This window comes from Aeromonas sp. R5-1 (assembly GCF_040908265.1).
GTDB classification, from domain to species: domain Bacteria; phylum Pseudomonadota; class Gammaproteobacteria; order Enterobacterales; family Aeromonadaceae; genus Aeromonas; species Aeromonas caviae.
On the sequence record NZ_JBFODJ010000093.1, the window covers coordinates 1 to 56,460 of the forward strand.

The following is a 56,460-nucleotide window of genomic DNA, read 5'->3' on the forward strand; positions in this document are numbered from 1 at the left end:
TCTGTACAGATCTAGTTATCACCTGACACCGGCCTCAAACCGGTGTCTTGTTTACGCTACTTTAGTGCGCACTTCCTTCGGTATCAATTTCAGACCCTTTTTGAACATGCTGTAGGGAGTCTGTCCTTCCATCATCCTGCCTTGATGTGGCCGCTGGGTGTTGTAGTGATCCAGATAGCTGTCCAGGTCTGTCTGCATCTGCTCTACCGACTCATACCAGGTTGTCCTCCCCTTGATACGGAAGTGTTCATCCAGCAGGGTGCGATGTAGCCGCTCGATAAAGCCGTTGCTCTGCGGCCTGCGTACCTTGGTGGTCCGGTGCTCAATCCCCTCCAGTTGCAGGAACAGCTCGTAGGGATGATGGTCAGGGCGGCCGCAGAACTCGCGCCCGTTGTCCGACAGGATGGTATAGACCCGCGCCTCATGGGCTTCGAAGAACGGCAATACCGTTTCATTGAGCACATGAACCGAGGTCACCGGCAGCTTGCTGGTGTAGAGCCGTCCCCAGGCGTGGCGGCTGTAGCAGTCCAGTACGGTTTGCAGATACACCTTGCCCACCCCCTTGAGTGCGCCGACGAAGAAGGTGTCGACCGCCACCAGTTCCCCGGTGTAGTGGACCTCAATCTGGCGTTCGCGAAACTCGGGGCTGAAGCGTTCTAACAGGCGAATCTGCTCGTCATTGAGCTCAATGGTCTGCTCCCGGTGGGTTTTCTCGAGGCGCAACAAGCGGTCGTGTTTGGAGAGCAAGTCGTGACGTTGCCACACGCCACGCACACCACCCGCACTGACATTGATGCCTTGCAGAGCCAGTTCTTGGGCGACCCGCAGCGGGCCATGAGTTGGTCTGGTGAGGGAGTAATCGAGGATGGCCTGTTCAATCTCAGGAGCGACCCGATTGGGATGAGCCCCTTTACACCCGGGCAATTTGTCGAGCAATCCCTCGGCGCCATAGGTCTGGTAGTTACGGCGAATTTCGTAGAACTGCTGACGGCTGTAGCCGATGAGCTTGCAGGCTTTGCTGACATTATTGAGCTCTTTGGCGAGCTCTAGCAGGCTGAGTTTGCGACGTGCTACTTTCTCGTTGGTGGTCATACGGTGACTCCGGATAACACGGTAGGGGTACCGTTTTGTTATCCGGTTTGAAGCCGTATGACCACTCCCTTTTGTGGGCAACTGTCAGGTGAATACCATCTCCATACAAACAGTCATATTAAAGCAAATAAAACCCACCCGTATAACGGGTGGGTTTTATTTCATTGTCACCAGACTAACCCTAGCTATTTAATACCAAAAACAATCACCCCAACGGCGGCGTCCGCGGCGGCACCATACGCTTGCTGCCGGTGGACTCGAAGGCCGAGGCGACGCGCAGCAGGTTGTTGTCGTCATAGGCGCGACCGGCGAAGGTCAGGCCCACCGGCATACCGATATCGGTCATGACGCCCATGGGGACGGTGACGGTCGGCACGCCGAGGTGGCGAATAGCGAGGTTGCCGTTGGCAACCCAGATGCCGTTGCTCCAGGCGATATCGGCGGAGGCCGGATTCACGTCCGCGTCAGCCGGGGCGACGTCGGCGACGGTCGGGAACAGCACGGCGTCGAGCTTGAGCCCGTCCATCCACTCTTCCAGATCCAGCTTGCGGGTCTTCTCCAGACCACGCAGGCCGTCCGGCACAGAGGCAATCTCGTCGAAACGCTTGAGACCGCGCTTGGCCATCTTGACGTACTCGTCCATGCCCGCCGCCAGATCGCCCTCGCGGTTCGGCAGGGTGCCCGGATCGTGGGGGAAGATCTTCGGCCCATCGACATCTTCAAGTTTGTTCAACTTGGGATCGCCGTTGGCGCGCAGGAAGTCGTCAAATGCCCAGCCGGAGAGCTCCCACAGCTCGTCATTGAGAAACTCCGGGCTCACGATGCCGCGATTGAACACGGTCGGCGCGCCGGGTCTGTCCCCTTCGCAGTTGGAGACCAGCGGGAAGTCCACTTCGATGACTTCTGCGCCCGCGGCTTCCAGCGCCTTGCGCGCCTCTTCCCAGAGGGCAATCACGGACGGACGGGTATGGATGCGCTGACCGGTCGGGCCGCCGATGCCGGGATTGTCGCTGGTGCCCGCCAGTTCATCCTTGTTGATAAACATGCGCGGCACGCCGAGGCGCTTGCCCTTGAGGGCATCGGCCTTGGCAGCCAGTTCCAGATAGGAAGCCGGACGCACTTCGGAGGCCTTGGGCAGTTGTACCCAGGGCTGCATGCGCCAGAGATCACCACGAGTCTCGGCATCGTCGGCGACCACCACATCCAGCACTTCCAGCAGATCGGCCATGGTGCGGGCGTAGGGCACCACCACGTCCATGGTCGGGGTCAGGGGCCAGTTGCCGCGCACCGAAATCACGCCCCGGGACGGGGTGTAGGCACACAGACCGTTGTTGGACGCAGGGCCCCGGCCGCTCGACCAGGTCTCTTCGGCGAGACCAAAGGCGGCGAAGCTCGCGGCGGTGGCAGTACCGGCCCCGTTGGAGGAGCCGGAGGCAAAGGGCGCGGTCAGGTAGTCGGCGTTGTAGGGGCTCTCGGCGCGGCCATAGACGCCGCGCTGCATGCCGCCATTGGCCATGGGGGGCATATTGGTCTTGCCAAGGCAGATGGCACCGGCGGCGCGCAGGCGCTCAACGGTAAAGGCATCGCGCTGGGCCACCAGATCCTTGAAGGCCGGGCTGCCGGAGGCGGCGGTCAGCCCCTTGACCAGATAGCTGTCCTTGGCGGTGTAGGGGATGCCGTCGAGCGGCCCCAGGGTTTCCCCACGGGCGCGGCGCTCATCAGAATCTTGCGCCTCTTTCAGGGCATCGGGGTTGGGCACCACGACGGCATTGAGGCGGGTTGCTGTCTCGGGGCCGTCATAGGCGGCGATCCGGGCCTGATAGGCCTCGACCAGTTCGACCGCGGTGGTGCGGCCTGATTCGAGCGCGGCACGCAGCTCGGCAATGGAAACCTCGGTCACTTCGATCATGGGGATCTCCTGTAAAAGGGTGACTGTTTGTCATGATGATCGCCGCATCGGCGCCTGCGACCATCACATTATCAAGAGATAAAACCCCACGGCGTGGGGTTTTGAATACCAACCTCAGCTGGCGTAAGCCGGTTTACGACCCGTCGCGAGAGGCCGGAAGCTCAGTGAAGAGCAGCGCAGGAACCGGAGTGTATGTGAATACATGAGCCGTTTGTTCCACATAAGCGAGCTGCACATGAGCCTTGATCACGGCTTCGCAGCAGGATCGTCATCCGGTTCTTATTTGCCGGAGGGGATCTGCTGGGTAATGCAGTGGATATTGCCACCGCCCAGCAGGATCTCGCGGGCCGGTACGCCGACCACGGTGTGATCCGGGAAGATCTCTTCCAGAATGCGCTGGGCTTCGCCGTCGGTGGCGGCATCCAGCAGCGGGTAGACGATGCGATCGTTGGTAATGAGGAAGTTCACATAGGAACCGGCCAGACGGCCTTCTGCCTCGCGCGGCACACCGCTGCCGCTCTCGACGCCGGCAGACTCCTCTTCGGTGCAGAACAGCGGGCCCGGCTGGGGCAGCTTCCACACTTTCAGCTTGCGACCCTTGGCGTCGACCGCCGCTTCCAGCACCTTGAGGGCGGCCAGGGAGCGGGCGTACTGGGGATCGTTCTCGTCATCGGTCCAGTGCAGGGCCACTTCACCTGGGCGCACGAAGCAGCACATATTGTCGATGTGGCCGTCGGTTTCGTCCATGTAGACGCCTTCGTCCAGCCAGATAAAGCTGGTGACGCCCAGATAGTCGCGCAGGTGAGCTTCGATCTGCTCTTTGGTCAGGTGCGGGTTGCGGTTTTCGTTGAGCAGGCACTCGGCGGTGGTCAGGCAGGTGCCTTCGCCATCCACATGGATGGAGCCCCCTTCCAGAATGAGCGGTGCATCGTAACGATCCATGCCGTGCTGTTCCAGCATCCGGGCTGCGACCTCTTCATCCTGGTTCCACGGGTAGTAGAGACCCCCCTTGTGGCCGCCCCAGGCGTTGAAGCCCCAGTCCACCCCACGGCACTCGCCTGCGGCGTTGGTGACGATGGTGGGGCCAGTGTCGCGGGCCCAGCAGTCATCGCTGGCCATCTCGACCAGGGTAACGTGGGCAGGCATGATGCCACGGGCCTGCTCCATAAACTGGGCCGGCACCCCCATAAAGACCGGCGTCGCGCCACCGATGGCATCCGCCACCTTGGCGAAGGTGGCCTGGGCGAAGCGACCGGCTTCCCGCCAGTTGTCCGGGCGGAACGGCCAGATCATCCAGACGGCCTGTTGGTGAGCCCACTCGGCGGGCATGGTGAAGCCGTCGGCGGCCGGCGTGGAATTCATGGTCTTGATGCTCATCGCAAGGCTCCTTGCATGGATTGAGGCCCCCGATTTGCCTGGGAACCCTGAAAAATAAGAGTGGGTCGCAGTGTAAGAAGTTGCGCGCCCATCCATCAAATGAATAGGATTAATTGTCCCATAAACACGGCGAATAATCCCCCCATGAAACTGCACCAGCTCGACCTCAATCTGCTGCTCGCCTTTGACGCCCTGATGACGCAAGGGAGCGTGACCCGCGCCGCCGAATCGCTCTTTATCAGCCAGCCCGCCATGAGCCACTCCCTCGGCCGGTTGCGGGCCTTTCTCGGCGACCCGCTGCTGGTGCGCACGCCCCAGGGGATGTTGCCGACTCCCCGGGCCCAGCGGCTGCATCTGGGGGTGCAGCAGGCGCTGCGGCTGCTGGAGCAGCAACTCTGGGAGGAGGACGAGTTCGCGCCGCGCCAGTCGAAGCGCCGCTTCGTGCTCTGCACCACGGATTACGTGGAATGCGTGCTGATCCCGCCCCTTATCCAGCGCCTCAGGAAGCTGGCGCCGGGCGTCACCATCGAGATCCGCATCCTGCGCGATACCCTGCCCGAAGCCGAGCTGGCGAGCGGCGAAATCGACCTGGTGCTGGGGTTTGACGAGTACATGCAGGTGCCGGGGTATCTGGGCAAGGAGACCTGGCTCACCGAACCCCTGGCCGGGCTGGTGCGTGCCACCCTGGAGCTGGAGGAGGAGCGCATCACCCTCGAGCAGCTAATCGAGATGCCCCATGTGTTCCACTCGCCGCTCGGCACCTCGGAGGCGAGCCTCGACCGCTATTTGCAGAGCCTGGGCCATAGCCGCACCATCTCGGTCAACAGCCAGAGCTATATGTCCGCCGCCGCCATCGTGAGCCAGAGCGATCACCTGCTGGTGCTGCCCAGCATGGTGGCCGAGCTGCTCGCCAGCCACTGGCCGCTGAAAAGCCTGCCCCTGCCCGACGACGTGCCGGACTATCACCTCAACTGCGTCTGGCACCCGGTCCACGCCCAGCAACCGGCGTTGATCTGGTTGAAGGCGCTGATGAAGGATCTGGTCAGCCCCGCGTAAACCCGCAGCGTCTGGCATACCAAAGCAGCATGCGCGGCAGCCGGCCCAGGTGTGGCTCAAGCATCTGATGAAAAAGCTGGTGACTCCTGAATAACCCGACGGCGTGTGACTCCCCCCCTCATCCCCAACCCTTCTCCCGCAAGGGGAGAAGGGAGCGGATCTGCGCCACTGGCAGCATCGCAAACAACCTGTCTGCTAGGGCGAAATACATCCCACCAGCACATCGACCTATCGATTCATCAGTTCATCAGTTCATCAGTTCATCAGTTCATCAGTTCATCAGTTCATCAGTTCATCAGTTCATCAGTTCATCAGTTCATCAGTTCATCAGTTCAATGTCACACCACACCACGATGGCCCCGAGATGACCAACAAGATGACAACTGTTACTCGATCTGTCCCCTCTCCCTCTGGGAGAGGGCCAGGGTGAGGGGAAGCAACCCACTCAGTCACCAGACCGGGGAATGGCTATATCTAATAGGGTCAAATAGCTCTGGATAGGCACCATGAGAACCCATCCGTTTGCCAAGCGCATGAGGCGAGAAGCCACCCTTGCCGAACAGAAACTGTGGCTGCAATTGCGCGACCGCCGCCTGGCTGGGGTGAAATTCCGTCGCCAGATACCCATCGGGCCCTACATTGTCGATTTCATCTCTCTTGAGCAGAGGCTGATCATCGAGGTAGACGGGTCACAGCACAACGAACCGGCCGGACGGCAACATGATGGCGCAAGAACGGCCTACCTCAATCAGCAGGGCTTTCGGGTGATCCGGGTGTGGAATAACGATGTATTGAGTCGAATGGAGGCCGTACTGGAACTTCTTTTGCTCTCTTTGCGCTGAGCACGAGCCCTCCCCCTCATCCCCAGCCCTTCTCCCATTCTTTTGTAAATAAGTGGGAGAAGGGAGCAAACAACCCGGCGGCGTGTGGCATCCCCAGAAACAACAAAGGCTCCCGCGGGAGCCTTTGTTGTTTCCATCCTCGCCATCACGCCCGCAGGGCGCTCATCATCCGGGCGACGACACCGGCCAGCAGAGGGCGGTCGGGGTGACACTGGGCGAAGGTGACCAGTCCCTGGATATGGACCTGCAAGAAGGCGGTCAGGGTGGGGATGTCCCCCTCTTTTGCCAGCTCTCCCTGCGCCTTTGCCAGGGCCAGCTGCCCGGCCAGATCCTGTTCCAGCTCGCCGTAGATGGCCTTGAAGCGAAGGTGCAGCTCCTCGTCCTGCTCCGCCAGCTCCATCAGGGTGCGGGTCAGCAGGCAGGAGCCCTGCAGGGCATCGTCCACCACCTGCTCGAGGAAGGCGTGCAGCCCCGCCAGCGGGCTGGGCTGTGCCAGGCAGCGACGGCGCAGGGCTCCCTTCTCTGCCACATAGTGATCGACCGCCGCCAGCAGCAGGCCGCGCTTGTTGCCAAAGGCGGCATAGAGGCTGCCCGGGTGCAGGCCGGTTGCGGCCACCAGCTCCTGCATGGTGGTCTTGGCATAGCCTTTGGCGCGAAAGGCTTCCATGGCGTTTCGCAAGACGGCATCCCGATCGTATTCGGCGCTGCGCATGGGGTCTCCGGTGGCAAGGTCCCGCGGGACGGAAAAAACAGGGCGGCAAGTTTACCCCAGCCTCCCCCGTCAATCCATGTTGAATGCTTGCTCAAAAAATACTTGCACGCAAACCAAAAAACGTCTTGAATGCCCGTTCAAGAATCACTCCCTCAGGACAGACGATCATGAATACCCTGTTTCAGCCCTATCGCCTCAACGACACCCTCACCCTCGCGAACCGTTTCATGATGGCCCCCCTCACCCGCTGCATGGCGGGCCCGGGTCTGGTGCCCACCGAACAGATGGCCGCCTACTACGGCCGCCGCGCCGACATCGGCCTCATCATCTCCGAAGCCACCATCATCCGGCCGGACGGGCAGGGCTACCCCAATACCCCGGGGCTCTACAGCGCCGAACAGATCGCCGGCTGGAAGAAAGTGACCAGCGCCGTGCATGCCAACGGCGGCAAGATCTTCGCCCAGCTGTGGCACGTGGGCCGTCTCTCCCACCCCTTCTTCCACCACGCCGAAGTGCTGGCCCCCTCCGCCGTCGCCCATGAGGGCACGGTGCCGCGCATGCGTGAGCTGGTCTATCAAGTGCCGCGCGCCCTGACCGAGCGCGAAATCGCCCAACTGGTCGAGGATTACGCCCAGGCCGCCGCCAACGCCATCGAGGCGGGCTTTGACGGGGTGGAGATCCACGGTGCCAACGGCTACCTCATCGATCAGTTCCTGCACCACGCCAGCAACCTGCGCACCGACAACTACGGCGGCAGCCCCGAGAACATGAGCCGCTTCGCCCTCGAGGTAGTGGATGCCATCGCCGCCCGCATCGGCGGGGATCGCACCGGCCTTCGTCTCTCCCCCGGCGCCTATGTGCACCTGGAAGGGGATGCCCGGGATCGCGCCGTGTTCGACCACCTGCTGGCCGAGCTGAACCAGCGCAACCTGGCCTATCTGCACCTGGGTATCTTCGATGACAGCCTCACCTTCGACTACCTGGACGGCCGCGCCTCCGACTACCTGCGTGCCCGCTACGACGGCCACCTGGTGGGGGTCGGCAACTACAGCGCCGAGACCGCGCTCGAGGCCATCGAGGCGGACCGCTTCGACCTCGTCGCCATCGGTCGCCCCCTCATCGCCAACCCGGACTACCTCGCCAAGGTGAAGCAGGGAGAGGCTCTGACCCCCTATGCCGACACCATGCTGGCGGAACTGGTCTAACCCTCGCCGGCGCCTTGCCTGACCAAGGATGGGATCCGCGCCCCCGCGCGGGTTTCCAATGTTTGGGCCCTCTCCCGGGCCCTTTTTTCTGCCTGCCTTTCGCCCTTTTTCACGCAAATAGTTGTCATCAACAACCAAATGATGGTATTGGTTGCGCATAACAACCAAATACCATCACAAGGAGACAACCCCATGGATCCCCGCCCCCTGCGCGCCCTGTCGAGGGAACTGGTACGCGAACTCGGCATGCTCTCCCAGCAGTGCGGCTCGCTGGCCCTGAGCCCCCTGGAGGCCCACCTGCTCATCGAGCTGGAGAACGGTCCCGCCACCAACCAGCAGCTTGCCGAGCGCCTTCGCATCGACAAGTCCAACGCCAGCCGCCCCCTGGCCCGCCTCGCCGAGCGGGAGCTGATCGCCTGGCAACCCCACCCCTCGGACGGGCGCAGCAAGGAGGCGAGCCTCACCGAGCCGGGCAAGGCACAGCTTGAGGAGCTGCACCGGCAGATGGACGAGACCATGGCGGGGGCCCTGGCCCAACTCTCCCCCGCCGAGTGCGAGCAGATCTGGGAGGGCATGCGGCTCTATCGCAGCGCCCTCTCCCGCGCCCGCCGCCAGCAGGGGTTCGTCATCCGCCCCATCACCCCGGCCGACAATCCCCGGATCGCCGCCGTGGTGCGCGCCGTCTCCGCCGAATACGGCCTCACCGCCGACAAGGGGTACGGGGTGGCGGATCCCAACCTCGATTTTCTCCACGAGACCTATCAGGGGGAGCGCAGCCGCTACTGGGTGATTGAGGGACCGGACGGCGCCATTCTCGGCGGGGGTGGCATAGCGCCGCTGGCGGGAGCAGCGGATGTGTGCGAGCTGCAGAAGATGTACTTCCTGCCCGCCCTGCGAGGGCTGGGGCTGGGACGGCGGCTGGTGTTGCAGGCGCTGGCCGAGGCTCGCGCCCTGGGTTACCAGCGCTGCTATCTGGAGACCACCGCCGTGCTGCGGGAAGCCACCGCCCTCTATGAATCCCTGGGCTTCGAACACCTGCCGGGGCCCCTTGGCTGCACGGGCCACGACGCCTGCGAGATCTGCATGGTGCTGGCGCTCGACTAGCTCAAACAACAACAAGGGGCCCATGGCCCCTTATTGTTTCATCTTGCGCCCCCTGATCAGCCAGCGCGCTGCTCCAGGGTCCCAGCAGGCCGGGAAAGCGGTCGCTTGGCCCAGACCCCGGCCAGCAGAGAGCCGGACAGGTTGTGCCAGACCGAGAAGAGGGTGCCAGCCATGGCCGAGGCGGGAGTGAAGAATTTCATGGCCAGCGCCGTGGCGAGGCCAGAATTCTGCAACCCCACTTCGAAGGCCACGGTGCGGCAGATCCGCTCCTCAAAGCCCAGCCAGCGACTGACCCAGTAGCCCGCCACAATGCCGATGCCGTTGTGCAGGATCACCGCCAGCGCCACGATGGGGCCGATGCTGGCGAACTGCCCTGCGTTGAGGGCGACCACGATGGCGATGATCATGACGATGGCGGCCATGGAGACGAGCGGCAGCACGGGCTCGATACGTGCCGTCAGGGAGTGGAGGAAGACATTGGCAACCACCCCGAACACCACAGGGATCAGCACTATCTTCACCAGGCTCAGCAGCATGTCCAGCACCGGCACGTCGACGCTCTTGCCAGCCAGCAGCTGCACCAGCAGGGGGGTGACGAGGACCCCGAGCAGGGTGGAGAGAGCTGTCATGGTGATGGAGAGAGCCACATCGCCCTTGGCCAGATAGCACATCACGTTGGAAGAGGTGCCACCGGCGACGCTGCCCACCAGCACCATTCCCACGGTCAACTCGGCATCAAAGCCCAGCAACAGGCTGACCAGCAGAGCGGCCAGCGGCATCACGCTGAACTGCAATACCAGCCCGAGGCCGATGGCCTTCTTGTTGCGCACCACGTCGAGGAAGTTCTGGGGTTTGAGGGTCAGCCCCATGGCCAGCATGATGATGGTCAGCAGCGGCACTATCTGGCCCTTGAGGCCGACGAAGGGCTCGGGCTGCCAGTAGGCCAGCAGGGAAAACAGCAGGGCCCAAAGCGGGAAGAGGTGGGTGATGCGTCCAAGCATGGTGTACTCCTTGTTATTGTCCAGACGCGGGCAGACCAGGGGATGCCCGCAGGGAACTTTCTCTTATACCAGCTTTGTCGCCGGCAGGCCCGTGTCGCGGCGCTCAGGAAGGGAAATAGAACCAGGCGGTCTGGATAAGACCCTCCTTCACCTCGAACACCGCCACGCTCTCGATGGGCTCAAGGGAGAGGCCATGGATCAGCTCGTGATCAAACACCTTGTTGCCCAAGACGGTGCGTGACAGCAGCTCGGCCTTGAGCAGCGGGTTGTTGAATCTGTGCTCCGCATAGAAGGCCCGCAGCGCCCCCTTGCCGACTGTGCTCGGCGTCTCGGTCGGCATGCGATAGCCTTTGAAATCCGGGGCAAAGCAGGCCACGAAGGCATCGAGATCGTGGGCATTGTAGGCGGCAAACTGCGCCTCTACGGGTTGGGTGACGGACATGTCTCTCTCCATGGGTGAAATTTAAATCACTTATCCTTGATTTTTATTCATTCATCAAGCCCCGGATGGGGATCGCCGCCCCTTCCAATGACACGCCCCATAACAAAAAACCCCGCCGAAGCGGGGTCTCTCTGGTCATCAGCCACCCGCTGGGTGCGGGCAGGGTGATCAGTGTTCGCGGGTCTGGCGGAAGTGAACGTCCGGGTGACGCTCCTGGGCCAGGCGCAGGTTGACCATGGTCGGCGCGATGTAGGTGAGGTTGTCACCACCATCGAGGGCCAGGTTGACCTCATTCTTGCGCTTGAACTCTTCGAACTTCTTGACGTCGGTCCCTTCCACCCAGCGGGCGGTGGCGACGTTGACCGCCTCGTAGATGGCCTCGACGTTGTACTCGCTCTTCAGACGAGAAACCACTACGTCGAACTGCAGCACACCGACCGCACCGACGATGAGATCGTTGCTGATGAGCGGACGGAACACCTGCACCGCCCCCTCTTCGGAGAGCTGCACCAGCCCCTTGAGCAGCTGCTTCTGCTTGAGGGGGTCACGCAGGCGGATGCGGCGGAACAGTTCCGGCGCGAAGTTCGGGATGCCGGTGAACTTGAGATCTTCACCCTGGGTGAAGGTGTCGCCGATCTGGATGGTGCCGTGGTTGTGCAGACCGATGATGTCGCCAGCACAGGCCTCGACCGCCTGTTCACGGTCACCGGCCATGAAGGTGACGGCGTCGGAGATGTTCACGTCCTTGCCGATGCGCACGTGGCGCATCTTCATGCCCTTGGAGTAGGTGCCTGACACGATGCGCATGAAGGCGATACGGTCGCGGTGTTTCGGGTCCATGTTCGCCTGGATCTTGAACACGAAGCCGGAGAACTTCTCCTCGGTCGCCACCACTTCGCGGCTCTCGGCCTTGCGCGGCATGGGGGCTGGCGCCCAGTCGGTCAGGCCGTCCAGCATGTGGTCGACACCGAAGTTGCCGAGGGCGGTCCCGAAGAAGACCGGGGTCATCTCGCCGGCGATGAAGGCGTCGTGATCGAACTCGGGAGAGGCGCCCTGCACCAGCTCCAGCTCGCCACGCAGCTGGGCCGCCAGATCGTCGCCGATGGCGGCGTCCAGCTCGGGGTTGTTCAACCCCTTGACCACCCGCTTCTCCTGGATGGTGTGGCCCTGACCGCTCTGATACAGGTAGGTCTCGTCCTTGTAGAGGTGGTAGACCCCCTTGAAGGATTTGCCACAGCCGATGGGCCAGGTGATGGGGGCGCACATGATGTTGAGCTCGCGCTCCACCTCGTCCATGACCTCCATCGGATCGCGCACTTCGCGGTCCAGCTTGTTCATGAAGGTGAGGATGGGGGTGTCACGCAGACGGGTCACTTCCATCAGCTTGCGGGTCCGGTCTTCAACACCCTTGGCGGCGTCGATGACCATCAGGCAGCAGTCGACCGCCGTGAGAGTACGGTAGGTATCTTCGGAGAAGTCCTCGTGACCCGGGGTATCGAGCAGGTTGACCAGGCAGTCGGCGTAGGGGAACTGCATCACGGAAGTGGTGATGGAGATACCGCGCTGCTTCTCCATCTCCATCCAGTCGGATTTGGCGTGCTGGCCCGAGCCACGGCCCTTGACGGTACCGGCGCGCTGAATGGCCTGTCCGAACAGCAGGACCTTTTCGGTGATGGTGGTTTTACCCGCATCCGGGTGCGAGATGATCGCAAAAGTGCGTCTCTTGGAGACTTCACTCAGAAATTCAGCTGACATAATTCGACGTTCTTCTATTGAGCGGCGGCCTGGAGCCACCGTGGGAAAAATGCGGGACAGCACCTTGGAATCAGGGCGCCCATGCAGACAACGACACCACGCGGGCGGGTCAGTGACCGCCGGTGGAGACAGGAGAAGCGCGTTGCATTACATGGGTCTGGCCCCGGATCAAAGCAAAATTGCGCGGCATTATACCCGCGCGAGTGAAAAATACCCAGCCCGCTATCACGGGGCCCGGGGTCGGCCTCACCGGGCCGTCATCACCCGGTTGCGCCCCGCCAGCTTGGCCTCGTACATGGCCTCGTCGGCCCGGCGTACCAGCTCGCCCAGGTTGTCATCCTCGGGTTTGTACTGGGCGCAGCCGATGCTGATGCGGATGGGGTGATCCGCAGGCACCCCCTCAATCTCGAGGCAGGCGACGGCGAGGCGGATCCGCTCCGCCACCTCGACGGCCTCGCCCAGAAGGGTATCCGGCAGCAGCACCAGAAACTCCTCGCCGCCGTTGCGCCCCACCCTGTCGAGGCTGCGCAACTGCTCCTCGATGCACTGGGCCACGGCGGTGAGCACCCTGTCCCCCACGTGGTGGCCCAGCTGGTCGTTCACCTTCTTGAAGTGATCCACATCCAGCAGCAGCACGCACAGGGGTTTGCCCTCCTCCCGCGCCTGGGTGAACCATTTGCGCCCCTTGGCCTGGATCTGGCGCCGGTTGTGGATGCCGGTCAGTTCGTCCGTCATGGCGAGGCGCTGCATCTTGCGGGTGCGCCCGCGCTGGTGCACCACCAGGGTACCCATCACCACCAGCAGCAGGGCCACCACCAGGTATTGCCAGTAGCGCCGCTCCTGCAACTGCTTGAGTTTCTCCGCCTGCAACTGCTGCTGGGACCTGAGGGTCTGGTTTTCCAGCTCCTTGCGGGCGAGATCGAACTCGAAACGCATCTGCAAGGAGCGCTGTTCCCGCAATCTGAGCTCGAGGGCCTGGCGGGTCTCGACATAGGTCTTGAGGCTGGTGAGGGCCGATTGGATATGCCCCTGACGCTCCAGCACCCGGGCCCGTGTCTCATGCACCCGGGCGAGGAAGCGCAGGTTCTGCTCCCGGGTAAAGATGGGCTCGGCCTCGTCCAGGTGCCGCAGCGCCTCGCCGGGTCGGTTCAGGGCCTCGAGGACCTCGGCCATGACGAGGTGCCAGTGGCCCAGGGTGACGCTGTCCGCCCCCTCCCCTTGATGAAGGGAGGCTGCCGCCTGATCGAGCTTGATCATGGCCTGGTCCGGCTTGCCCTGTTTCTGCAGGATGGTGGCCAGCTCGATTCGGCTCCAGGCCAGGACCCCTTCCTGGTTTGACCCCAGATAGTAACGCTCCGCTTCGGCCATCAGGGGCAGCGCCTTGTCGTACTCTTCGGTGTCGATGTAGAGGAGCCCCTGCTGGCTGTGAATGTCCACCAGGTACTCCTCGACCCCGAGCTGCCGGTAGTCGTGCTCCAGCTCCTTGAAATAGCTCTCGGCCCGCTCATAGAGCCCCATCCTGCGATAGGCATTGGCAATATTGGCGAGCACCTCGCGCCCCTTGGCCTCCAGCCCGAGCGCCTCGTAGCGCTGGTGGGCATCGATGAGATCCATCAGCCCCTCCGCCAGCTCCCCCTGGTAGGAGTACATCTCCCCCCGCAGGCTCAGGATGTCGGCACGCTGACGCTCATCCCCGAGTCGGCGAGCCAGGGTCAGGGCGGCGTCGTAATCCTCCCCGGCCCCGGCCATGTTGCCGAGCAGTTGCCGGTGATACCCGCGGCAGGCGAGCAACCCCACCTCGGTGACCCTGTCCTTGCGGGCACGGGCCTGCGCCAGCCCCTGCTCGGCAAACGCCACCGCGCGGCGAAACTCCTCGTCTCGTTCACTCGGCTGGGCCCAGCACTGCAGCCGGGCAAGGCGGCCCTGCACCTCGAGCGGATAGTGTGCCTGTTCGGCAGTCAGGGCGGCGACGCGCTCGCGAAACACCTGCACCGGCATCGTCGACTCTTCCAGTCGCTGCAACGCCAGTTGCAACTCGTCCCCAGCCAGTGGCGTCGCCTGGGCCAGGGCAACCCCCAGCAACAGACCACCTCCCATCAGGATCTTCATGCGGACATTTTCTCCTCTTCACTGGCCGGACGCCGCGCTCACCGCTGTCATCATATCCCCACAGACTCTGGGCGCACAGCCGCCAGAGGGTGAGAAAACTCCTCATATCGAACAAGAGCCTCCCCTATCCCCTTCTTTACAGAAGGAGAGAGTGCATCGACTATATATGCTTTCGAACAGGGGAAGGGATGAGGAATGACCTACGAGGAGCTGAGGGAGGCTTACGACAGGTTGTTGCTGGAGAACGAGCGTCTCAAACGCATCGCGGATGACGCGCGGGAGAAGCTGGACGCAGCCATGGATGGCACCGGCCTGTGCATCTGGCAGAACCATGTGCCCACCGGCAAACTCATCATCTTCAACCGGCGCTGGGGCTCCATGCTCGGTTACCAGCCCAAGGAGCTGTCGGCCCACTTCGACGTCTGGCGCGCCCACCTGCACCCGGAGGACAGGGAGCAGGTGCTGCAGGCCTTCTTCGACCATCTGGAGGGCAAGAGCCCGTTTTATCAGGCGATGCACCGCATGATCGCCAAGGATGGCAAGACCACTTGGGTGCTGGACCGGGGCCGGGTGGTGGAGCGGGATGATCAGGGCAACCCCGTCCGGGTGATGGGCACCCACATCGACATCACCCACGAGAAGGAGTACGAGCAGCAGCTCGCCCAGCTTGCCCACCGGGATCCCCTCACCGGCCTGTTCAACCGCACCGCGCTGCACCGCCACTTTCCCGGGGAGTACCAGGCCATCTGTTTCATCGATCTCGATGACTTCAAGCTGGTGAACGACAACCTGGGCCACCGGGCAGGTGACGAACTGCTGGTCTCCCTTGCCCAGCGCCTTCGCCACTGCTGCGGCGAGGAGGTACGGCTGGGACGCATCGGCGGGGACGAGTTCGTGCTGCTGCTGCCCTGGGCGTGCGACGATCCCCGCACCAGCCACCTCGCCCGCCAGTGCATCGATGCCATCGCCACCCCCTTCGAGCTGCCCAACGGGGACGCCTCGGTGGGACTGAGCATGGGGATTGCGGCCATCCGGCCCCAGGACGATTTCGGCGCAGCACTGGCCCGGGCGGATCAGGCCATGTACAGGGTCAAGCGCAGCGGCAAGCGGGGTTTTTACATTGCCCAGCCAAGCGGTCAGCCGCTGCTGGATCAGGAGCAGGTCAACGAACGGGGCCTCTACCACAGGCCCACGCTCTGAGCCTGAGCGCCCTCAATGGCGCTGCCAGCGCCGCAGCAGGCGTCCACGCAGGCCGCAATCGAGCAGCCAGCTGTTGTCGAACACCCGCAAAATGGCCGCCTTGGCGTGACGGGACATGGCGACCGCATGGAAGCGTGTCTGCTGCGCCCGTCGCCGGTTCATCCGCTCGAGCAGGGCGTGGGGCAGGTTCTGGGCGATGAAGTCGGAGATCACCAGCACGTCGGCCTTGGCAAAGGCGGGTTGTTCAAGCTGGGTCAGGGCCTGCTCCAGGCAGGGCACCAGATCGGTCCCCCCGTGAAAACTCATGGAGAGAAAGCGCTCCGCCTTCTCAAGCCCGGTGTCGGCGGTGATCTCCAGGGTCGCCACCTCGGTGGAGAAGAGCATCAGATAGCAGCCCCGCTTCTCCTCCATCGCCCCTTTGAGCAGGGCGAGAAACAGCGCCTTGGCACACTCCTCCGGATAGCCCCCCATGGAACCTGACGTATCGACGCAGACGATGAAAGGGCCACGCGGCTGCACCTCCTGCCCTCCCTGCTCGGGGGAGCGCAGCATCAGACGCTGGCGCGGCAGGGTGCCCCGCGACTGGTAGCTCAGCAGGCGCCGCTCCAGATAACGGCGATAGAACTCCAGCTCCAGCTCCGGCAGCGCCAGCATCACCGCCTCGCTCGGCAGGAGGCGCATCAGATCGCTGGCCGGGTGCACCCCCACCAGATCGTCGGGCACATCGTCACTTTGCACCTCCTCCAGCTCGTGCACAGGCACCGGCGGCAGCGTCCTGTCCTCGCTGCGCCGCTCCCGCTCGCTGCGCCCAAGCAGGGCGGCGATCTCCGCGAGCAAAGGCTCCTGCTGCAACATGCCGGCGTACTGCTTCACCAGCGCCAGGCTGCGCTTGTGCCAGCTCCCCTGGGCCAGATCCCAGAGCCCCCCGGCGGAGATCTGGTGCGGATCCAGGGCATCGGCCAGGGTCCGGTTGGCCAGCAGTTGATCCTCTATCTCCTGGCGCTGCTTCTCCCGCTCCGCCTCCGCTATCTGCTGCTGCAACTGCAACAGGCTGCCCACCAGGCTGGCGCGCCACTTCTCGATGAAGAGCTGGCGCAGTCCCTCGGTGGGCTGGGCCACTATCTGGCGCACCAGGCTGCGGGCATCCCCCGCGAAGGGGCTGTGCTGCTCAAGGGCTTCCAGCAAGGCGGGCAGGCGCCCCACCAGCTCCGGCAGGGGCAGTTGCCGGTGGGCCTGATAGAGCAGGTATTCCCGCTCGAGAGCCACCGGCACCGGCTTGTGGCGCATCTCCTCCCCAAGCTGTTCGCTCCAGGTCTGGATGCGCTTTCTGAGCAGCTTCCCCTGCAGGGGCGAGCGCTTGAGGAACTCGGAGATCTTGGGGGTGGAGGCAAGCAGCAGCGCCATCTCCCCCGCCAGTTCCCCCTCCCCCATGAGCAGCCCCAGGTCCATCATGCCGATCTCTAGCATGGGCCACCCCGGGCGTTGAGATGTGATGGAATATCATGCTGACGAAACATGTTTTTCATCCTGTTTATTTCACCAGCCCCACGTCAGGCGCGACGTCACACCTGTGTATCGAGAAGAGGCAGACGATCCCGCCACTGCTGCAGCTCGGCCCCCAGCCGCTCCAGGTCCCGGTTCAGCACGAAGAAGCTGTCCTCCACCTGACGCAGCCAGTTGTCCCCCACGAACAGATGGGGCTGGTGACGGTCGAACAGGTTGCGCTGGCCCTTGAGGTTTTGCAGCACCCGGTTCACCTGGCCCGTCAGGTCGTCCAGGGCCGACAGCCAGGGGGCCATCACCACCTCGGGGATGGGGGTGCGCTCCACCAGCATCAGGGGCACAGGCTGGCGCTGGATATCCAGCACGTGCAGCCGCAACTGCTCGTCCAGCACCAGCTCGTAGTGCCCCTCCTTGGGGTTGCCGAGGGGCCAGCCCACCAGCGCCTCCCCGGTGGGGTGCCAGTGAGAGAGCAGGGTGCGATCGAAGGTGAGGGTGCCGGTGAGGCGCTCGGGATCGCTGCCATCCAGGGGCGCCGGGGTGAGCAGCTGGAAGTGCACCAGCTTGCCGAACGGCCTGGCGTTGGCCAGCGGCAGTTCGGTGCCGCGGGCGCGGCGGCCGAACCACTGCTTGCGCTTGACCGCCTTGCAGCCGATGCGCAGGGCGACCGCCCCCTGCAACTGCTTGAACTGCTCGCGCAAGGAGAGCAGCTCCCGGGTCAGCGCCAGTTGCTGGTAGCCGTAGAGGCGGGAAAACTCGCCGATCATCTCCAGCAGCGCGGTGCGGGAAGCCTCGTCGTGCCAGAGGCAATCCTTGAACAGCAGCAGATCCAGGGGCGCCACCTCGTCGCGGCCATTGAAGAAGGCGCTCGCCTTGATGAGCCGCACCGCCTTCTTCCAGCGCCGATCCGAGACATAGCAGCCGTGCCCGAGCTGGCTGTCGAGCTGCTGGCGCAGCTGGTAGATGAGTTCGAAACAGGCGTCCGGCAGGCGCACCTGCTCGATGGCATCTTGCCAGGCGTCGTACTCTTCCCCCCGAATCTGCACCGAGGGGGTCAGGTTCTGATGGGATTGGCCATCGCTCGCCAGCATGGCCTGGAAGTTGGATTTCTCCTGCACCCTGTCCATCCAGACCCGCACCAGCATGCGGTCGTAGAGCGCCTCCAGCCCGCTGTCCGGGGCAGGCAGCTCGTTCGAGGCGGTGACCAGCAGCCGCATGGGAATGGGGTGCTGGCTGTCGCCGTTGCGAAACTGCCGCTCGTTGATGGCGGTGAGCAGGGTGTTGAGGATGGCGGGGCCCGCCTTCCAGATCTCGTCGAGGAAGACCACCTCGGCCTCCGGCAGGTAGCCGCTGGTCAACCGCAGGTACTTGCCATCCTCCTTGAGCGCCTGGATAGAGAGGGGGCCGAACACCTCCTCCGGCGTACTGAAACGGGTCATCAGGTATTCGAAATGGCGGGCATCCTGAAACGCCAGCTTGAGGCGCCGCGCGATCAGGCTCTTGGCGATGCCCGGGGGGCCCAGCAGAAAGACGCTCTCGCCACTCAGGGCCGCCAGCAGGCCGAGCCGCAGGGCATCCTGGCGCTCATACAGTCCCTCACCAAGGGCGGAAAGGAGCCGTGGCAGGCGCTCATGAATGGGGGTGGCACGAACAGTATTCTGGGCTAAAGGCGGCATAGGCACAGTTCCGAAGCTGATAGGTCATCCGTGGTGACGGGGTCCGGCCTCTGGCCCCGCCCCACTCTCATTGTCTGTCATCTCTGCCCCCGGGGAGGCGCTCGTTTGCCATCGCCACAGGGCGAAAAGCGCACGTCCGGGGTGCAGCAAATCCCGCGAGAGTGTACTCTGCGCATCATTATTTACCCCAACGCAGATCAAGAGTGAGCCTTCGCCATGCAAGATCCCCTGCTGGACCCGCTGCGCCAGCGCATCCTGGCCCGCATGGGCATCCCCCTCTGGCAACAAAGAGGCCGACTCCTGGCGGGAGGCACCAGCCCCGACGGCGCCGCACAGCCGGCAAACACGCCCGCCGACGAGGTGCTGGCCCCGCAGGAGACTGCCCCTCTGCCGACCGGCAAGCTCTGGCTGCTGGCAGAGACGCTGCCCGCGCCCTCCCTGCTCGGGGACATCTGCCGCTGGCTCGGCCTTGGCACGGACGAGGTCTCCCTGTTGTCCGAGATGCCTTCCCTACCCGCGGGGGCCACTTCGCCCCTGCTCTGGCTGACGGCGCCGGACCCTCGCTGGCCCGATGCCTTGGTCTGCCCGCTCAAGCCCGATGGGGCACACAAGCGCGCCCTCTGGCAGCAGTGCCGGCAGCGCCACACCCCTTGATGCTCACGACCATGGCACGGCCATGGTGTCCATCGCAAGCCTGAATCCCGTCCGGAGTGACCATGTCTGACCTCTTGCCCCACTTTCGCCCCCTGCTCGAATCCGACTTCGAAGCCATCTACCCCATCGAGCAGGCCGCCCACCAGGAGCCCTGGAGCCAGGCCAACCTGCTCTCCTGCTTCGGGCCGCGCTATCTCAACGGCCTGATGCTGGTGGACGGACGACCGGCCGGTTTCTACATCTCGGATCTGGTGGCGGGAGACAGCTCCCTGATGAACATCTGCGTACACCCCGATTTTCAGGGCAAGGGGCTGGGGCGGGCGCTGCTCAGGGAGTACCTGGCCCGCAGCAAGGCCAGCAAGGCCGAGGCCTGGTTCCTGGAGGTCAGGGCCGGCAACCGCACCGCCATCAACCTCTACGAGAGCGAGGGGTTTGCCGAGTATTGCCGCCGTGCCGACTACTATGGCACCGGGCAGGAGAGGGAGGATGCCGTGCTGATGTCCCGTCTGTTCGACTTCGGCTGACAACCCACAGCAGACCGCCGTCAGCGGGCGCCCCCCTCTGACCTCCCTGACTCCCCCGCTTCGCTTCCCCCCTCAGGGCAGGGGCGCGTTGTCGATGGAGGGGTCTTCCAGGCTCAGGGTCACCCTCAGCACGGCCTCGAAGGCGGCTCCCGAGAGGGGCATGAAGAAGCCGCGGCCGTAGGTGACACCGGGCATCCAGATCTGTTCGATATCCACCGCGATCTTGATGGGGCGAAGCGGCTCACCCGGTCGCTGGACATAAATGCCAGGGGCCGTCGCAACCTGGGGGAAGCGGCGCAGAATGTGCTCGCTGCCATCCCCCGCATCCGGGTTGAGTCGCACCTTCACCAGCCCCGCCAGGGCGGATTGCATCTCGGGGGCACGCCACAGCCTGGTATTCAGCGCCTTGCAGCGTCGGCACTTGGCGCGCTCGATCACGTAGAGCAAGGGGTATCCTTCCCTCAGCGCCAGCCGCTGCGCCTGCTCATAGCCCTCGGCGCCACTCAGCCAGGGATTATCCTGCTCCCCCGCGCCCCCCAGCAGATACCAGAGGGCGCCTGCCCCCGCCAACAGCAGCAACACGCCGGTGAACAGGCTCTTGATCCCGATATTCATGGTGCAACTCCCTGAATGAATCCGATCCCTGCCCCCTATCATGCCTCACTCTCATCTGGTTGACGACTTTGTGATCCAGGACAAATGGCGCACACTTGTAAGCTGTAATGTTAGAGTTTAAACTCCAGCCCCGATTTTGGTGCCCCTGCGGGCGCACAACTGTTACTTGAGGATGCGTGAGATGTCGCAGTTTCATCTGGTTAGAGTGATGCGTGAGCGTATTGCCCGCCTTGGCAACAAGGCCGCCCTGCGCGTCCAGCAGGATGGCCAGTGGCGCGCCATCGGCTGGCGCACCCTGGGTCAGGCCATGGATTATTGCGCCCAAGGCCTGATCCGGGCGGGCCACCAGTCCGGCGAGATGGTCGGCATCTATGCCCGCAACATGCCCGAGTGGACCCAGGCCGACCTCGGCATCCTGGCCGCCCGCGGCGTCAGCGTGCCCATCTACCCCACCAGCACCCTCGATCAGCTGCGCTACATCGTCAAGGATGCCGGCATCAGGATGCTGTTCGTGGGGGAGCAGCCCCAGTTCGATCAGGCGCTGCACCTCATCGACAGCGGCGAGATAAGCCACATCGTCGCCCTGGACGGCACCGTCGATCTGCGCGGCTGCGCCGCTGCCAGCCACTTCCAGACCTTCCTCGTCTCCGGCAACCACCCACCCAGCGAGCTGGTGCTGCGCGAGCGCGAGCGCCACTACCGCATGGACGACCTGCTGACCCTCATCTACACCTCGGGCACCACGGGCGAACCCAAGGGGGTCATGCTCGATTTCGCCAACATGGCCGCCTGCTTCGAGATGCATGACGCTCGCCTCGACCTCAGCGAGCAGGATGTCTCCCTCTGCATGCTGCCGCTGAGTCATGTGTTCGAGCGTGCCTGGAGCTACTACGTGCTCTATTGCGGCGCCGAGAACGTCTACATTCGCGACCCGCAGAAGGTGATGGATGTCATCGGCGAGGTGAAGCCCACCGTGATGTGCGCCGTGCCCCGCCTCTACGAGAAGGCCTACGCCATGATCCAGGCCAAGGTCGCCCAGGCGCCGCGCCTGCGCCGCGCCCTGTTCGGCTGGGCCACCCGGGTGGGCAAGCAGATGGTCGCCACCCGTCAGGCGGGCAAGTCCGCCTCTCCCCTGCTCTATGGCCAGCTCTGGCTTGCCGAGCGCCTGGTGTTTCGCAAACTGCGCGCCCGTTTCGGCGGTCGTACCCGCTTCCTGCCGGTGGCGGGCGCCCGTCTCGCGGACGAGGTGAATCTCTTCTTCCAGGCCATGGGGCTCAACCTCAAGTACGGCTACGGCATGACCGAGACCACCGCCACCGTCTGCTGCTATGAAGACACCCAGTTCAGGCTGGGCTCCATCGGCACGGCGCTAAACGGCATCGAGGTTAAACTCGGCGAGAACAACGAACTGCTGGTGCGCGCCCCCACCGTGATGCGTGGCTACTACAACAAGCCGGAGGCCACCGCCGAGGTGATGACCGAGGATGGCTTCCTGCGCACCGGCGATGCAGGCGAGCTGGATGACGAGGGCAACATCTACTTCACCGAGCGCTTGAAGGAGCTGATGAAGACCTCCAACGGCAAGTACGTGGCGCCGCAACTGGTCGAGGGGACCCTCGGCAAGGATCGCTTCATCGAGCAGATTGCCATCGTCGCCGATGCCCGCCACTTCGTGTCGGCGCTCATCGTGCCCTGCTTCGAATCCCTGGAGGAGTACGCCCGCTCCATCAACCTGCAGTACCAGTGCAAGACCGAGCTGCTGCGCCACTCCCGGGTGATGGAGTTCTTCGAGGCCCGCATTCAGGATCTGCAAAAGGAGCTGGCCAAGTTCGAGCAGGTGAAGAAGTTCACCCTGCTGCCGAGCGCCTTCTCCATGGAGCTCGGGGAGATCACCCCCACCATGAAGCTGCGCCGCAAGATCATCGAGGCCAAGTACCAGCGCGAGATAGAAGCCATGTACAGCCACGTCTGATCGACGGGCCTGATATGAAAAAGCCGCTCATGGAGCGGCTTTTTGCTGGGCGTCTCTCCCTTATGGCAGCTTGACCAGGGGTTGCTCGCGCAGCTCGGTGGCCCGACCGCCCTGGATCTTCTCCACCTGGGCCAGGGCCTGCTTCACTTCGTCGGCATTTTGCAGCAGGCGATAGGTCAGATCGAAGGTCTTGGTCTCCCCCGGCTGGATCTTGGGGACCAGCCCGAGCGGGCGCTGGTACTTGGTGCTGTAGGCATAGCTGGTACCGGGTTCGATGCCGGTCACATAGCCCTGGGCCCGGGTGTCGGTGTTCTTCCACAGGGTCAGCACCGGCAGCTGTCGGGTGTTGTAGCCCACCGCCACTCCGGCGTTGCCGGCCCGGTTGTTCAGCACTGCCAGGGTATTGCCGTCGGCGTCGCTGTAGGGCACCAGGTTGAACACCATCTCGTCGAAGCCCTTGGTGGGCTCCAGATAGGTTTGCCAACCCTTGAGTCCGGCCTTGGCGTAGTCATTGAACGGGGAGATCTGCTTCACCGGCGTGCTCACCCTGGCTCCCTCCTCCAGAATGGGGGCCCCGAAGTTGCCGTGATAGATGATCTGGTACTCGTTCTCGTAATCCGCGTGGTTGGTCAGCTTGTCCTGCAGGGCAAACTCCGCCTGACCGGGCACCACGCTCAGCTGGGTCCAGGTGACCAGTTCGCTCATCTTGAAGGTGCGCTCGTCCACCCGGCCCAGCACGTGGATGGCGTAGGGCGGCTCTTCGTCCACGGTCACGCTGACCACGGAGGCGGGAATGTTCTGCACCCGGCCATGGAGGCTCTTGAGGCGGCCGTCGTCATCCACCCCGGGATGACCCGTCCACTCGTAGCCGCAGCGCACCAGCATCTCGTTGAAGCCGTCGAGCCAGCCGAGGCCGCCACGGCTCTCGAGATCGATGAAGGCGGGGTTGACCACCTCCTTGACCGGTGAATCCCAGCCTAGGCGCAGATCCGCCGCCTTGACCTCCTTGATCCCCATGCCGCGGGTCGGCACCAGGGTGATCTTCATGACGCCATTGTCGACGATGAGCAGATCCACCCCTTCCTGGCGGCCGCCGTGCAGGCGTTTCTTCTCGATGGTGAAGGGAACCGGACTCTTGATGCCGAGCTTCTCGCTGGTGATCTTCCAGTCGCCCACATCCAGCCCTTGCTGGGAGTCGGTCAGCAGAAATTCGGCGGCGTGACCCGCGGTGGCGCCCAGGGCGAGCAGCACGGCAATGGAGAGTTTCTTCAACATGGATTTATCCTCGTGTCTCTTGTTTTTGTGAAGGCTGAATCGTTTCAGTGATCGAAAACTAGGCGTCTGACGCCCCGGACTCAAGAGACAAACGGAGGAAATGTGAGCCGATTGACAATAAAAACGGCTTCAGCCCTGCTGAAATGAAGGCTGACTCACAGTTATCAAAGGAGGAAAAAACAGGCGGGGCGCCGAGAGGGTCACCCCGCCCGCATCACATCAGGCAAGGGCCAGCGTCACCGCGGCTTCGGCGTGGATGGCGGTGGTGTCATAGAGGGGCACGGCGGCCTGGCACGCCCCCACCAGCAGGGCGATTTCGGTGCAACCCAGGATCACCGCCTGGGCACCGGCCTGTGCCAGATCGGCGATGATGGCCAGATACTCGGCCTGAGACGACTCGCGAATGTCGCCGAGGCAGAGCTCGTCATAGATGATGCGGTGCACCCGCTCCCGTGCAACGTCATCAGGCACCAGCACCTCCAGCCCGAAGCGCTCCTGGAGCCGCCCCTTGTAGAAATCCTGCTCCATGGTGAAGCGAGTGCCGAGCAAACCCACCCGGGTCACCCCGTCGGCCTGGAGGCGATGGGCCGTGGCATCGGCGATGTGGAGCAGGGGAATGTCGATGGCGGCCTCGATCTCCGGCGCCACCTTGTGCATGGTGTTGGTTCCGATCAGCAGGAAATCGGCGCCACCGGCCTGAATGGCCCTGGCCTCGGCCGCCAGCAGACGGGCGGTGGCGGGCCAGTCACCGGCGTGCTGCAACCGCTCTATCCCGGCAAAATCCACGCTGCTCAGCAGCACCCGCGCCGAGTGCAGACCGCCGAGCCGCTCGCGTACCCCCCGGTTGAGGGCCTGGTAATAGCTGACGGTGGACTCCCAGCTCATGCCACCCAGCAGACCGATACATTTCATGGGATCTCCTTATGTAACCCGATGATGCAAACCAATGCCGCAATCCCTCAGGGGGCGCGTTTGATTGCACCGCCCCGGCAATAAAAAAGGCCCCGAAGGGCCAACAAGACAGCCGGTAAAGGCTCAGGCCGAGGCCTAAACCCAGATCATCAGCACGCAGGCCGCCGTGGCGAGCCCCATGCCCAGATTGAAACGACGCCAACCGGTGGCGGTGCGGATGAGGCGGCGCACCTGGGCACCGAACAGCACCCAGAAGGCACCGGTATAGAGGCCGGTCACGAAGAAAATGCCGAGCACCCAGCCCGCGGACGGCCAGTAAGCCTCCCCCGCCAGGGTGAAGCCGCTGATGGCGGAGAGCGCCATCATCCAGGCCTTGGGGTTGAGCAGTTGCAGCAGGGCCCCCTGATGGGCCGGGATGAGCGGCCGGTTCCCCTCCGCCGGGCCACTGGCGTTGGCCACCTTCCAGGCCAGCCAGAGCAGGTAGGCCGACCCCACCAGCTTGAGGCCGTCGTGCAGCAGGGGCAGACGCTCGAACACCACCCCAAGCCCCAGGGCCGTGGCCAGGATCATCAGGTTGATGCCCCCCACCACCCCCACCAGCAGAGGCACGGAGCGGCGAAACCCCTGGGCGGCCCCGGCACTGGTGAGCAGCATGTTGTTGGGGCCCGGCGTGCCACAGGTGATAAGGGCAAAGCCCGCCAGGGGGAGCAACCAGTTCAGATCCATCTCAACCTCGTTCAGATACGGCAAGCCTCCTAATATGCAGAGCCGACGCCCTGACGACAAGGTCAGCAATGCATTTTCTTTGCATGAATAATCAAGGTGCTGTTAATACCAGAGCATCACCACGCACAGGGCGGTCAAGGCACCCAGGCTGCCGTTGAGACGACGCCACCCCTTGTCCGAGTTGATCCAGCGGCTGAGCTGATGGCCAAACATCACCCAGGCGAAGCAGACCGGGAACCCCGCCATGGGGAAGACACTCATGATGCCCCACATACTGGGCCAGTAGTCGCCCCCCGGCAGGCTGAACAGACTGATGGCCGAGATCCCCATCATCCACGCCTTGGGATTGAGGAACTGGAAACCCAGCCCTTCAAGCAGGGTCAGGGGGCGGGCACGACTGGCGGGATCTCCGGGAGCGCCTGCCACCGCGATGCGCCACGCCAGCCACAGCAGGTAAAGGCTGCCCAGCACCTGCAGGCTCAGCTTGAGCAGGGGCCAGCGCTCGAACAGCGGATAGAAACCGAGCGCCAGCACCAGTTGCAACACAGGCTGGCCCACCGCCACCCCGATGAGATGGGGCAGGGTGCGACGCACGCCGAAGTTGGCACCGGACGCCGTCAACATCAGGTTGTTCGGCCCGGGCGTGCCGCAGGTGAGCAGGGCGAAGCCAAACAGGGTGGCATACCATTCGATGGTCATGGGGAGACTCCTTTCTCGCCACATTGTACCGATACAATGTGTGCTTGTTGGTTGTGTAAAGACTGATAATCACGCTATATTGCGGACAATCTTGGATCAATGGATTTATTGTCACCATGACAATCTGGACGCCCGACCTCACCCCTTTCGAGGGGCCCCTCTACCTCAAACTGGTCAAGGCCATCGAGCAGGCCATCGCCACCGGCATCCTCTCACCCGAGACCCGGCTGCCGACCCACAGGGCCCTGGCAGATAAGCTGGGGGTCACCGTGGGCACCGTCACCCGCGCCTACACCGAGGCGGAGCGACGGGGCCTGCTGGCGGCCCGGGTCGGGCACGGCACCTGGGTCAGGGGAGCGGCGGATCCCGCCAACGAATGGGTGATCCGCAATGAAGACAGCCAGCGCATCGAGTTGTGGCAGAACCTCCCGGTCCAGCTGGACAGGGGCGCCATCATCAGGCCCCTGCTCACCGAGCTGGCGCAGGGGGATCTCAACGGCCTGCTCGGTTATGACAAGGAGGCGGGACGCCCCGCACAGCGCCAGCTGTTCGTCGACTGGCTCGCCGAGCAGGGCATCACGGCGAGCGAAGATCGCCTGCTGTTCAGCCATGGTGCCCAGCACGGCATCATGCTGGCCCTGCTGGCCACCGGCTGCGTGGGAGAGACCCTGTTTTGCGAGGGACTGAGCTACCCCGGCATGCTGGGCAATGCACGCCAGCTCAAGAATCAGGTGGTGGGACTGGCGATGGATGAGGAGGGACTGCTGCCAGAGGCGCTGGATGCCGCGTGCCGTACCCGCCGGGCCAAGCTGCTCTACCTCACCCCCACCCTGCAAAACCCCACCACGGCCACCATGAGCCTGGCGCGACGCGACGCCATCGTCGCCATCGCCCGTCGCCACGATCTGCTGATCGTCGAGGATGACGTCAACGGCCTGCTGCCCGAAAGTGCGCTCCCTCCCCTGGTCAACCTGGCACCGGAGCGGGTCATCTACCTCGGCAGTCTCGCCAAGATCGCCTGCGGCGGCCTGCGGGTCGGCTTCGTGTTGTCCCCTCCCGCCCTTCGCAACGGCTTCGCCCAGGCGATGCGGCTGTCGAGCTGGATGGTGAGTCCGCTGCTCATCGAGCTGGCCTGCAAACTGGTGAGCCAGCGCCAGATCATGCCGCTCATCGAACACCAGCGAAAAATCCTGGCGCGCCGGGGTGAGCTCCTGCACCACCTGTTGCCGGGAGCGCGCTGGCAGCCGGGGTCCATGCACGCCTGGCTGCCGCTGCCCGAGCCCTGGCGCAGCCAGGAGTTTGCGGAGGCCGCCAACGCCCTTGACGTGGGGGTCGCCAGCGGAGAACACTTCGCCGCCGGCCAGTTTGCCGCCCCGCAGGGAGTACGCCTCAGCCTGAGTCAGCCCGCCACCGACGCCCGCGTCGCCGAAGGGCTGGAGCGCCTCGCCGGGCTGCTGAGGGGCACGCCGCCCACCAATCCCCTGCTATAGTCATTGACCCTGGCACCCGAGGAACCTTCATGTCTGCCGTCCGTCCCGCCCTGCTGATCGCGACCCTGCTGCTGGGAGGCTGCGCCTCCCCGGCCCATCAACAGCTTGGCGCCGCCCTGAGCGGGCTGGAGGGGGAGCTGACGCGGCTGGAGGAGGAGTTGGCAGCCATGAACGGCCTTCACTATCAAAAAGCCATCGACGCCCCGGTGGCGCTGCGCCGCTATCTCAAGGCCCCCGCACCGACGGCGGAGGGACTGGTGCCCGTGCAAAGCCGGCTGCAAGATGGCCCCCTGCTGCGCTACGACTACCGGCTGCCCGCCGGAATGACACAGCTGCCCACCGACAACCCCTGCCTGCGCTACGAGTTCGAGCTGCGCCGCCTCGGGCGCCTGGGCCAGCTCGAGCTCGCCTGGCAGGGAGAGTCGGGAGCCGGGGAGCTGCGAGTCCCCCAGCGGGACTGCCCCTTCTCGGCCAGGGGGCCCGGCCTTCAGTGATGCTTTCTTTGCCCTGCCCAAGGCTGGCACTGAGCCATTCCTGACCCAGGTGGGGTATTGACCCCCTCTGGCTCTCGCGGGAGAGTGGAGGCTAACTTTGAATCCAACCTCGCCCCCCCGACCGGCGAAGGAGCGTCAAAGATGCAGATCCTCCTCATCGAAGACGATGCCATGATGGGCTCGACCCTCACCCAGGGACTGAGTGATCTGGGGCTGCCCCCCACCGAGCTGTTCCACTGCAAAGAGATTGCAAGCCTGCCCGCCCTGCTGCGCCAGCACGCCTTCGATGCCATTCTTTGCCGCCAGTATCACCACCAGGCCCACGAGGGAGTCAGGCTGCTGCATGAAGCACACCACCTGGGCCTGCTCGCGCCCGGCTGCGTGCTCCTGCTGCTGGAGCAGGACGAGGACACCGGCCAGTTCCCCCCCTCCGACCTCTATTTCGCCCTGCGTCTGGCCGTGCCCTTCACCACGGAGCAGTTGGCGCACAGCCTGCAAGCGCTGCTGGCACTGACCACGGTGACCCGCCCCCTGGCCACCCCCATGACGCTCAGGGAGTGGCGCAGCGCCTGCGCCCAGTGCGAGGATCTGCTTTACCGGCACGCCAGCCACAAGGGGCTGGAAGCACAGATGGACAGGGTAAAGGGCTACATGCTGCTGCAAGCCGGGGAACGGGTGCAGGCCGCCCAGCACTACGCCATCTGCACCACGGAGCACGATGCCTGGTGGCCACGCCAGGGACTGAACCAGGCTCTGCTCGGGCTGAACCGGGTGGAGAGCGCCCACAAGGATCTGGCCCGCAACCGGGAGCGACTGCCCCCCGTCATCCATCAGGCGCTGGTTCTCGCCTGCCAACTGCACGAGGCGCAGTGGGATCCGGCCTGGGAAACCTTGTCAGGCTTGCTCCAACGCTGCCCCTGGCAGCCGCAGTGGCGCCAGGTGGCCATTTTGCTGGCCTTACTGCGAAGGGATGAAGGTCAGGTGCTGGCGCAGGCCAGCGATTTCATCCTGCGCTACTTCCCCAAACAGACGTTTCGCCACTCTGTCGAACGCTGCCTGCTGGATGCGACCCTGGCGGTGCTCTGGCATCCACCGGGAGAGGCCAGAGTTCATGGGCTGCAGCAGGCCCTGGAGGAGCTCGGCCAGCAGGCCGTGACCCTGCGGGCCCACGAGGAGGGGCTGCTGCGCGCCCTGATGCTGGGTCTGGATTATCGATTCGATGACGCCTTGATGCTGCTGGCCAAGCACCCGCCGGAGGCGGCGCGGGACAATCACCTCAACCAGTTGCTCGGGGTGGCCGTCAGCCAGTTCTGCGGGCTTCCCCACCATGCCCAGCGTTATCTGGCCCAGCTCGGCCAATATCAGGGGCCGGTGGCACAGACCCCGCTGTTGCAGGGGCTCATTTTGCAGGTGGTCGACGATCTGGCGCGGCAACTGGCGCAGCGGGAGCAGCTGCTGACCCAGCTGCGCGAGGAGCGGCAACGGGCCATGACCACGGGTCAGCTCCAGCTCGCCGTGCAGAGTGCTCTGACCCTGCAGGAGCGATTCCCGGCCCAGGCGGGGGATGCCTGGCAACTGCTGGTATTGCTGACCCAGTGCTGGCCCGCCGGCATGGCGGCCCCGGCGGTGGCCCGCCTGGTGGACAGGCTGGAGCAGCGTCTCAACCACAGTGCCGCCTTCCTGGAACACCATGGGAACGCCTATCGGGAGACCCTGCAACAGGTGAGATCCCACCTAGCCCCCAAACTGCCGCCCCTCGGTCCCCATCAGGGCCTATAGCCATCCAGGGCGGTGCATGCCGCCCTGGCAGGTGCGTTACAACAAGCCCCGCACCAGGATCCCCGCGATCAGCAGGGGGGCGACCAGCCGCCAGCACCAGAGCAGCGCACCACGCATCAGCGGCGAGAGATCCGCAGGCACAATACTGTCCCCCAGCTTCCAGCCAAGCAGCAGGGTCAGCACCAGACCGAACAGGGGCATCATCAGGTTGGAGGTGAGGTAATCCAGCAGATCGAACAGGGTCTTGCCAAACAGGGTGTAGTCAGCCCAGGGCCCGAACGACAGACTGACCGGAATGCCGCAGGCCATGATGAGCAGGGTCAGGACCCGGCAGGCATTGCGGCGCGACCAGCCCCACTCCTCGGTGGTGAAGCGCACCAGGTGCTCCAGCATGGAGATGGAGGAGGAGAGCGCCGCCACCAGCAGCAGCAGGAAGAAGATCACCGCCAGCCCCTGACCGAACGGCAGGTGGTTGAACACCGCCGGCATGGTCATGAAGGTGAGGCCGGGGCCGGCGGCAGGATCGATGCCGGTGGAGGCCAGCACCGGGAAGATCATCAGCCCCGCCAGCACCGAGATGCAGCTCGCCAGGGTGACCACCCAGACCCCGGAGCGCAGCGCCCCGTCACTGCTCGGCAGGTAGGCGCCATAGGTGGTGTGTACCCCGAGGCCAATGGAGAGGGAGAAGAACGCCAGCCCCAGGGCGTCGAGCACCCCCTGCCCCGTCAGGTGGGAAAAGTCGGGCATCAGGAACTGGCGTACCCCGGCCATGGCCCCCGGCATTGAGAGCCCGGTCACCACCAGGAGCAGCATCATCACGAACAGGGCCGGCATCATCCAGCGCAGCGCCCGCTCCACCCCCTGTTGCAGCCCTCCCTGCACGAACCACCAGGTGAGCCCGGCGAAGACGAGATGGGTGAGGGCCGGCCAGAGGGGATCGCTCACATAACCGGTAAAGAGTGCGGTGAGGGTGCTCGCCTCACTCAGGTTGAGCTCGCCGCCCACGGCCAGGGCTGCATAGCCCACGGTCCAGCCCCCCACCACGCTGTAGAAGCTGTAGATGAAGAAGCCACACAGGATCCCCATGTAACCCATCCAGCGCCAGTTCGGCCCCACCAGCTTGTGGAAGGCGCCGAGCACGCCGCGCTGGCTGCGGCTGCCGAGCAGGGTCTCCCCCACCAGCACCGCGACCCCCAGGGTGAAGCTGAAGAGCAGGAACACCAGCAGGAAGGCACCGCCACCGTTGGTGGCTGTCACATAGGGAAACTTCCAGATGGCGCCAAGGCCGATCGCCGAGCCGGCGGCCGCCAGCACATGACCAATACGGGAAGACCACTGAACCTGGCTCATACAACCTCCGGGCAAGACAACATCAGTTCGATACTCCATGGCTAGACGCGGTGTGCGCCGCAACAAAAAAGGCCGCCTGAGGGCGACCTTGGCAATGAACAGTCAGACAAACGACACCTGCAAGGTCACCTCTCCAGGAAGGGGCTAAATCGGCCACAGAGAGCGATAAGGGGTGACATGGGAGGGCGACGCCTGCACGGTAAAAAGGAGCCACAGCCTAAACCATGGCAAGAGAAGTTGACAGGAAATAGTCTAAAACAGAACCAAAAACAGATTTAACCAAAATAAAATATCGAAATTTCAGACAGTTACTCTGTTAATTTTTAATTAACAGATTTTTATAAAGAGTCAATCCTGCCACCCCACTCCCCGGCCAGCCCGGCCGGGGAGTGGCAGAGATGACCAAGCCTCCCTACACCAGGCCGCGCACCAGAATGCCGCCAATGAGCAGGGGAGCCAGCCAGCGCCAGCAGCCCATCAGCAGTGCCCGCCAGTGGGGAGCCAGCCCTTCGGGCAGCGCCTGGCGACCGAGCCGCCAGCCCAGCAGCAGCGTCAGGGCCAGCCCGAACAGGGGCATCATCAGGTTGGAGGTGATGAAGTCCAGCAACTCGAAGATGTTCTTGCCAAACAGGGTCAGGGTGGCCCAGGGACCGAACGACAGGCTCACCGGGATGCCACCCGCCATCACCAGGGCAATGACCAGGTTGCACGCCGCGCGGCGGGACCAGCCCAGGCTCTCGCACAGGAAGCACTGCAAGTGCTCCAGCAGGGAGATGGAGGAGGAGAGCGCCGCCACCACCAGCAGGGAGAAGAACACCACCGCCAGCCCCTGGCCGAAGGGCAGTTGCTGGAACACCGCCGGCATGGTCATGAAGGTGAGGCCCGGGCCCGAGGCCGGGTCAATACCGGTCGCCGCCAGTACCGGGAAGATCATCAGGCCCGCCAGCACGGCGATGACGCTCGCCAGCAGCACCACCCAGAGGCTGGAGCGACCGACCCCTTCACTGGAAGGCAGGTAGGCGCCATAGGTGGTGTGGATGCCAAGGCCGATGGAGAGGGAGAAAAAGGCCAGCCCCATGGCGTCCAGCACACCCGACATGCCGAGCTTGCTGAAATCGGGCATCAGGAAGTGGCGCACCCCGGCCATGGCGCCCGGCAGGGTAAGGCCGAAGGCCACCAGCAGCAGGATCATGATGAAGAGGGCCGGCATCATCCAGCGCAGGGTGCGCTCCACCCCTTGTTGCACGCCGCCCCGCACGAACCACCAGGTCAAGCCGGCAAACAGCAGGTGGGTCAGCACCGGCCAGAGCGGATCACCGACGTAGTCGTTGAAACGGGCGGTCAGTGCCGTGCCGTCCCCCTGTTGCAGCTCCCCCGCCAGGGCCATGCCCGTGTACCCCAGGGTCCAGCCGCCCACCACGCTGTAGAAACAGAAGATGAGCAGGCTGCACAGCAAGCCCATGGCACCGACCCAGCGCCAGCGCCTGCCCATCAGTTCACCAAAGGCGCCCACCACCCCGCGCCGGGTCAGGCTGCCGATCAGGGTCTCCCCCATCAGCACCGCCACCCCCAGGGTGAAGCTGAACAGCAGAAAGACCAGCAGGAAGGCGCCGCCACCGTTGGCGGCGGTGACATAGGGGAACTTCCAGATGGCGCCGAGACCGACCGCGGAACCTGCGGCGGCCAGGATGTAACCGAGCCGGGATGACCATTGGGACTGCTTCATAAGAACTCCACGGGAAGGGCCTGCCAGCGAGGCCCGAAATGGCGCTCAGAGTACGCCCGCGGGCGCGCAATCACTCGGCGTATATCCGATATAAAACTCAGTTTTTAGCATCATTAACCAATAAAATTCGGATAACCAACCAATCGTGCCACAAAATAAAAACCGGAGCGGGGATGCTCCGGTTTGTTGTCTGCCCGGGTCTGGCGGGATTAGATCACCCCCAGCTCCCGCAGCCGCTCCATCAGATAGCTGTGGGCGGTGTGACGCTCCGAGAGCACCACATCCGGACGGGGGTGCAGGAAGAGCGGCAAGGAGATGCGGGACTTGGCGGCACTGCCCCCGGTCGGGTTGATGACCCTGTGGGTGGTGGAGGGGTAATAGCCGCGGGAGGCCTCCTGCAGCATGTCACCGATGTTGATGATGAGGGTGCCGAAATCGCAGGGCACATCCATCCACTCCCCGTCTGAACCTTTCACCTGCAGGCCCGGCTCGTTGGAGGCGGGCAGAATGGTCAGCAGGTTGATGTCTTCATGGGCGGCGGCGCGGATGGCGCCCGGCTCCTCGGTGCCGTCGAAGGGCGGGTAGTGCAGCACCCGAAGCAGGGTCTTGTGGCTCTCTTCGATCATGGAGGAGAGCGGGCAGCTGTAGTGGGCGGCGATGTCGCCCGGGGTGTGCTGCTCCACCCAGCCCAGCAGCTCGGCGGCCAGATTGTTGGCGAGGCGGTAGTACTCCATCGCCTGCTCTTTCAGCTCTGCCGGCATCTGGCCCCAGGGATAGATGTGGAAGTACTCCTTGATGTCCTTCTGGCTGTGGCCCTTGGCCACCTCGGACACCGAAGGCGGGAAGTAGCCGTCCTGGGTCTCGCGATTGAACAGGAAATCCTGCTTCTGTTCGCTCATGAAGAAGCGATACCAGTTGTCATAGATGGACTGCACCAGCTCCTTCGGGATGGGGTGGTGAGTCAGCACTCCGAAGCCGGTGGTGCGCAGGGATTCGGTGAAGCGCTCGGCCGCATCGGGGGAGCGATAATCGACGGTCAGGACTTTCATTGTTTTTATGTTACATGCCAGTTAAAAGTAGGCGCAGTTTACCCTGCCTCCCCCGGCAAGAAAAGGCTGCCGGAAGCCCGTCTACAACGGCTTGAAAATACTGATAAAAACATCATGATACGGCCCCCTCGCCCGGTGCTTGTCCCGGACGGGCCTCCTCTTCTAGAATGCCCCACCCCCTTTGCTGTCGGAGCCCCCTCATGTCCCCCAAGATCCTGTTGTTGACCCTTCCCTTCCTGCTCGCCGGGTGCAGTTCCCTCTCGGAGGAGGAGTGCCGTGCCATGAGCTGGTACAACCAGGGCTATCAGGACGGGGAGCAGGGCAAGACCCGGAGCGCCACCCGCGACTATCAGAAGACCTGCGGGGAGTACGGCCTCAAGGTGGATGAGGCGGAGTGGCAGCGCGGCTACGCCAAGGGGCTGGAGCTCTATTGCATCCCCGAGCTTGCCTACAGCAAGGGACGGGAGGGGAGCGAATACCTGGGGGTCTGCCCCAACGACACCAGCTTCCTCACCCAGTTCGAGCGCGGCCGCAAGGAGTACCTGCTGGAGCAGCGCCTCGGCGAATTGCAGCAGGAGCTGGAGCGCACCGAGCGGAGCATCCACCAGCTGGATCAGCAGATCCGGGGCGAGAGCGACAGCCGCCAGCGCGACTACTACCGTGCCCAGCGCGAGCGCGCCATCCGTCACTACGAAGGAGTATACCGGGACTACAATCGGCTGCGCTTCCCGGATCGGGTGATCCAGTTCTCCTTCGGGAGCTGACAAAAAGGGGCCGACATGGCCCCTTTCTGTTTATGCCGCAGACTGTTTTTCCCCTCAGGCCGGCAGGACCCAGCGCTGCAACGCCAGGGCGATGCCATCCTCGTTGTGATCCGCGGTGACCCGGTCTGCATGGGCCTGGATCTGGGGCGCCGCATTGCCCATGGCCACCGCCAGCCCCACCTGCTCGAACATGCTGATGTCGTTGTTGTTGTCGCCAAAGGCCACCAGGTTCTCCATGGCGATCCCCTCCCTCGCGGCCCACTGGGCCAGCCGGTTGCCCTTGCTGCAACCTGGCTGCACCAGCTCCACCGCATAGGGGGCCGCCCAGTCACGGGTGAAGGGCAATCTCTCCACCACCTCCCCGACGAAACGGTGCAACCGGCCGGGATCCTGGTTGAACAACTCCAGCTTCCAGATGGGGGACTGCAACCAGGACTCGATATCCTCGGCGGGCAGCAGGGAGACCTTGAGGTGATCCGGCTGGGTTGCCGACCAGCGCCGCATCCGGCCCACGTGCTCCTCGCAGCCCAGGTAGCCGATGCCGTCCCCCAGGTGGAACAGCGCCCCCATCTGCTGGGCTTGCACCTCCTCCAGCAGGGTGGTGAGAGGCGCCACGGCCAGGGGATCCCCGGCGAGGATCCTCTCCTGCACCGGATCATAGAGGTAGGCACCGTTGCTGCAGATGATGGGGGTGTCGAGGGCCAGCTCGTGGTGGAAGGGACGGGCCGTCATGAAGTGGCGACCCGTCACCAGCAGCACCTTGATGTCGTGGGCCCGGGCCTGGGCCAGGGCCGCCCGGGTAGCGGACGAGATCTTGTGATCCCGGTTCAGCAGGGTACCGTCCATGTCCAATGCAATGGCCTGATAACGACTCATATCACCTCCAAGAATGTCGAGACGGGTGCGGCGCCATCCCTCCCGTTTCCAGTGCCATGACGACACATCTCACCGCCGGGAATGCGGACTGGGCATCGCAAGGCCCATGATGGGAGACGCGCTCGCCGGGGGGCGGGAACAGCGGAGCAAAGAGCCATACCGTCCCAGACTCGGCGCCGCGATGCAAGTCCGGCCCGCCATCCCGTCGCCGAACTGTGATCCCCGCGCCCTTCGTCAGCCCGCCTCGGCGCACCCGGCCACGGCGTTTCGCCTGTCCGCCCGTCTGCGCAATCCGTAGAAACCGAGGGCACAGATCACGCCGCAGAGGCCGGCCAGGTAGAAGGGCCACTCGGTCCCCGCCAGCAGCACCAGGCTGCCCAGCACCACCGCCAGGATCTCGCTGCCCACCGCCAGACCGCGGTAGAGCCCCATCGCCTGCCCCTGCTGGCTGGCATGGCTGCGGTTGGAGACCGCCACCGAGGTGGCCAGCTCCCCCAGGCTCATGCCGATGCCCGCCGGGATGAAGGTGAGCGCGAGCCCCCACCACTGGGTCGGCAGGATGAACATCAGCATGCCCGCCGCCATCACCAGGTGGCCGACGATGCCAAGGGAGCTGCCGCGCCAGTGCCGTGCCAACTGCTCACCGATCCAGGAGCCCAGCATCATGGGCACACTCACCAGCACGGCGGCCTGGGCCAGTTGCACCGGATCCCATGCCAGCCGCTCCACCAGCCAGACATTGAAGTAGGTGAAGTAGAGCTGCACCGCCCCGTAGCTTGCCAGGGTCAAGGCAAAGTAGGGCAGGAGACGAGGTTGCAGCAGCAGTTGGCGGGTCGAGAGGGGAGCCTCATCCCGGGTCGCCGGCACCGGGGGACGATTGGGCAGCAGCCAGAGCACCAGCAGCAGGTTGATCACCGTCATCCCCACCGCCAGCCAGGCCGCCAGGCTGTAATCCCCCGAGACCACGGCCGCATAGCCTCCGATCATGGGGCCCACCACCCAGCCCAGGTTCATGCCGATGTTGATGCGGGCGAAGTTGCGGGCCTTGGTCCTGGCCGTGCTCATGTCCGCCGCCATCGCCTGCACGATGGCGATGTCGCCGTTGAAGAAGCCCTCCACCACCCGGCTCAGCAGCAAGAGCGGCAGGGAACGCCAGGCGATGCCGAGGGCCATCAGCACATACCCCGCCAGCACCCCCACCAGACAGAGTGTCAGCACCGGCTTGCGCCCATGGCGATCGGAGAGGCGGCCAAGCAAGGGGGCCCCCAGCAGTTGAAACAACGGATAGAGCCCCATGATGACGCCAAGCCACACCTTGCGGCTCCAGTCCGACGCCTGTGGCGTCAGCATGCCCTGGGCCGGATCCAGCAGCAGCGGCGCCAGGACGGGGGAAGGCAGGCTGAACCCCGCCACCGCCAGCGTCACCGTCATCACCAATACCCAGAGGGTCACCTGTCCCTTGATCCCTTCCATCTTCGCCTCATTAAATAAAGTTATCGGTTTATTTATATTGTGAGGGGTCGTCCATTAAGTAAAGCAGATTGTTGATTTAAATCGCCCTGCTACCCATAATGACCTCATCCAGGCGGTCACCGCACCGATACCCACCACCGGAGCCCCCATGAACGCCAGTACCGACAAGATCCTCTATCTGCTGAAAACCCGCGGCCCCCAGAGCGCCGCCGAACTCGGCGACCAGTTGCAGATGACGTCCATGGGGGCGCGCCAGCACCTGATGGCCCTGGAGTCCGAGGGCTGGGTGGGGTTTAGTGACGAGGCCCGCGGCCGTGGTCGCCCGGTGCGCCTGTGGCACCTCACCGACCAGGCCTGGCAACGCTTCCCCGACACCCATGGCGATCTGACCCTGCAACTGATCGACGACATCCGGCAGGTGTTTGGCGACGCGGGCATGGAGCAGCTCATCACGCGGCGGGAGCAGCAGATGCAGGCACGCTATGAATCCAGGCTGACCCAGCCGGCGCTGGCAGACAGGCTGATGACGCTCAAGGCGCTGCGCACCCAGGAGGGGTATATGGCGGACATGTCGCAGGAGGAGGACGGCAGCTGGCTGTGGTGGGAGAGTCACTGCCCCATCTGCAGTGCGGCCAGGGCCTGTCGGGGCTTTTGCCGCAGCGAGCTGGCGCTGTTTCGCCGGTTGCTGGCGCCGGCCGAGGTGGAGCGGGAGCAGTATCTGCTGGAGGGGGACAGCCGCTGTCTCTATCGCATCCGGCCGCCCCGCCCCTGAGCGGGCGGAACGCAAAAACAACAAAGCAGGCGCCGGGATGCCTGCTTTGTTGCCTTCGGGGAGGGGGTGCTCTCGTTCCAGCCCGTTGTTTCCCGATAAGGTCGAACGGCTGATGGGGCTCTTGACCCGGTAAGGTCCTTCACCACAGGTGCCTGGTCGGGCGCCTGTCTTGCCACCGGAAGATGTAACCATGGTACTCCCCGCGATGCGGTGAGTGGTTGTGAAGTAGCAGGTATTTTCAGTTGTTTTTGCAATAGTTCACCCTTAATCTAGGAAAAGTGGATTAGTAATTGCGAAGAGGTACGGAGAATGCTGAAACTTGATCGTATAGACAGGCATATTCTGGAGCTGATGCAGGAAAATGGCCGCATCAGCAACCTGGAGCTGGCCGAGCTGGTCGGGCTCTCTCCCTCCCCCTGCTCGCGCCGGGTCAAGGCGCTGGAGGATGCCGGTCTCATCGATACCCATGTCACCCTGCTCAATGCCCGCCAACTGGGGCTGACCCTCACCGCCTACATTCACATTTCCATGGACAGGCACACTCCGGAGCGGTTCGAGAACTTCGATCGCGCCGTCAAGGATCTGCCCGAGGTGCTGGAGTGCGACCTCATCACCGGCAACGATGCGGATTACCAGCTCAAGGTGGTGGTGCGGGACATGGAGCACTACCAGCACTTCCTGCTGGACAAGCTGACCCACATCTCCGGCGTGACCGGGGTGCGTTCAAGCTTCGTGCTGCGCCGCATCAAGCACAAGACCGCCCTGCCCCTCAACCACCTGGGCTGACCCACCCCTCATCCGGGGAGCACCAAAAGCAAGAGGAGGCCCGGGCCTCCTCTTCTTGTCTCTGCTATCAAGGGCATTCGCGGTCAACACCGCCCCCGGGCGCCCTCGCGCCGCCAGGTGGCGAACGCCTCGTCATGCCTCGACCTGGCTGACGTCCTGCACCTGCAGCAACCAGCCGCTCTGCTCCTGCAGGGGTTCGCCACGCAGCCGCAGCCGCTCACCGGTCGACACCCACTGCCCTTTAGGCAGAGATATTTCCAGGCTCTCGCTGCCGTTGTCGAACACCCAGCGATCGGCGCCCAACGACTCCATCAAGTACCCTTCCATCTCCACTCTGGACTCGGCCTGCCAGGAGGGGGAGGCGGTATCACGGCTCTCGATGAAATCCCCCTGAACACCAAAGCTGGCCAGCCCCCACAGAATGGAGAGCCCGACGATGGATGATTGCATCTCTCTCTCCTGTTGGTTTGCTACCTTGAGGGCCAGTATGGGAAGAGAAAAATGAGTGCACCATGAACAAGGTGCCAAAGTGCTGGCAAGATCGCGAAAAAAACCGGCCCCATGGCCGGTCATGTCATTTTATGTCGTACAGGTCACACTACTTGGCCGCTTCTTCTGCCATCCGTGCAGCCCTTGGTTTATTTGTCCACATGGCCACCCCGCGGTGATCCGCACAGATCCCCTCGTCGGTGACCGCCCGCACCCGGACCCCGTCCTTGCAGATGGCCTGCCAGGCATCGGCATCGTCGATCTGCAGCTCGGAACGGGGATAGGAGGTATCGGCGCAGGCGCACAGCAGGATGGCAAACAGAGGCAGCAGGGATTGCATGGGTTTCATCGGGTCACTCCTGACGGGAAAAGGGATCAGCGCCCCAGCTGCGCCGCCACGCGATCGCAAAGCTGCTTGAGCTGGGCCAACTCAGCATCGGCCAGATCCACCTGATTGCGCAAGCTGTCCGCCAGACAGCACTCCCTGACCTCCTGCTGCAACTGGCGTCCCGCCTCGGTCAGACTGATGCACTTTTGCCGCTCATCCTCGTGGGAGACGGTTCGGGTCAGCCACCCCTTGCTCTCCAGCCGCTTGACGATGGGGGTCAGGGTGCCCGCATCCAGTCCGGTCTCCTGCCCTATCTCCTTGAGGCTGACCTCGTCCCGGGCCCAGAGCGAGAGCATCACCAGGTACTGGGTATAGGTGAGATCCAGCTTGTCCAGCAGCGGCCGATAGGCACGCATCACCGCATTGGAGGCGCTGTAGAGGGCAAAACAGACCTGCTTTTTCAATTCGCTCATGGAGGACCTCGCTGACGACAAGGGGGGCAGTATACCCCATCAACTTCGGGGCTGAATAGTTTGCACACAAAACAGTTGCCAGCCCCCGCGTTCAGGACTACCCTGATTTTAGTTTGCACACAAACAAAAATGCCAGGCCGCCGCCCGACGCGCGGCCCCACTGCCGGAGAATGCCCATGAATGCCATCAGCCATCAAATCCAACTGCTGCGTCGCCCCACCGGTCTCCCCACCCTGGAGGACTTCGCCCTCCGGGACGTGCCCCTGCCCGCCCTGCAGGAGGGAGAGGTGCAGGTCGCCAACCAGTGGCTGTCGGTGGACCCCTACATGCGCGGCCGCATGAGCGAGGCAAAAAGCTACGTTCCTCCCTTCCCCCTCAACGGTCCCCTCGACGGCGGCGCCATCGGCACGGTACAGGCATCGCGCCACCCCGATTTCAAGGTGGGGGACAAGGTGAGCAGCATGCTGGGCTGGCGGGATGCCTTCGTGGCAAACGCCGCCCAGCTCACCCGCCTGCCCGACACCACCCTGCCGCCCCAGCGCTTCCTCGGCGCCCTCGGCATGCCGGGCATGACCGCCTGGGCGGGCCTGCACAAGGTGGCACACCTGAAGGCCGGTGAAACCCTGCTGGTCTCGGCAGCCTCCGGGGCGGTCGGCACCATGGCGGTCCAGCTCGCCAAGCAGGCGGGGGCCAGGGTCATCGGCTCCACCGGCTCGGCCGACAAGGTCGCCTACCTCAAGACCCTGGGAGCCGATGCGGTGATCAACTACCGGGAGACCCCTGATCTCGACGCCGAGCTGGCCCGCCTCGCCCCCGAAGGCATCCACGTCTACTTCGAGAACGTGGGGGGCGCCATGCTGGATGCCGCCCTCAACCACCTGGTGGTGCACGGGCGCATCGTGCTGTGCGGCCTCATCGAGCAGTACAACAGCAACGGCCAGGCCAGCGGCCCGCGCAACCTCTCCCAGGTGATCCGCAAGCGCATCCTGATGCAGGGGCTGCTGGTCTCCGATCACTGGCAACACTACGGGGCGTTCCTGGCCGAGGCCATGCCGGCCTTCGAGGCGGGCACCCTCCAGGCCGAGGAGACCGTCAGCGAGGGGCTGGCCAGCATGCCGCAAGCCTTTATCGGACTGTTCCAGGGCCGCAATACCGGCAAGATGCTGGTCAGACTGCCCTGATCCGGAGGCATTTCCCATCTATTTAACAGATAGAATATCGCCAGACCCATCCATTTAAGCGATGGAAAATCGGCATCCGATCGCCCTTGAACAGGCGGCTTGCACAACGGGCCCATCCCCCCTAAGGTAGGCCCGTTTTCCCTGGCGCACCCCGCCGTCTCAGCAAGGAGCCTCCCCTATGTCTACCCCCTATCCCCGCGTCGGTGTCGGCGTCATTCTCACCAATGGCCAGGGCCAGGTACTGCTTGGCAAGCGCAAGGGCAGCCATGCCCCCTACTGGTCCATCGCAGGCGGTCATCTGGAATTGGGGGAGACCTTCGAGTCGGCAGCCATCCGGGAGGTGGCGGAGGAGACCGGCTTCGTCATCCACCAGCCTCGCGTCATCGCCGTCACCAACAACCTGGAGACCTGGCGCGAGAGCGGCCTGCACTACATCTCGGTCACCTTGCTGGCAGAGGTGGACGGGGAGCCGCAACTGCTGGAGCCGGAAAAATGCGAGGGCTGGAGCTGGTGCGACCCGCACACTCTGCCCGAGCCTCACTTCGATGCCAGTCGCCAGTCCATCGCCTGCTGGCTGGCGGGACAATGCTACCTGCCCCAGGCACAACCGGCCCCCTGACCCTCACCGGCAGGCTGCCGCGCGTCACCCCGGTACCTCTCGTCTGCTGGCGGAGGCGACCAGCCCCCCGCCAGCCCCTGTTGATGGCAGGCAGCGCGGGAGGGCGTACCGTCACCAAACTGTCACTTTTTTGTCATATTATCCGGGCCAGGATGATGACGAGGAGGGGAAGATGGGACAGGTATTCATGCAGTTCTTGTGGCTGGGGTGCATCAGTTTTGGCGGGCCGGCCGCCCATATCGGCTATTTTCAGCGCACCTTTGTCCAGCGGCTGGGCTGGCTGAGCCAGGCGGAGTTCGCCCAGTTGCTGGCCCTGTGCCAACTGCTGCCGGGTCCGGCCTCCAGCCAGCTCGGCTTTGCCATCGGCCGCCACCGCGCCGGCATCAGCGGCGCCCTGGCCGCCTTCGTCGGCTTTACCCTCCCCTCCTTCCTGCTGTTGCTGGCGGCCGCCGTCGGTCTGGGTCAGCTTGCGGGCAGCCTCTGGCTGGACGCCGCCCTGCACGGCCTCAAGCTGCTGGCGCTCGTCGTGGTGGCGGATGCCGTGCTCACCATGAGCCGCCAGTTCTGCAAGACGGCACTGCAACAGGGGGTCATGGTGGCCACCGCCGCCGCCCTCTGGTGCGCCCCCGGGCTTCTGACCCAGGTCGCCATGCTGCTCGGCGCGGCCCTGCTCTGTGCCTTGCGCGAGCCGCACCCGGGGAGTCAGGGCCTCGCGTCCACTCCTGCTCGCCAGCCTCACTGGCCGACCCTGCTGCTGTTCGCCCTGCTGTTCGTCGGCCTGCCCCTGGTGGCGAGCGGCCCCGTCAGCCAGTTGCTGGCCGAGTTTTACCGGGCAGGCAGCCTGGTGTTTGGAGGTGGTCACGTGGTGCTGCCCCTGTTGCAGGAGAGCCTGGGTCACCACCTGAGCGAGCAGCAGTTCCTGACCGGCTACGGCCTGGCCCAGCTGGTACCCGGCCCCATGTTCACCCTGGCCACCTACCTGGGCGCCGTGCTGCTGCCCGCCACTCCCCTCATCGGAGCGCTGCTGGCGACCCTGGCGCTCTTCCTGCCGGGTTTCTTGCTGCTCTGGGCGCTGGGCCCCTGCTGGCAGCACTGGCTGGCCCGCCCCCGTCTGGCGGGGGCCGTGGCCGGTATCAACGCCGCCGTGGTGGGGCTGCTGCTGGCGGCCCTCTATCAGCCGGTGTGGCAGAGCGCCGTGCTCTCCCCCACCGATCTGGCGCTGGCCGCCGTCGGCTTCTACCTGCTGCGGGTGCCACGGCTCCCCGTGCTGCCCCTCGCCGCCCTGCTGACGGGGGCAGCCCTGTTGTTGGCCTGACGAACCCGCGACAAGTCAGGCAGCGCCCGCCGGGCTGTCGGTCGTGGATCTTCTCCCCGAAGGGAGGCAAAGAGAGCAAGATCCGTCAGGACAGCTCGGGCCCGTTGGCCGATAGTGGGCAGCACAGAGGAGAGACCATGGATCACAACCAGACAGAGGCCTACCGCCGACGCTTTCAAACGGTGACAGAGCACATCGAGCGCCATCTCGACGACGACCTGTCGCTGGAGCGGCTCAGCGCCGTGGCGCACTTTTCGCCCTTTCACTTTCATCGGCAATTTGCCGCTTACTGCGGCGTGCCGCTGGGGCGTTACATCCAGCTGCTGCGGCTGAAGCAGGCCTCTTACCGGTTGGCATTCGCGCCTCTGGACAAGGTGACTGATATCGCCCTCGATGCCGGCTTCCAGCATGGCGAATCTTTCAGTCGCGCCTTCAAGCAGACGTTCGGCCTGACGCCCAGCCAGTTCAGGCAGCACCCGGACTGGGCCAACTGGCATCGCTGCCTGCCACGGCCCCCCACAAAGAGGATTGACCCCATGCGAGTCGACATCATCCAGTTCCCGCAGACCGCCGTCGCCGCCCTGACCCATCAGGGCCTGCCCGAGCGCATCAACGACACCGCGGCGCGCTTCATCCAGTGGCGCAAGGCCACGGGCGGCTCCCCGGTCGCCACCAGCCGGACCTATGGTCTGGCGCCGGACGACCCCGCCACGACGGAGGGTGCGGCGTTTCGCTTTACCCTCTGTGGCAGCGTCGAGTCCCCCGTCGCCGAGGACAATGAATGGGGCGTGAAGAATGCCCTCATCCCGGCCGGGCGCTGCGCCGTGGTACGCCACCACGGCTCCCACGACCTCCTGGCCGACTGTGCCCGGGCGCTCTACCGCGACTGGCTGCCCGCCAGCGGCGAAGAGCTGCGGGATTTTCCGCTCTTCTTCCACTACCACAACTTTGTACACGAGGTGCCCACCCATGAGCTGGTCACCGACATCTACCTGCCGCTGGCATAGCCCGGCACCTGACAGGGGGAGATAAAAAAGCNCTCCGAAGGGAGGCGCCGCTGGTCGTGTCGGGGATCAGGCGTCGGGCTCGAAATCCAGGCTCAGGCTGTTGACGCAGTAGCGCTGGCCGGTCTCGGTCGGCCCGTCGGGGAAGACGTGGCCGAGGTGGGAGCCGCACTGGCTGCAGGTGATCTCCACCCGCTTCATGCCGTGGCTGTTGTCCTCGGTGTAGGTCACCGTCCCCTCGATGGCCCGGTCGAACGAGGGCCAGCCGCAGCCCGCGTCGAACTTGGCGCCTGAGTGGAACAGCACCTGCTTGCAGCAGACGCAGTGGTAATCGCCGCTCTTGCGGTTGTGCAGCAGTGCACCGCTGTAGGGACGCTCGGTCCCTTTCTCCCAGCAGACGTGGAACTGCTCTGCACTCAGCTTGTCGCGCCACTGTTCAGGGTTGTTACTGCTCATTCCGGCTCCTCACCACTGATAACGGTGCCCAGCATACCCAGTCAGGGCGCCTGGCTCTACCCCGCCAGCGGGAACTGTGATCCCGTTGGCAACACGGCGACAACATCCGCTGCCACCACCCCTTCACTCGCCAGCACCGCCGCCGGCAGGGCGACCCGCTCCAGCAGCTTGAGGGAGTGGGCACGCCCCACCGCCACCTGCCGCTTGATGTCGTCCGGCAGGAAGGGCAGGCCGTCGTTGGTGGCGGTGTCGATGGTCTGGATCCACTCCATGCCCTCCCCCGGCGGCGGCAGGCGGAACTGGATGTCATAGTCGCTGGCGTTGAACAGCACGTACCAGCGCTCCCCGGTGCAGCCGATCATGCCGATGTCCATGGCAAACGCCTGCCCCATGGGGGCGTGCCAGTCCTGATCGGTGAGCTGATGGCCGTCCGGGTGATACCAGTTCACCTGGTGGCAGCTGGTCGCCTTGCCGTTCCAGCCGTCGTCGCTCAGTTGCAGGTTGGAGAAGACCCCGGACTCCGCCCGCAGCGCCATCATCTGGCGGGTGAAGGCGAGCAGCCGTTCGTCCTCCGGGCGCAGTTGCCAGTTCACCCAGCTTATCTGGTTGTCCTGACAGTAGGCGTTGTTGTTGCCGAGCTGGCTGCGGCCCATCTCGTCCCCGGCCAGGAAGTGGGGCGTCCCCTGTGACAGCAGCAGGGTGGCGATGAGGTTGCGCTTCTGCTGCTGGCGCAGGTTGTTGATGCGCGGGTCCAGGGTCGGCCCCTCCACCCCGTGGTTGCTGGAGAGGTTGTTGCCGTGACCGTCTCGGTTGTCCTCGCCGTTGGCCTGGTTGTGGCGCTGGTTGTAGGAGACCAAATCCTCGAGGGTGAAGCCGTCGTGATAGCAGAGGTAGTTGACGCTGGTGTGGGGGGAGCGCCAGTTCTTCGGGAAGAGATCCCGCGAGCCCACCAGACGGGTGGCAAAATCCCCCATCTTGCCCGCATCCCCGCGCCAGAAGGCGCGCACCGTGTCGCGGTAACGATCGTTGATCTCCAGCCATTGGCTCGGAAACTGGCCGAGACGATAGCCGAAGGGGCCGATGTCCCAGGGTTCGGCGATGAGCCTGACCCGCGCCAGCACGGGATCCGCCATCATGGCCTTGAAGAAGGCGCTCATGGGATCGAACTCCCCCGCTTCCCGCGCCAGGGTGACCGCCAGATCGAAGCGGAAACCGTCCACCTGCATCTCGGTGACCCAGTAGCGCAGGGCATCGAGCACCAGTCGCAGGGTATTGGGGTGATCCAGATTGACGCTGTTGCCGCAGCCGGTGACGTTGGCGTGGCGATGGTAATCCGGACCGTGGGCCCCCGACTCGAAGGCGTAGTAGCCCGCGTTGTCAAACCCCTTGAGGGAGAGCATGGGGCCGTCGAAACCCGACTCCGCGGTGTGGTTGTAGACCACGTCCAGGATCACCTCGAGCCCGGCCCGGTGCAGCTCGCGCACCATGGTCTTGAACTCGGTCACCGCGTCCTTCGCCCCGTAGCGCGGTTCGGGCGCGAAGAAGGCGATGGGGTTGTAGCCCCAGTAGTTGGTGAGCCCCAGCTGCTCGAGCCTGGGCTCGGACATGAAGGCCGCCACCGGCATCAGCTGGACCGAGGTCACCCCCAGCCCCTGCAGATGCTCGATCATCAGCGGGTGGCTGATGCCCAGATAGGTGCCCTGCAACGCCTTGGGGATGCCGGGGTGCTGGCGGGTGAACCCCTTGACGTGGGTCTCGTAGAGCACGACCCGCTCCGGCGGGATGTCGGGCTTGCCGACCCCCTGCCAGTCGAAGGCATCGTCCACCACCACCGACTTGCCCACCATGGCCGCGCTGTCCCCCTCGTAGAGAGCGTCGTCCCAGTGGGTGGCACGGCTGAGCGCCCTGGCATAGGGGTCTATCAGCAGCTTGTCCGGGTCGAACAGCAACCCCTCCTGGGGAGAGCCATGCACCCGGTAGCCATAGCGCTGACCGGCCTTGACCCCGCGCACGTGGCCGAACCAGTACTGACCGCGCCGACCGGGCAAGGGGAGACGCGCCAGCTCCTGCTCCTCGTCGTCGAACAGGCAGAGCTCCACCTTGTCCGATTGGGGAGCCCAGACACAGAAGTGGCAGCCCGTCTCGTCCAGACGGGCGCCAAGCGGGTGATCTACCCCGTTTTCCATTTCAAACATCAGGACTCCTGTTTGATGAACAAGGTCGCGAGCGGCGGCAAGTCCAGCACCAGGCTGTGTGCCATCCCCTGCCAGGGGGTCGCCTCGGCGACGAAGACCAGACCCACATCATAGTTGCTGCCCCAGTAATGCTCGCTGTCGGTGTTGAGCACCACCCGATAGCGACCGGCAGCCGGCACCCCGAGACGGTAACCGATGCGCGGCACCGGGGTGAAGTTGCAGGCCACCACCAGCGGATGGGCCCCCAGCTTGTCGGCCCGCAGCCAGGCGAAGATGCTGTTGTCCGCGTCCTGGTGATCCAGCCAGCGGAAACCGGCCTGTTCATAATCCGCCTGATACAAGGCAGGTTCATGACGATAGAGGTGGTTGAGATCCCGGATCAGACGCTGCTGGCCGCCGTGCCTGGGGTACTGCAACAGGTGCCAGGGCAGCTGGGCATCATGATTCCACTCGTTGCTCTGGGCGATCTCGGTGCCCATGAAGTTGAGCTTCTTGCCGGGGTGGGCATACATGAAGCCCATGTAGGCGCGCAGGTTGGCGGCCTGCTGCCACTCGTCCCCCGGCATCTTGTAGAGCAGGGAGTGCTTGCCGTGGACCACCTCGTCGTGGGAGAGGGACAGAATGAAGTTCTCGTCATAGTGGTACACCATGGAGAAGGTCATGTCGTTGTGGTGGTAGCGACGGTGAATGGGCTCTTTTTGCATGTAGCTGAGGGTGTCGTGCATCCAGCCCATATTCCACTTGAAGCCAAACCCCAGGCCGCCAAGGAAGGTGGGACGGGAGACCCCGGCAAAGGCGGTGGACTCCTCGGCAATGGTCATGGCGTGGGGGTACTTGCCGTACACCTCCTCGTTGGTCCACTTCAAGAGGCTGATCGCCTCGTAGTTGTGGTTGCCGCCATCGACGTTGGGCACCCACTCACCGGCGTTGCGGGAGTAATCCAGATAGAGCATGGAGGCGACCGCATCCACCCGCAGGCCGTCGATGTGGAACTTGTCGAGCCAGAACAGGGCGCTGGCCACCAGGAACTGGCGCACGGTGTCGCGACCGAAGTCATAGATGTAGGAGTTCCAGTCCGGGTGCCAGCCACGGCGCGGATCTTCGTACTCGTAGAGCGGCGTGCCGTCGAAGCGGGCCAGGCCGTGGGCATCGGACGGGAAGTGGGCGGGCACCCAATCCAGAATCACGCCGATCCCCGCCTGGTGGCACTGATCCACGAAGTATTTGAAATCGTCGGCCGTGCCGTAGCGGCTGGTGGGGGAGAACATGCCCACCGGCTGGTAGCCCCAGGAGCCGCTAAAGGGATGCTCGGAGACTGGCAGCAGCTCGATGTGGGTGTACTCCATCTCCTTGATGTAATCCACCAGTTCCACCGCCAGCTCGCGCCAGCTCAGGCTGTCGCCGTTGGAGTGACGCTTCCAGGAACCCACGTGCAGCTCGTAGATGGAAAGGGGCTGCTCGCGCTTGTCATTGAGCTGACTCTCGCGCCAGTCGGCGTCCTGCCACTGGTACTGGCCGTGGTCATAGACCACGGAGGCGAACGAGGGGTACTGCTCGCAGTAGAAGCCCACCGGGTCGCTCTTGTGGGGCAGGCGATTGCCCGCCGGGTCCTTGAGTTCGAACTTGTAGCGATCCCCGGCCTTGAGCCCCGGCACGAACAGCACCCAGTGGCCGCACTGGCTGCGCTGCATGGGGTGACGGCGGCCATCCCAGAAGTTGAAATCGCCGATGAGGCTCACCGCCGTGGCGCTCGGCGCGTAGACGGCAAAGCGTACCCCTTCCACCTGCTGGCCGAGGTGCGTCACGGTGCGCAACTGGGCGCCGAGGGTGTGGTAGAGGTTTTCCGGTTGCCAGGTGAGTTCCGCCAGCCCTTCCCAGGCGGCAGCCTGGAACTGATAGGGGTCGATGATGTCGGCACTGGCGTCGGCGTAGGTCGCGATGAGCTGGTAGGGGAAGGGATTCTTGCGGCGGGTGAAAACAGTTTCAAAGAGGCCCGCTTCGTCAGCGGCGGTCAGGGTGGCAACTATCTTGCCTGACTTGAGATCCCTGACCCGGACCTCGAGTGCATCGGGCAACCAGGCGGTGAGTTTCAGGCCTGGCCCATCCGGATTGGCCAGCAGGCCTAGATGGGAGAAGGGATCGGCACAGCGGGCGGCAACCAAACGTTCAACGGGCATCGACATTTCCTTTGATGGCTGAACATCCGCTTCGGCCGAAGCCGAAGCGGATGAAAGTGAGTCACATGTTGGCGTTCAAGGCTCAACGGCTGGCCTCGTCACGGGCCCGGCTCATCTTGCCCGCCAGATTCTTGAGCGCCTCGTCGGCGAAGATATCCTCCAGATCCCGGGAGAGCTTGCGACGCCAGTTGGGGTACTCGTAGCTGGTACCCGGCACGTTGACCGGCTTGTCCATCTCCAGCCAGTCTTCGAGCTGGGTGCTGAACAGGGCACAGCTGCCGCGGGACATGTGCAGTTGCAGACCGTGGTTGAGCTCGGTATTCATGCCGACCCAGTTCACGTCGTGACTGATATTGCCAGAGATGACCCCATGAGCATGCAGGCTGTCAAGGATCCGCTGCTTGGCCTGGTGGCGATCAGCATACAGGGTCTTGAGTACGTCTTCATCCGGGTACAGGCCCAGTTCGCGTCCCAGCGCCAGATCGTCGCAGTGCCAGAAGCCCTTGAGGGTCGGCATGTCGTGGGTGGTCAGGGCGGACATCGCCTGCTCGGCGTAGTGCGCCGGGGAGATGAAGCCGCCATCGTCCTTGGAACGCTCGAAGAAGAACACCTTGTAGGAGTGGACGCCGTTCTCTTTCAGGGTCACGTCGATCCCCTCCGGCACGGTACCGAGATCCTCGCCGATCAGCAAGCACTGGTTGCGATGAGACTCGAGGGCCAGGATCCCCAGCAGATCGTTCACCGGGTAATAGATGTAGGCCCCCTTGGCGGCGGACTCTCCGGGCGGCACCCACCACAGGCGCAGCAAGGCCATCACGTGGTCGATGCGCAGGGCGCCGCAGGAGCGCATGTTGGCACGGAACAGATCCACCATGGGCTGGTAGGCGGCCTCGAACAGCTGGTTCGGGTTCATGGGGGGCAGGCCCCAGTTCTGGCCGAGGGGGCCAAGAATGTCGGGCGGTGCACCGACCGAGGCTTTCGGGCAGTAGAGATCCCGGTTTGCCCAGATCTCGGTGGAACCTTCAGAGACGCCGACCGCCAGATCCCGGTAGATCCCCATCACCATGCCGGCGGCCTTGGCGCGGGCATCGGCCCGGGCCAGCTGCTCGTCAGCCAGGAACTGCAGATAGAGATAGAAGGCCACATCCTGCTGGTGCTCGGCCATCCAGGCCGCCACTTCGGGGTTGTGGTAATCGCGCAGCGCCTCGGGCCAGACCGGCCAGCCCCAGGCATTCTCGCCCTTGGCATAGAAGTGGGCCTGCAGGGCGTCAAACGCTGCCTGCTGTTGCAGGCTGTCACCGCCGGCAGCCACGAAGGCATCGAACGCAGCCTGACGCTCGGCGCTGAAGCTGGCCTGGTCGAACACCTGGCGCAGCATCCCGATCTTGGTCTGGATGACGCCGGTGTAATCCACATTGTCCTTGACCCGCAGGGAGGTGAGGTGCTGCTGGAAGGCCGGGCTCGCCACCTCCGCTTTCAGGCGATCGTTGCCCAGGAATTCGGGCACCGCTTCCACATCGATATAGGCGACGTTGAGCCAGCGACGGGAAGAGGGGCTGTAGGGGCTGGCACTCTCCGGGTTCGCCGGATAGAGGGCATGAATGGGGTTGAGACCGACGAAGTGGGCTCCCCAGGCGGCGGCATTCTCAACCAGCTGGCCGAGATCGCTGAAATCGCCGATGCCCCAGTTGTGGCGGCTGCGCAGGCAGTAGAGCTGGACGCTCGGGCCCCACACCTTGCGACCATTGGCGATGGGCGCCTGCTTGTAGCAGGACTTGGGTGCGACGATGAGACGCATGGTGGCCAGCGGCTCGTCATTGCCCTCTTCCAGCAGGATGAGCTGGTGATAACCCAGCGCAGGCTGCACATCCAGAGTGACGCGATAGGCCTGGCACTCCATCTCCTCGAACTCGGCCACCCCGACCAGCTCACCCTCGATGGGGGTGAGTTGACCGGACAGCACTGCACCCTGCTCCTGCTGGAGCTGCCAGGTGAGGGCATCGTTGACGAATTCGATGGGGAGGCGAACCTCAATAGTAACGGCGTCGCCGCTGCGTACCACCATCACGGGATCCAACGCGCGCAGCCAGTGCTGGCGGTGCTCCTGCTCAAGCTGTTCGGACAGGGCGGCCTCGTCGTCGACGCGGTAGCCCATGGCGCCCAGCATGGCGGCCTTGCTCTCTTCCGATACCAGGGCCGGCTGGCCCCAGGCATCAACATACTCACTGGCAATGCCTTTGGCGGCAGCCAGCTGTTCAATCAGGGTGGTCATAGTTTGAGAATTCCCGCTGTGGATTCTGTCTACGCTATTTTGTGATTAATTTTTATGGTTGGTACTTGAACAGTGGCTCTTTGGCCATGCTAAACCGCGCACATTTTTACATATCTCCCCGGCTGGATGTGTGACCGGGCAGGCACTATTGTTGTTCTCTGCCACCGACTTTGCTGATGATGCATTCAACAAAAGTTGGTAGCCAGTTACATAAACCGAAAATAAATTTCACAGTTTTTCATGATATAGCGCAATTTCGCGCAGATTGTTGGTTGACTCGCGAGGGAGTTCTAGTAAATTTACAAACGGAATTTTCTTTGACTACTGAACAGTTAGGTAACCAATTATGACTATCAAAGTAGGTATTAACGGTTTTGGCCGTATCGGTCGTTTCGTTTTCCGTCTGGCCGCTGAGCGTGCTGACATCGAAGTGGTTGGTATCAACGACCTGATCGACGTTGACTACATGGCTTACATGCTGAAGTACGACTCCACTCACGGTCGCTTCAAGGGCACTGTTGAAGTCAAAGACGGCAACCTGATCGTCAACGGCAAAACCGTACGTGTTACCGCTGAACGTGACCCGGCCAACCTGAAATGGGGCGAAATCGGTGTTGACGTTGTTGCCGAAGCAACCGGTCTGTTCCTGACCGACGAAACCGCTCGCAAGCACATCGCTGCCGGTGCCAAGAAAGTCGTACTGACCGGTCCGTCCAAAGACGCTACCCCGATGTTCGTCATGGGCGTCAACCAGGATTCCTACGCTGGCCAGGACATCGTTTCCAACGCTTCCTGCACCACCAACTGCCTGGCCCCCATCGCCAAGGTTCTGAACGATACCTTCGGTATCGAATCCGGCCTGATGACCACCGTTCACGCTACCACTGCTACCCAGAAGACCGTTGATGGTCCGTCTGCCAAAGACTGGCGCGGTGGCCGCGGTGCGGCTCAGAACATCATCCCGTCCTCTACCGGTGCTGCCAAGGCTGTTGGCGTGGTCATCCCGGAACTGAACGGCAAGCTGACCGGCATGGCCTTCCGCGTTCCGACTCCGGACGTGTCCGTTGTTGACCTGACCGTCAACCTGAAGAAAGAAGCGTCCTACGCTGAAATCTGCCAGGCCATGAAGGCTGCCTCCGAAGGCGCCATGAAGGGCGTGCTGGGCTACACCGAAGACGAAGTGGTTTCCACCGACTTCCTGGGTGAGCGTCAGACTTCCGTGTTCGATGCCAAGGCTGGTATCCAGCTGAACAAGACCTTCGTGAAAGTCGTCTCCTGGTACGACAACGAAATGGGCTACTCCAGCAAGGTTCTGGACCTGATCGCTCACATCTCCAAGTAATTTGGGATGCGCAATCGCGTAGCTTGAAAAAAGGCGGCCAATGGCCGCCTTTTTGTATTCTGAATCACGGACCCTTTCTGAATGTCCCCGAGCACTGGAGCCTTTATGACACCGACACGTACGCTGACTGCCCACTGCACCCTGAGCCAGGATGGCCTGCCCCTGCTGACCATAGACAATGAGCACGCCAGGGCCGAGATAAGCCTGTTTGGCGCCCACGTGCTGCGTTACCAACGCCATGGTGAGCCGGCCTCTCTCTGGCTCAGCGACAAGGCGATACTGGATGGCAGCAAGCCCATTCGCGGCGGCATTCCCCTCTGCTGGCCCTGGTTCGGCCCCTCCCCCGCTCGCGTTGGCAGCGGCAAGCCGGCTCATGGCTTCGCACGCAACTGCCTGTGGACGCTGGATGGGGTCTCCGATCACGGGGATGGCACACTCGTCCACCTCTCCCTGCGTGACAACGATGCCAGCAGGACGCTCTGGCCCCATGCCTTCGAGCTGGAACTGGACGTACTGGTCGGCAAGGAGCTTTCCCTGGTGCTGACCACCCGCAACACCGGCAAGTCAGCGCTCACCTACAATGCCGCCCTGCACACCTACCTGCAGATCAGTGCGCCGGAAGCGGTGACCGTGACCGGCCTCGGCGAACCCTATCTGGACAAGCTGACCGGCCGAAACGAACTGCAACAGGGAGCGCTGACCGTCACCGCAGCCATGGATCGCATCTACCGCCAGCCCGATGCCATGGTCAGCGTGCAGGATGGTGAGCGCACCACCCGGGTGGTCAGCGGCAACCACGACAGCGTGGTGGTCTGGACCCCCTGGCAGGAAGGGGCCAGCGCCATGGCCGACATGAGTGACGACGGTTATCGCACCATGCTCTGTGTCGAGGCGGCCATCACCGCCGAGGACGGGATCACCGTCGCGCCCGACGAGGAGCACAGCTTCTCCACCGTCATCATCTGACGATACGGCTGACGGATAAATTAAAGAGGGCTCCCGCGGGAGCCCTCTTTGCATCTTGCCATCAGCGACGATCAGGCGTTGCCCTGGGTCTTGAGCTCGGCGGCGAAATCCAGCATGCGGTCGAGCGGGACAAGCGCTTTGAGACGCAGTGCCTCATCCACATGGATCTCGTGACGCTCGGCGCCGTCGGTCAGGGCCTCCTTGATGGCCACCAGGCCGTTCATCGCCATCCAGGGGCAGTGGGCGCAGCTGCGGCAGGTGGCACCATCACCACCGGTGGGCGCCTCCACCATCTCTTTCTCCGGGCATGCCTGCTGCATCTTGTAGAAGATGCCGCGATCGGTCGCCACGATCAGTTTCTGCTGGGGCAGCTCTTTGGCGGCCTTGATGAGCTGGCTGGTAGAACCCACCGCATCCGCCAGTTCGATGACGGAGGCCGGAGACTCCGGGTGCACCAGCACGGCGGCATCCGGGTTCTGGGCCTTGAGCTCGCGCAGCGCCTTGGCCTTGAACTCGTCGTGCACGATGCAGTGCCCCTGCCAGCGCAGCATCTCGGCCCCCGTCTTCTTCTCGATGTAGGCGCCGAGGTGGCGGTCCGGGCCCCAGATGATCTTGTGACCCTGACTGTCCAGATGTTCGACGATCTCCAACGCAATGCTGGAGGTGACCACCCAGTCGGCCCGTGCTTTCACCGCTGCCGAGGTATTGGCATAGACCACCACGATGTGATCGGGGTGGGCATCGCAGAAGGCGGAGAACTGGTCGATGGGACAACCCAGATCAAGCGAGCACTCGGCCTCCAGCGTCGGCATCAGCACCCGCTTGTGGGGGCTCAGGATCTTGGAGGTCTCTCCCATGAAGCGCACACCGGCCACGATCAGGGTCTGGGCCGCATGGTCGCGACCGAAGCGGGCCATCTCCAGGGAGTCACCCACGAAGCCACCGGTGGCTTCTGCCAGGGCCTGGATCTCGGGATCCGTGTAGTAATGGGCAACCAGCACGGCCTGGCGCGCCTGCAGCAGCACCTTGATCTCGGCGATCAGGGTCGCCTTCTGCTCGGGAGTCAGGGGCTGTGGTTTGGCCGGGAAGGGGTAGTCCATCTCGACTACCGGCGGAATACTGCTCAGTGCATTGCTCATTGCGACTGTTCCATCAACGCTCGGGAAGGCCAAAATTATAACCAGAAGCCGTGCACAAACCCATCAACAAATCCAGTACAGTACAACTGTCAGGACCCGCTCCGACCATATCGTTGTCATTCTTGCCAAAAGGAGTTGTCGAATGAAACAACGTTCGCTCAAGACCAAGTTGTTATTGCTCACGCTGGGACTTTTTCTCGCCAGTGGCGTCGCCATGACATGGATACAGTCCTCCTCGCTGAACGGCCTGCGTGATGACATCATGGCGCAGACCCGTGGCGCCCTGGAGCAGGAGGTTTCCCGTTCCCTGCAATTCCAGGCAGAGCGGTATGCCGTACAGATCGAAGACCAGTTGCAGCAGGCCTATCAGATACCGCTCGGCATGGCGGCGCAGCTTGAAGGAAGCATGGCCCAGCCGGACCAGCGGCTGAGTCGCCCACAAGTGGAGCTGCTGCTTGGCAGCCGCCTGCGCCAGGCAAACGGGATCAGCTCCATCTACGCCCAGTTCGAACCCAACGGTTACGACGGACAGGACGCCGACTGGCAGACAGGCGCCAGCCATTCGGTTGTCGGCAAGGGCAGTCTCGAGGTCTACTTCACCCGGGAACAGAACGGAAACATCGCGCAGCAGACCATAGATGCCGACACCAGTGACGCCAAGTTCGACACCTCGCGCAATGAATTCGGCATTCGCAACAGCGAGTGGTATCTCTGCGGTCGCGAGACTCGTCGCCCCTGCCTGATGGAACCCTACCTCTACGAGATAAGCCCTGGCCAGAAGATGCTGATGACCAGCCTGACGGTGCCCGTCCTCAAGGATGGCAAGTTTGCCGGGATCACCGGGGTCGACATGAACCTGCCCATCTTTCAGCAACTGGCCGAGCACCTTGGCAAGAGCCTCTATGACAACCAGGCCGAGGTCACCCTGGTCAGCAAGACGGGCTTCATCGTCGGCAGCAACCGCCATTCGGACAAACTGGGTCGCCCCCTGACAGAGGCTGGACTGGTTGCCCCGAATGGACACCCCGCCGATACCGACAGCGATTTCATCCTGCAGCAGCCCATACGGATCGAGGCCGCCGACAACCAGTGGTGGCTGATGATCAAGGTGCCCAAGGCCCTCGCCCTCAGCCAGGCCAACACCATCAGCCAGCAGCTCGGCAGCCTGTTGCAGGCTACCCAGCAGCAGCAGCTGGTTGCCATCGTTGTCATCACCCTGGTGGCCCTGGGCCTGCTTGTCTGGTTCATCCAGACCATCACGGCGCCCCTCTCCCTCATCAGCCGCCACGTCTCCCACCTCGCCAGCAATGAAGGCGACCTGACCCAGCAGATGCGTATCGACACCCACCAGGAGCTCATCGAGCTGGGCAGGCATCTCAATGCCTTCCTCGGCAAGCTGAGGGCCATGGTGCAGGGCAGCAAGCAGATAGGGCAACAGGTGCATCAGCAGGCCAGGGGCATGAAACAGACGGCCGATGCCATGCGCAGCAGCCTGGATGATCAGAGCCTGGAGCTGGAGAGCGTGGTCAGCGCCATGCACGAGATGAGCACCACGGCAGTCAGTGTGGCGGGCTATGCGGAACAGGCG

At 63.8% G+C, this 56,460-nt stretch carries 49 protein-coding genes (1 of these 49 only partly in view); 21 read left to right on the top strand and 28 right to left on the bottom strand.

What is annotated here, in order from left to right:
* Positions 1-51: 51 nt before the first annotated feature.
* The 3 genes from AB5Y64_RS12630 to aguA form a co-directional block, all read right to left on the bottom strand.
* Positions 52-1,092: an IS481-like element ISAs19 family transposase gene (locus AB5Y64_RS12630; protein ID WP_042017433.1), complete on the bottom strand. Its 1,041-nt coding sequence runs from the start codon at positions 1,090-1,092 to the stop codon at positions 52-54.
* Between the two features lie 205 nt (positions 1,093-1,297).
* The gene (locus tag AB5Y64_RS12635; protein ID WP_368203926.1) at positions 1,298-3,001 is read right to left on the bottom strand and encodes an amidase; all 1,704 of its coding nucleotides are present in this window, start codon (positions 2,999-3,001) and stop codon (positions 1,298-1,300) included.
* 279 nt (positions 3,002-3,280) lie between these two features.
* Positions 3,281-4,378, bottom strand: coding sequence for an agmatine deiminase (aguA, locus tag AB5Y64_RS12640; RefSeq protein WP_319911428.1), 1,098 nt, complete (start codon positions 4,376-4,378; stop codon positions 3,281-3,283).
* A gap of 144 nt (positions 4,379-4,522) precedes the next feature.
* Here aguA and AB5Y64_RS12645 point away from each other — a divergent pair, with 144 nt between their 5' ends.
* Together AB5Y64_RS12645 and AB5Y64_RS12650 are read left to right on the top strand one after the other, a co-directional pair.
* Positions 4,523-5,434 (top strand): LysR family transcriptional regulator, encoded by a 912-nt coding sequence (locus AB5Y64_RS12645; protein ID WP_041211051.1) that lies wholly within the window; start codon positions 4,523-4,525, stop codon positions 5,432-5,434.
* A gap of 506 nt (positions 5,435-5,940) precedes the next feature.
* Positions 5,941-6,276, top strand: coding sequence for an endonuclease domain-containing protein (locus AB5Y64_RS12650; protein WP_041211050.1), 336 nt, complete (start codon positions 5,941-5,943; stop codon positions 6,274-6,276).
* A 145-nt stretch (positions 6,277-6,421) separates the two neighbouring features.
* On the opposite strand, the gene AB5Y64_RS12655 is transcribed toward AB5Y64_RS12650, so the two are convergent.
* Positions 6,422-6,988: a TetR/AcrR family transcriptional regulator gene (locus AB5Y64_RS12655; protein WP_010672924.1), complete on the bottom strand. Its 567-nt coding sequence runs from the start codon at positions 6,986-6,988 to the stop codon at positions 6,422-6,424.
* Positions 6,989-7,155: 167 nt separating this feature from the next.
* Between AB5Y64_RS12655 and AB5Y64_RS12660 the strand changes: the two genes are divergently transcribed.
* Together AB5Y64_RS12660 and AB5Y64_RS12665 are read left to right on the top strand one after the other, a co-directional pair.
* Positions 7,156-8,193: an alkene reductase gene (locus AB5Y64_RS12660; RefSeq protein ID WP_171865565.1), complete on the top strand. Its 1,038-nt coding sequence runs from the start codon at positions 7,156-7,158 to the stop codon at positions 8,191-8,193.
* A gap of 192 nt (positions 8,194-8,385) precedes the next feature.
* Positions 8,386-9,297: a MarR family transcriptional regulator gene (locus tag AB5Y64_RS12665; RefSeq protein ID WP_042864394.1), complete on the top strand. Its 912-nt coding sequence runs from the start codon at positions 8,386-8,388 to the stop codon at positions 9,295-9,297.
* Between the two features lie 56 nt (positions 9,298-9,353).
* Here AB5Y64_RS12665 and AB5Y64_RS12670 read toward each other — a convergent pair whose 3' ends face one another.
* From AB5Y64_RS12670 to AB5Y64_RS12685, 4 genes are all read right to left on the bottom strand, one after another.
* On the bottom strand, positions 9,354-10,298 hold the full coding sequence (locus AB5Y64_RS12670; protein ID WP_113069659.1) for a bile acid:sodium symporter family protein: 945 nt from the start codon (positions 10,296-10,298) through the stop codon (positions 9,354-9,356).
* 103 nt (positions 10,299-10,401) lie between these two features.
* Complete coding sequence (locus tag AB5Y64_RS12675; protein ID WP_104451827.1) at positions 10,402-10,740, bottom strand: nuclear transport factor 2 family protein; 339 nt, start codon at positions 10,738-10,740, stop codon at positions 10,402-10,404.
* A 168-nt stretch (positions 10,741-10,908) separates the two neighbouring features.
* Positions 10,909-12,498, bottom strand: a complete 1,590-nt coding sequence (gene prfC / locus AB5Y64_RS12680; RefSeq protein WP_089503670.1) for a peptide chain release factor 3 — start codon at positions 12,496-12,498, stop codon at positions 10,909-10,911.
* Between the two features lie 243 nt (positions 12,499-12,741).
* On the bottom strand, positions 12,742-14,604 hold the full coding sequence (locus tag AB5Y64_RS12685; protein ID WP_043155378.1) for a diguanylate cyclase: 1,863 nt from the start codon (positions 14,602-14,604) through the stop codon (positions 12,742-12,744).
* Positions 14,605-14,799: 195 nt separating this feature from the next.
* On the opposite strand from AB5Y64_RS12685, the gene AB5Y64_RS12690 reads away from it, so the two are divergent.
* Positions 14,800-15,804, top strand: a complete 1,005-nt coding sequence (locus tag AB5Y64_RS12690) for a sensor domain-containing diguanylate cyclase (protein ID WP_039039409.1) — start codon at positions 14,800-14,802, stop codon at positions 15,802-15,804.
* Positions 15,805-15,816: 12 nt separating this feature from the next.
* On the opposite strand, the gene viaA is transcribed toward AB5Y64_RS12690, so the two are convergent.
* Together viaA and AB5Y64_RS12700 are read right to left on the bottom strand one after the other, a co-directional pair.
* Complete coding sequence (viaA, locus tag AB5Y64_RS12695) at positions 15,817-17,271, bottom strand: ATPase RavA stimulator ViaA (protein ID WP_043155380.1); 1,455 nt, start codon at positions 17,269-17,271, stop codon at positions 15,817-15,819.
* Between the two features lie 95 nt (positions 17,272-17,366).
* A complete protein-coding gene (locus AB5Y64_RS12700) occupies positions 17,367-18,980 on the bottom strand; it encodes an ATPase RavA domain-containing protein (protein ID WP_368203929.1) in 1,614 nt (537 codons plus the stop codon).
* 216 nt (positions 18,981-19,196) lie between these two features.
* Here AB5Y64_RS12700 and AB5Y64_RS12705 point away from each other — a divergent pair, with 216 nt between their 5' ends.
* Together AB5Y64_RS12705 and rimI are read left to right on the top strand one after the other, a co-directional pair.
* A complete protein-coding gene (locus tag AB5Y64_RS12705) occupies positions 19,197-19,634 on the top strand; it encodes a DNA polymerase III subunit psi (protein ID WP_049635924.1) in 438 nt (145 codons plus the stop codon).
* Positions 19,635-19,708: 74 nt separating this feature from the next.
* On the top strand, positions 19,709-20,158 hold the full coding sequence (rimI, locus tag AB5Y64_RS12710; protein ID WP_103261185.1) for a ribosomal protein S18-alanine N-acetyltransferase: 450 nt from the start codon (positions 19,709-19,711) through the stop codon (positions 20,156-20,158).
* A 72-nt stretch (positions 20,159-20,230) separates the two neighbouring features.
* Here rimI and AB5Y64_RS12715 read toward each other — a convergent pair whose 3' ends face one another.
* On the bottom strand, positions 20,231-20,773 hold the full coding sequence (locus tag AB5Y64_RS12715) for a hypothetical protein (RefSeq protein ID WP_042016521.1): 543 nt from the start codon (positions 20,771-20,773) through the stop codon (positions 20,231-20,233).
* A 181-nt stretch (positions 20,774-20,954) separates the two neighbouring features.
* Between AB5Y64_RS12715 and AB5Y64_RS12720 the strand changes: the two genes are divergently transcribed.
* Positions 20,955-22,745 carry a long-chain fatty acid--CoA ligase gene (locus AB5Y64_RS12720; RefSeq protein WP_161470180.1) on the top strand — a complete coding sequence of 597 codons (1,791 nt, stop codon included), beginning with the start codon at positions 20,955-20,957 and terminating at the stop codon, positions 22,743-22,745.
* Positions 22,746-22,805: 60 nt separating this feature from the next.
* On the opposite strand, the gene AB5Y64_RS12725 is transcribed toward AB5Y64_RS12720, so the two are convergent.
* The 4 genes from AB5Y64_RS12725 to AB5Y64_RS12740 all read right to left on the bottom strand — a co-directional run bounded on the left by AB5Y64_RS12725 (position 22,806) and on the right by AB5Y64_RS12740 (position 26,357).
* The gene (locus tag AB5Y64_RS12725; protein WP_368203932.1) at positions 22,806-24,020 is read right to left on the bottom strand and encodes an aldose 1-epimerase family protein; all 1,215 of its coding nucleotides are present in this window, start codon (positions 24,018-24,020) and stop codon (positions 22,806-22,808) included.
* Between the two features lie 219 nt (positions 24,021-24,239).
* Entirely contained in the window at positions 24,240-24,932 is a 693-nt protein-coding gene (locus AB5Y64_RS12730; RefSeq protein ID WP_039039403.1) for an aspartate/glutamate racemase family protein, read from the bottom strand.
* Positions 24,933-25,067: 135 nt separating this feature from the next.
* A complete protein-coding gene (locus AB5Y64_RS12735; RefSeq protein ID WP_368203933.1) occupies positions 25,068-25,658 on the bottom strand; it encodes a LysE family translocator in 591 nt (196 codons plus the stop codon).
* A gap of 102 nt (positions 25,659-25,760) precedes the next feature.
* Positions 25,761-26,357, bottom strand: coding sequence for a LysE family translocator (locus tag AB5Y64_RS12740; protein WP_279474370.1), 597 nt, complete (start codon positions 26,355-26,357; stop codon positions 25,761-25,763).
* 116 nt (positions 26,358-26,473) lie between these two features.
* Between AB5Y64_RS12740 and AB5Y64_RS12745 the strand changes: the two genes are divergently transcribed.
* The 3 genes from AB5Y64_RS12745 to AB5Y64_RS12755 all read left to right on the top strand — a co-directional run bounded on the left by AB5Y64_RS12745 (position 26,474) and on the right by AB5Y64_RS12755 (position 30,120).
* Complete coding sequence (locus AB5Y64_RS12745; RefSeq protein ID WP_161470179.1) at positions 26,474-27,847, top strand: PLP-dependent aminotransferase family protein; 1,374 nt, start codon at positions 26,474-26,476, stop codon at positions 27,845-27,847.
* Between the two features lie 29 nt (positions 27,848-27,876).
* Entirely contained in the window at positions 27,877-28,341 is a 465-nt protein-coding gene (locus AB5Y64_RS12750; RefSeq protein WP_041211035.1) for a hypothetical protein, read from the top strand.
* A gap of 141 nt (positions 28,342-28,482) precedes the next feature.
* Positions 28,483-30,120: a hypothetical protein gene (locus tag AB5Y64_RS12755; protein ID WP_210538377.1), complete on the top strand. Its 1,638-nt coding sequence runs from the start codon at positions 28,483-28,485 to the stop codon at positions 30,118-30,120.
* Positions 30,121-30,156: 36 nt separating this feature from the next.
* On the opposite strand, the gene AB5Y64_RS12760 is transcribed toward AB5Y64_RS12755, so the two are convergent.
* The 3 genes from AB5Y64_RS12760 to AB5Y64_RS12770 form a co-directional block, all read right to left on the bottom strand.
* Positions 30,157-31,470 carry a sodium-dependent transporter gene (locus tag AB5Y64_RS12760; protein WP_041211033.1) on the bottom strand — a complete coding sequence of 438 codons (1,314 nt, stop codon included), beginning with the start codon at positions 31,468-31,470 and terminating at the stop codon, positions 30,157-30,159.
* 412 nt (positions 31,471-31,882) lie between these two features.
* Positions 31,883-33,196, bottom strand: coding sequence for a sodium-dependent transporter (locus AB5Y64_RS12765; RefSeq protein WP_128272362.1), 1,314 nt, complete (start codon positions 33,194-33,196; stop codon positions 31,883-31,885).
* Between the two features lie 209 nt (positions 33,197-33,405).
* Positions 33,406-34,245 carry an isopenicillin N synthase family oxygenase gene (locus tag AB5Y64_RS12770; protein WP_151028214.1) on the bottom strand — a complete coding sequence of 280 codons (840 nt, stop codon included), beginning with the start codon at positions 34,243-34,245 and terminating at the stop codon, positions 33,406-33,408.
* Positions 34,246-34,445: 200 nt separating this feature from the next.
* Between AB5Y64_RS12770 and AB5Y64_RS12775 the strand changes: the two genes are divergently transcribed.
* Positions 34,446-35,009 (top strand): DUF2799 domain-containing protein, encoded by a 564-nt coding sequence (locus AB5Y64_RS12775; protein WP_010672898.1) that lies wholly within the window; start codon positions 34,446-34,448, stop codon positions 35,007-35,009.
* Positions 35,010-35,063: 54 nt separating this feature from the next.
* Here AB5Y64_RS12775 and AB5Y64_RS12780 read toward each other — a convergent pair whose 3' ends face one another.
* Together AB5Y64_RS12780 and AB5Y64_RS12785 are read right to left on the bottom strand one after the other, a co-directional pair.
* A complete protein-coding gene (locus AB5Y64_RS12780) occupies positions 35,064-35,885 on the bottom strand; it encodes a Cof-type HAD-IIB family hydrolase (RefSeq protein ID WP_049635931.1) in 822 nt (273 codons plus the stop codon).
* A gap of 234 nt (positions 35,886-36,119) precedes the next feature.
* Positions 36,120-37,358 carry an MFS transporter gene (locus AB5Y64_RS12785; protein ID WP_039039394.1) on the bottom strand — a complete coding sequence of 413 codons (1,239 nt, stop codon included), beginning with the start codon at positions 37,356-37,358 and terminating at the stop codon, positions 36,120-36,122.
* A 148-nt stretch (positions 37,359-37,506) separates the two neighbouring features.
* On the opposite strand from AB5Y64_RS12785, the gene AB5Y64_RS12790 reads away from it, so the two are divergent.
* Both AB5Y64_RS12790 and AB5Y64_RS12795 read left to right on the top strand, forming a co-directional pair.
* Positions 37,507-38,130 carry a metalloregulator ArsR/SmtB family transcription factor gene (locus tag AB5Y64_RS12790; RefSeq protein WP_041214535.1) on the top strand — a complete coding sequence of 208 codons (624 nt, stop codon included), beginning with the start codon at positions 37,507-37,509 and terminating at the stop codon, positions 38,128-38,130.
* 309 nt (positions 38,131-38,439) lie between these two features.
* A complete protein-coding gene (locus AB5Y64_RS12795; RefSeq protein WP_010672894.1) occupies positions 38,440-38,916 on the top strand; it encodes an Lrp/AsnC family transcriptional regulator in 477 nt (158 codons plus the stop codon).
* 132 nt (positions 38,917-39,048) lie between these two features.
* Here AB5Y64_RS12795 and AB5Y64_RS12800 read toward each other — a convergent pair whose 3' ends face one another.
* The 3 genes from AB5Y64_RS12800 to AB5Y64_RS12810 form a co-directional block, all read right to left on the bottom strand.
* Positions 39,049-39,366: a hypothetical protein gene (locus tag AB5Y64_RS12800; RefSeq protein ID WP_041211026.1), complete on the bottom strand. Its 318-nt coding sequence runs from the start codon at positions 39,364-39,366 to the stop codon at positions 39,049-39,051.
* A gap of 148 nt (positions 39,367-39,514) precedes the next feature.
* Entirely contained in the window at positions 39,515-39,745 is a 231-nt protein-coding gene (locus AB5Y64_RS12805; RefSeq protein WP_029313696.1) for a hypothetical protein, read from the bottom strand.
* Positions 39,746-39,780: 35 nt separating this feature from the next.
* Entirely contained in the window at positions 39,781-40,206 is a 426-nt protein-coding gene (locus tag AB5Y64_RS12810) for a MarR family winged helix-turn-helix transcriptional regulator (RefSeq protein WP_029313694.1), read from the bottom strand.
* Between the two features lie 176 nt (positions 40,207-40,382).
* Between AB5Y64_RS12810 and AB5Y64_RS12815 the strand changes: the two genes are divergently transcribed.
* The 4 genes from AB5Y64_RS12815 to AB5Y64_RS12830 all read left to right on the top strand — a co-directional run bounded on the left by AB5Y64_RS12815 (position 40,383) and on the right by AB5Y64_RS12830 (position 44,328).
* Positions 40,383-41,387, top strand: a complete 1,005-nt coding sequence (locus AB5Y64_RS12815; RefSeq protein ID WP_049635933.1) for an NADP-dependent oxidoreductase — start codon at positions 40,383-40,385, stop codon at positions 41,385-41,387.
* A 178-nt stretch (positions 41,388-41,565) separates the two neighbouring features.
* Complete coding sequence (locus tag AB5Y64_RS12820; protein WP_104455281.1) at positions 41,566-42,006, top strand: NUDIX hydrolase; 441 nt, start codon at positions 41,566-41,568, stop codon at positions 42,004-42,006.
* 172 nt (positions 42,007-42,178) lie between these two features.
* A complete protein-coding gene (gene chrA, locus AB5Y64_RS12825) occupies positions 42,179-43,321 on the top strand; it encodes a chromate efflux transporter (protein ID WP_210538379.1) in 1,143 nt (380 codons plus the stop codon).
* 137 nt (positions 43,322-43,458) lie between these two features.
* Positions 43,459-44,328, top strand: coding sequence for a GyrI-like domain-containing protein (locus tag AB5Y64_RS12830; protein WP_041214532.1), 870 nt, complete (start codon positions 43,459-43,461; stop codon positions 44,326-44,328).
* 66 nt (positions 44,329-44,394) lie between these two features.
* Here AB5Y64_RS12830 and msrB read toward each other — a convergent pair whose 3' ends face one another.
* The 4 genes from msrB to malQ all read right to left on the bottom strand — a co-directional run bounded on the left by msrB (position 44,395) and on the right by malQ (position 51,425).
* Complete coding sequence (gene msrB / locus AB5Y64_RS12835) at positions 44,395-44,781, bottom strand: peptide-methionine (R)-S-oxide reductase MsrB (protein WP_010672886.1); 387 nt, start codon at positions 44,779-44,781, stop codon at positions 44,395-44,397.
* Between the two features lie 56 nt (positions 44,782-44,837).
* Complete coding sequence (gene glgX, locus AB5Y64_RS12840) at positions 44,838-46,976, bottom strand: glycogen debranching protein GlgX (RefSeq protein WP_257710004.1); 2,139 nt, start codon at positions 46,974-46,976, stop codon at positions 44,838-44,840.
* Complete coding sequence (gene glgB, locus AB5Y64_RS12845; protein ID WP_069652455.1) at positions 46,976-49,153, bottom strand: 1,4-alpha-glucan branching protein GlgB; 2,178 nt, start codon at positions 49,151-49,153, stop codon at positions 46,976-46,978. Before glgB ends, glgX begins: the two co-directional genes overlap by 1 nt.
* An 82-nt stretch (positions 49,154-49,235) precedes the next feature.
* Positions 49,236-51,425, bottom strand: coding sequence for a 4-alpha-glucanotransferase (gene malQ, locus AB5Y64_RS12850; protein ID WP_200164814.1), 2,190 nt, complete (start codon positions 51,423-51,425; stop codon positions 49,236-49,238).
* A gap of 346 nt (positions 51,426-51,771) precedes the next feature.
* Between malQ and gap the strand changes: the two genes are divergently transcribed.
* Both gap and AB5Y64_RS12860 read left to right on the top strand, forming a co-directional pair.
* Complete coding sequence (gene gap, locus AB5Y64_RS12855) at positions 51,772-52,767, top strand: type I glyceraldehyde-3-phosphate dehydrogenase (RefSeq protein WP_010672882.1); 996 nt, start codon at positions 51,772-51,774, stop codon at positions 52,765-52,767.
* Positions 52,768-52,872: 105 nt separating this feature from the next.
* Positions 52,873-53,733, top strand: coding sequence for a D-hexose-6-phosphate mutarotase (locus tag AB5Y64_RS12860; protein WP_042015770.1), 861 nt, complete (start codon positions 52,873-52,875; stop codon positions 53,731-53,733).
* Positions 53,734-53,804: 71 nt separating this feature from the next.
* Here the strand turns inward: AB5Y64_RS12860 and nadA are convergent, their stop codons facing one another.
* Entirely contained in the window at positions 53,805-54,872 is a 1,068-nt protein-coding gene (nadA, locus tag AB5Y64_RS12865) for a quinolinate synthase NadA (RefSeq protein ID WP_200164815.1), read from the bottom strand.
* Between the two features lie 142 nt (positions 54,873-55,014).
* On the opposite strand from nadA, the gene AB5Y64_RS12870 reads away from it, so the two are divergent.
* A protein-coding gene (locus tag AB5Y64_RS12870) for a methyl-accepting chemotaxis protein (RefSeq protein ID WP_041211018.1) crosses the window boundary here: on the top strand, positions 55,015-56,460 show its 5' portion. The gene runs 660 nt beyond the window's last position; 1,446 of the gene's 2,106 nt are visible here — the first part of the coding sequence; its start codon is at positions 55,015-55,017; its stop codon lies off the right edge, out of view.

Coding starts and splice junctions, on each gene's coding strand:
- AB5Y64_RS12630 (WP_042017433.1), bottom strand. CDS start 1,092: ATGACCACCAACGAGAAAGTAGCACGTCGCAAACTCAGCCTGCTAGAG.
- AB5Y64_RS12635 (WP_368203926.1), bottom strand. CDS start 3,001: ATGATCGAAGTGACCGAGGTTTCCATTGCCGAGCTGCGTGCCGCGCTC.
- aguA (WP_319911428.1), bottom strand. CDS start 4,378: ATGAGCATCAAGACCATGAATTCCACGCCGGCCGCCGACGGCTTCACC.
- AB5Y64_RS12645 (WP_041211051.1), top strand. CDS start 4,523: ATGAAACTGCACCAGCTCGACCTCAATCTGCTGCTCGCCTTTGACGCC.
- AB5Y64_RS12650 (WP_041211050.1), top strand. CDS start 5,941: ATGAGAACCCATCCGTTTGCCAAGCGCATGAGGCGAGAAGCCACCCTT.
- AB5Y64_RS12655 (WP_010672924.1), bottom strand. CDS start 6,988: ATGCGCAGCGCCGAATACGATCGGGATGCCGTCTTGCGAAACGCCATG.
- AB5Y64_RS12660 (WP_171865565.1), top strand. CDS start 7,156: ATGAATACCCTGTTTCAGCCCTATCGCCTCAACGACACCCTCACCCTC.
- AB5Y64_RS12665 (WP_042864394.1), top strand. CDS start 8,386: ATGGATCCCCGCCCCCTGCGCGCCCTGTCGAGGGAACTGGTACGCGAA.
- AB5Y64_RS12670 (WP_113069659.1), bottom strand. CDS start 10,298: ATGCTTGGACGCATCACCCACCTCTTCCCGCTTTGGGCCCTGCTGTTT.
- AB5Y64_RS12675 (WP_104451827.1), bottom strand. CDS start 10,740: ATGTCCGTCACCCAACCCGTAGAGGCGCAGTTTGCCGCCTACAATGCC.
- AB5Y64_RS12685 (WP_043155378.1), bottom strand. CDS start 14,604: ATGAAGATCCTGATGGGAGGTGGTCTGTTGCTGGGGGTTGCCCTGGCC.
- AB5Y64_RS12690 (WP_039039409.1), top strand. CDS start 14,800: ATGACCTACGAGGAGCTGAGGGAGGCTTACGACAGGTTGTTGCTGGAG.
- viaA (WP_043155380.1), bottom strand. CDS start 17,271: ATGCTAGAGATCGGCATGATGGACCTGGGGCTGCTCATGGGGGAGGGG.
- AB5Y64_RS12700 (WP_368203929.1), bottom strand. CDS start 18,980: ATGCCGCCTTTAGCCCAGAATACTGTTCGTGCCACCCCCATTCATGAG.
- AB5Y64_RS12705 (WP_049635924.1), top strand. CDS start 19,197: ATGCAAGATCCCCTGCTGGACCCGCTGCGCCAGCGCATCCTGGCCCGC.
- AB5Y64_RS12715 (WP_042016521.1), bottom strand. CDS start 20,773: ATGAATATCGGGATCAAGAGCCTGTTCACCGGCGTGTTGCTGCTGTTG.
- AB5Y64_RS12720 (WP_161470180.1), top strand. CDS start 20,955: ATGTCGCAGTTTCATCTGGTTAGAGTGATGCGTGAGCGTATTGCCCGC.
- AB5Y64_RS12725 (WP_368203932.1), bottom strand. CDS start 24,020: ATGTTGAAGAAACTCTCCATTGCCGTGCTGCTCGCCCTGGGCGCCACC.
- AB5Y64_RS12730 (WP_039039403.1), bottom strand. CDS start 24,932: ATGAAATGTATCGGTCTGCTGGGTGGCATGAGCTGGGAGTCCACCGTC.
- AB5Y64_RS12735 (WP_368203933.1), bottom strand. CDS start 25,658: ATGGATCTGAACTGGTTGCTCCCCCTGGCGGGCTTTGCCCTTATCACC.
- AB5Y64_RS12740 (WP_279474370.1), bottom strand. CDS start 26,357: ATGACCATCGAATGGTATGCCACCCTGTTTGGCTTCGCCCTGCTCACC.
- AB5Y64_RS12745 (WP_161470179.1), top strand. CDS start 26,474: ATGACAATCTGGACGCCCGACCTCACCCCTTTCGAGGGGCCCCTCTAC.
- AB5Y64_RS12750 (WP_041211035.1), top strand. CDS start 27,877: ATGTCTGCCGTCCGTCCCGCCCTGCTGATCGCGACCCTGCTGCTGGGA.
- AB5Y64_RS12755 (WP_210538377.1), top strand. CDS start 28,483: ATGCAGATCCTCCTCATCGAAGACGATGCCATGATGGGCTCGACCCTC.
- AB5Y64_RS12760 (WP_041211033.1), bottom strand. CDS start 31,470: ATGAGCCAGGTTCAGTGGTCTTCCCGTATTGGTCATGTGCTGGCGGCC.
- AB5Y64_RS12765 (WP_128272362.1), bottom strand. CDS start 33,196: ATGAAGCAGTCCCAATGGTCATCCCGGCTCGGTTACATCCTGGCCGCC.
- AB5Y64_RS12770 (WP_151028214.1), bottom strand. CDS start 34,245: ATGAAAGTCCTGACCGTCGATTATCGCTCCCCCGATGCGGCCGAGCGC.
- AB5Y64_RS12775 (WP_010672898.1), top strand. CDS start 34,446: ATGTCCCCCAAGATCCTGTTGTTGACCCTTCCCTTCCTGCTCGCCGGG.
- AB5Y64_RS12780 (WP_049635931.1), bottom strand. CDS start 35,885: ATGAGTCGTTATCAGGCCATTGCATTGGACATGGACGGTACCCTGCTG.
- AB5Y64_RS12785 (WP_039039394.1), bottom strand. CDS start 37,358: ATGGAAGGGATCAAGGGACAGGTGACCCTCTGGGTATTGGTGATGACG.
- AB5Y64_RS12790 (WP_041214535.1), top strand. CDS start 37,507: ATGAACGCCAGTACCGACAAGATCCTCTATCTGCTGAAAACCCGCGGC.
- AB5Y64_RS12795 (WP_010672894.1), top strand. CDS start 38,440: ATGCTGAAACTTGATCGTATAGACAGGCATATTCTGGAGCTGATGCAG.
- AB5Y64_RS12800 (WP_041211026.1), bottom strand. CDS start 39,366: ATGCAATCATCCATCGTCGGGCTCTCCATTCTGTGGGGGCTGGCCAGC.
- AB5Y64_RS12805 (WP_029313696.1), bottom strand. CDS start 39,745: ATGCAATCCCTGCTGCCTCTGTTTGCCATCCTGCTGTGCGCCTGCGCC.
- AB5Y64_RS12810 (WP_029313694.1), bottom strand. CDS start 40,206: ATGAGCGAATTGAAAAAGCAGGTCTGTTTTGCCCTCTACAGCGCCTCC.
- AB5Y64_RS12815 (WP_049635933.1), top strand. CDS start 40,383: ATGAATGCCATCAGCCATCAAATCCAACTGCTGCGTCGCCCCACCGGT.
- AB5Y64_RS12820 (WP_104455281.1), top strand. CDS start 41,566: ATGTCTACCCCCTATCCCCGCGTCGGTGTCGGCGTCATTCTCACCAAT.
- chrA (WP_210538379.1), top strand. CDS start 42,179: ATGGGACAGGTATTCATGCAGTTCTTGTGGCTGGGGTGCATCAGTTTT.
- AB5Y64_RS12830 (WP_041214532.1), top strand. CDS start 43,459: ATGGATCACAACCAGACAGAGGCCTACCGCCGACGCTTTCAAACGGTG.
- msrB (WP_010672886.1), bottom strand. CDS start 44,781: ATGAGCAGTAACAACCCTGAACAGTGGCGCGACAAGCTGAGTGCAGAG.
- glgX (WP_257710004.1), bottom strand. CDS start 46,976: ATGTTTGAAATGGAAAACGGGGTAGATCACCCGCTTGGCGCCCGTCTG.
- glgB (WP_069652455.1), bottom strand. CDS start 49,153: ATGCCCGTTGAACGTTTGGTTGCCGCCCGCTGTGCCGATCCCTTCTCC.
- malQ (WP_200164814.1), bottom strand. CDS start 51,425: ATGACCACCCTGATTGAACAGCTGGCTGCCGCCAAAGGCATTGCCAGT.
- gap (WP_010672882.1), top strand. CDS start 51,772: ATGACTATCAAAGTAGGTATTAACGGTTTTGGCCGTATCGGTCGTTTC.
- AB5Y64_RS12860 (WP_042015770.1), top strand. CDS start 52,873: ATGACACCGACACGTACGCTGACTGCCCACTGCACCCTGAGCCAGGAT.
- nadA (WP_200164815.1), bottom strand. CDS start 54,872: ATGAGCAATGCACTGAGCAGTATTCCGCCGGTAGTCGAGATGGACTAC.